Source organism: Actinomadura sp. NTSP31 (assembly GCF_041951385.1).
Taxonomy (GTDB): domain Bacteria; phylum Actinomycetota; class Actinomycetes; order Streptosporangiales; family Streptosporangiaceae; genus Spirillospora; species Spirillospora napierensis.
This window is the reverse complement of the sequence record NZ_JBGNUT010000004.1, coordinates 114,194-170,924: the sequence shown is the minus strand read 5'-3', so window position 1 is coordinate 170,924 and position 56,731 is coordinate 114,194. Positions and strand designations below refer to the sequence as shown.

Here is a 56,731-nt window from a genome sequence, read left to right as displayed (position 1 = left end):
GCCGGTCACCCCGTCGGGGAAGCCGAGGTAGTTCTCGATCCGCGAGCTCTGCCCCGCCTGGCCGCCGAGGGCGCGGCGCTCCACGACGACGGTCCTCAGGCCCTCCGACGCCCCGTACACCGCGGCGCCGAGCCCGGACGGGCCGCCGCCCACCACGATCAGGTCGTAGAAGCCGGTGGACGGGCTGCTCGGCAGCCCGATCGCCGACGCCAGCTCCGCGTCCGTCGGCGCGCACAGCGTCTTCCCGTCGGCCGTCACGACCAGCGGCAGCTCCGGCGCGCCCGCCGCCGCGACCAGCTCGGCGCCCTCGGGGTCGGTGTCCATCAGCCAGGTGTAGGGGGCCTGGTGGCGGGCCAGGAAGTCGCGGACCTCGTAGCAGCGGGCCGACCAGCGGTGCCCGACGACCCGCAGCTCGGCGGGCCGGGACCGGTCGGTGCGCCGCCACGCGTCCAGCTGCGCGTCGATCACCGGGTAGAACTTCTCCTCCGGCGGGTTCCACGGCTTCAGCAGGTAGTGGTCCAGGTCGACGACGTTGATCGCGCGGATCGCGGCGTCGGTGTCGGCGTAGGCGGTCAGCAGGACCCGGCGCGCGTACGGGAACAGGTCCATGGCGCGTTCCAGGAACTCCACGCCGTTCATCTCGGGCATCCGGTAGTCGGCCAGCAGGACGGCCGTGTCGTCGCCGCGCAGCCGCAGCTCGCTCAGCGCGTCCAGGGCCTGCCGCCCGGACTCGGCCCGGACGATCCGGTACGACTCGGCGTACCGGCGGCGCAGGTCGCGTGCCACCGCCCGGGACACGCCCGGGTCGTCGTCGACCGTCAGCAGCACTGGTTTGGACACACGTCCCCCTCATCCCATGACATCCCCGGGCAAAAGCCTACGTGGCCCGCGGCCGCCGCGTGCCGCCCGCGCCGTCCGGCCGCGACCCCGGCGCCCCGCGGCCGGGACCGCATCGGTAATGATCGTCGCATGGACCTGCGTGTTGCGCTGATCGGATACGGCACCGGGGGCTCGGTGTTCCACGCGCCCCTGATCTCCTCGGTGCCGGGCCTGCGGCTCGCCGCCGTGGTCACCGGGAATCCGGAGCGGGCGCGCGCCGTCGCGGAGCGCTACCCGGAGACGAGCGTCCTCGGCAGCCCGGACCGGCTCTGGGAGGCCTCCGGGGGCTACGACCTGGTGGTGGTCGCCGCGCCGAACCGGCAGCACGTCCCGCTGGCCCGCACGGCGCTGACCTCGGGCCTGCCGGTCGTCGTGGACAAGCCGGTCGCGGCGACGGCGGCGGACGCCCGGTCGCTGGCGGCGCTGAGCGCCGTCCGGGGGCTGCCGGTGATCCCGTTCCACAACCGGCGCTGGGACGGGGACTACCGGACCGTCTGGCGGCTGGCCGGATCCGGGACGCTCGGCGACGTGCTGCGGTTCGAGTCCCGGTTCGAGCGGTGGCGGCCCGGGGTGAAGGCGGGCTGGAAGGAGAGCGCGGACCCGCGCGACGCCGGCGGGATCCTCTACGACCTCGGCTCCCACCTGATCGACCAGGCGATCGCGCTGTTCGGCCGCCCCGAGCGGGTCTACGCCGAGATCGACACGCGCCGGCGGGGCGCGGCGGCGCCCGACGACGTGTTCGTCGCGCTCGCGCACCGCGGCGGGGTCCGCTCCCACCTGTGGGCGAGCGCCACCGCCGCGCAGCTCGGGCCGCGCTTCCGCGTCCTCGGCAGCCGCGCCTCCTACACGGTGAACGGCATGGACGGGCAGGAGGACTCGCTGCGCGCGGGCCTCACCCCGAAGGACCCCGGCTACGGGATCGCGCCGCCCGAGTCGTACGGGAGGGCCGGCACGCCGGGCGACGACCATGCCGAGGCCACCGCCCCCGGCGCCTACCACGAGTTCTACGCCGGGGTGGCGCGCACGCTGCGCGGCGAGGCGCCGCCGCCGGTCACGCTCACCGACGCGATCGCGGGCCTGGAGGTCATCGAGGCCGCCCTCCGCTCCGCCCGCGAAGGCACTGTCGTCGACACCCGGACGCGCTGACAGGCCACCGCGCCCTGCCGGCGGAGGCGCGGCGGTCAGTAGCGCAGGTCGGCGAGCACGCCGTAGTGGTCGGACGCGACGACGCCGTCCACCGGATCGACGCCCAGGAGTTCGCAGTGGACGGGATGGCCCGCGCCGCCCGCGCGGGGCCACGCGGAGAAGATGTGGTCGATGCGGCGGTCCGGCCACAGGACCGGCCTCGCCCACGGGTTCGCGTTGCTCCAGGTATGGCCCGGCGTCCCGTCGCCCGCCATCTCCCACGCGTCGTAGAAGACGACGCCGGGCGCGCCCACGGCGGCGCGTCCGGTGAGCATGCGGATCTCGTCGGACTCGGGCCCGGCGTTGAAGTCGCCAGCCACCACCACCGGCGCGTCCCGTCCCGCGGTCTCGCGCACGTACGCGGCGAGGTCGCGCACCTGATCCTGCCGCCGCCCGCTATGCCCCAGCTTGTAGGCCAGCCCCACGCCGAACACGTGGAGGGCGCCGCGCGGGCCCCGGACCGTGGCGGACACGGCGAGGCCGCCGTCGGTGCCGTCCGGGTCGCCGAGACGCCGCTCACCGGTCCGTTCCTGCGGCCAGCGCGACAGGACCGCGATCCCCGATCGGCCGCCCGCCGCGGCCCCGTAGGCGGACCCGCCGAAGACGCCGTGCGGAAGCCCGAGCGCCTCGCCGAGCCGGGCCGCCAGCGAGTCGTCCTCGTCCTCCCACGCCTCCACCAGGACGAGGACGTCGGGCGCCGCGCCGCGGAGGATCCCGATGATCGCCGCCTCGCGCTCCTTGTAGGGGCCGTAGCGGTCCCAGACGTTCCAGGCCGCCACCCTGCACGTCGTCTCGATCAGCGGTCCGTACGGCGCCTCGATGTCATAGCCCATGCGGTGAGCGTGTCATCGGGGCCGCCGCGCGACCACCCCGCCCGTCACAGAGCGGACACGCGTCACAGCACGGAGACGTGGACGTGGTCGTAGTGGTTCTGGGTGACGCTGCCGCGGTCCTCCATCTGGCGCCAGCCGCCGCTGCCGCGCATGTCGTAGATGCGCTGCCGCCAGATCACGTACTTGATCCCGAGCCGGGACGCGTTGTCGATCACGTACTGGGCGACGCGGTCGCCGTGCGCCGTGGCCGACGCGCTCGGCATCTTCCCGCCGGTGCTCTCCATGAAGTCGCAGGCGGTCCCGGAGCCGTGGTCCTGCGGGTCGCCGGGACGCGAGCAGCCGATGGTGGGGAACGGCCCGAACTTCCCGTCGATGTCCTGCAGGGCCGTCCGCATCCGCGCGGTCATCGAGTTGCCGACGATCGGCGACTTGGTGCCGGAGACGCCGTCGGGCTTGCCGCCGCCCGCCGGGGCCTTCGGCACCTCGGGCTTGTACTTGGCGAGCAGCTTCTTGACGCGGGCGCGCTGCCCTTCCAGGTCGTCGATCTCCTTGCGCACGCCGTCCAGCTCGGCCTGCGCCGCCCGGTGCGACTGCGCCGCCTTGGTGTTCAGCGCCTGCAGGCCCTCGACGCGGCGCCCGTTGTCGCGGCTGATGTGCTCGATCACCGAGGCGTCGCGGAGCGCCGAGACCGGATCGCCGGAGGTGACCATGGGGATCAGGTCGAGCCGTCCGGTCATGTAGCTGGTGGAGGCGATCCGGGCGACCGACAGCCGCGCCGCGCCGTACTCGCGGTCGGCGCGGTCGGCGTCGGCGCCCGCACGCTCGGCGGACTTCTTCGCCTCCTCCAGCGAGATCAGCTCGCCGCGGTACTGCTTGGACAGCGTGTCCGCGCGCTTCTTGAGCTTCGCGTACTCCTTCTTGAGGTCCTTCTTCGGCTCGGCCGGGGCGCGGGCGGCGCCCCCCGCCGCCGGGGGCAGTGCCGCCGACATCCCCACCACGAGGACCAGCACCGCCAGCCGCCGCGCCGTCCGGCGCCCGCCGGCGGGGCGCGCCGTCCTGCCGTAGGGACCGAGGGCCGCCACAGATCACTCCCAGATAACGAGGCGAAGATTGGCGGGCACGCTACCACAATCACCACAGACCATCAGACATTCGGAAGATCACGCACGGTCACGTCACTGTCACAGAAAGGGTGGGGAAAGGCGCGAAAGAGGGCCGGACCGCCGACGGGCGGTCCGGCCCCTCCCCCGTGCCGCCGGAAGGGGGTCCGGCGGCTTCCTCCTCAGATCCCGACGAGGTCCTCCCAGCGCGGGACCCGCGGCTCCCAGCGCAGCCGCAGACCGGCCTCGCGGGGCGTCCGGTCCCCTTTGCGGTTGTTGCAGCGGCCGCACGCAAGGACGGTGTTCTCCCAGGTGTTCCCGCCGCCGCGCGACTGCGGGTGCACGTGGTCGATCGTGTTGCCGCGCTGCCCGCAGTAGCCGCAGCGGCCCCGGTCGCGCAGGTAGACGCCGCGCTTGCTCCAGGGCGGACGGCGCCCGTGCCGCCAGCGCATCGCGACGTACCGGACGAGCCTGAGGACCCGCGGCACCGGGAAGCGGCCGATGGTCCGGCCCTCCTCGGCCTCCTCCACGACGGCCACCTCGCGGACCAGCATGCGGATGGCGTGCCGCAGGTCCACCTTTTGTAATGGCTCGTACGACGCGTTCAGGACGAGCACGTTCACCGGGTCACCTCCCACCCCGGGCCGCTGTCCCGCCAGGATTCGAACCTGGATAACCGCATTAACGGTGCGGCGTTCTGCCGTTGAACCACGGGACAATGGATCGGAAATTCTCCGGCTTCCGGGCATTTCCCGGAAGCCTCCATCAGAATGCCGACGCACGGCCCACCAGGGCAACGGTTTTTCCCGCCCACTTCAGGCGGCCCCGCCCCGTCCGGGCGCGGCGGGTCAGGCGGGGTCGGGGCGGGCCATCTGCGGCATCGCCGCCGCCACCTCGCGCCACCATTGGTCCTCAGCGGGGCCGGCGGGTGGGGGCGACGCGCGCGAGGCCGGGCCGGGCGGGCTCGGGGCCGGCAGGCGGACGGGCGGGACGAGTTCGATGGCGGCGGGGCAGTCGGGGCAGTCGGTACCGGTCCAGCCGAGGCGGACGGCGGCGGATCCGCAGGCGCCGGGAGGGCGGTCCGGCGGGCCGACGCCCCAGAAGCGCAGGACGTCGGCGCCGGACACGGCGCGTTCGTGCCGTGTGGAGCGGGTGCGGTCGCGGTGGCCGCGGCCGAGCCAGGCCGCCTGCTCGGCCACCAGCTGCCAGGTCAGCCCGCGGACGAGGTTGGCGGCGGCGAGCATGCTCGCGTAGGGCACGTGCCGCGCGGCGACCTCCGGCAGGCCGAAGCGGTGCAGGCCGGAGGTGTCGACGCGGGCGCGGGCGCCGTCGCCCGCATCGACGGTGACGAACACCGACACCCACTCGCGGCCGAGGGCGAACCGCTCCGGCTCGGCGGGCGGCGGCGATCCGGGCAGGATCCGCCGGGAGTCCAGGTCGGCGACGGTGCCGTCCACGGCGGCGGCCAGGGTGCGGGCGGCCAGCCGGGCGGCCTGCGCGGACCGCGGCTGCCCGGCGGGCGGGCCCGCGGCGGTGACCGCGATGTGCCGGCGGGCGCCGACGACCGTTGCGAGCCGGCCGGGCGGCGCGGCGAGCCGGTGGAACCGGGTCTTCAGCTCGCCGGACGGGCGGGTGACCGGTTCGACGACGAGGCCGGCGGATTCGAGCATCGCGGCGGCCTCGCGCGCGAGGCCGCCGTCGCCGATGGCGTCCGGCAGGAAGCCGGGGCCCGGCAGCGTCCTCGACTGCGTCGCCACCAGGAACCGCGTGGTCACCGACTCCGGGACCTCCAGCTCGAACCGCCCGCCCATGGGCCGCCTCCCCCGCTCGCCGCACCTGAGGGCTTCAGCGTGGCCCCGGGCGCGGACGGACGGAACTGGAACGGGGTTCTGTGGAAAAGTCCGGCCGGGCGCGGGGTCCGGGGGCCGGGGGCCGGGAGGGGTCAGGGGAGGGCGGAGACGGGGGCCTGGTACTCCAGGGACTCGCGCTCGACCCGGAAGCCGAGCTCCTCGTTGACCGCCAGCATGTGCTCGTTGTCGCCCAGATTGTCGGTCTCGATCTCGCGCACCTCGGGGCGCTCGCCGGCGAGCCACTGGAGCATGGCGGCCTTGACCCAGATGCCGAGGCGGCGCCCGCGGTGCTCGGGGGCGACGGCCGTGTCGTACTGGGCGGCGCGGCCGGCGGCGTCGTGCGGGACGACGACCTCGGTGAAGCCGGCGACGACGGTGCCGGAGGCGTCGAGGGCGGCGACGGTGTAGAGGTCGTCGCCGCGCTTGGCGACCACCTCGGCCGTCTCGCGGACGCGGTGCGCGTCCCAGGGGGCGCCCTCGTACTCGGCGAGGTCGGCCATGGCGTGCTTGGCGTGCGCGAGGGCGGTGGCGTGCTCGTCGGGCACGACGCCCTGCCAGCGGATCAGCCGGTAGCCGTCGGGGCCCGCCGCGACCAGCCGGGCGATCCGGTCCGGGGGGACCTCGGCGAGCCGCAGCAGCATGCCGCGCAGGGTGAGCACGCACTCGAAGCCGTGCGACTCCAGGAACGGGACGGCGGGGGTGCCCGCGTTGACCTGGGCTATCACGCTGGTGCGGCCGTCGGCGCGCAGGCCGTCGGCGGCGGCGGCGAGCAGCCGCCGGCCGAGCCCGCGGCGGCGGTGCCCCGGCCGGACCCGGATGTCGATCTCGGCGGGACGGTCCGTCCCCGGTGCGCCGGGCAGCCGCAGCGCGGCCACGGCGGCCAGCCGGCCGCCGTCGGGGACCCCCCACAACCGCTGCCGCGACCCGGGGTCGGCGCCGAGGAGCCGCTCGGCCGTCTGCTCCGGCTCGGGCGCGGGCTCGCCCGCCGGGTCGGCGGCGTGCACGGCCGACAGCACGCCGTGCCACTCCCGGATCTGCGCGTCCGTCGGATCATCGAGCGCGATGACGTCCATCCGACTGTTGTACCTGATCCCCGTCCGCCGCGACCGGGCACCCGGGCAACCCGTGGTTTCGGACGTCTGGAAGGCCGTTCAGCAACCGCGCGAGAACGCCTCCAGGATGCGCTCGGCGGCGAGCGCCGGGGTGAGGGTCCCGTCCGCGACGCTCTTCTCCAGGCCGGGCGCGAGGTCGCGGACGGCGGGGTGGGCGTGCAGCTCGCCGAGGAGCCGGTCGCGGACCATCGCCCACGTCCAGCCGACCTGCTGGCGGCGCCGCCGCGCCTCCAGCGCGCCGGACTCGCGCAGCCGCTCCTGGTGCCCGACGATCTCGTCCCACACCCGGTCCAGGCCGGTGCCCTCCCTGGCGCTGCAGGTCAGGACGGGGGTGTCGCGGACGCGCTCGTCGCTGCGCAGCAACCGCAGCGCGCCCGACAGCTCGCGGGCGGCGCGCTTGGCCTCCATCGCGTGGTCGCCGTCGGCCTTGTTGACCGCGATGACGTCGGCCAGCTCGAGGACGCCCTTCTTGATGCCCTGGAGCTGGTCGCCGGTGCGGGCGAGGGTGAGGAACAGGAACGAGTCGACCATCTCGGCGACGGTCGTCTCCGACTGCCCGACCCCGACCGTCTCGACGAGGACGACGTCGTACCCGGCGGCCTCCATGACGACCATCGCCTCGCGGGTGGCCTTGGCGACGCCGCCGAGCGTCCCGGCCGTCGGCGAGGGGCGGATGAACGCGTCCGGGTCGACGGCGAGGCGCTGCATCCGGGTCTTGTCGCCGAGGATGCTGCCGCCGGTGCGGGTGGAGGACGGGTCGACGGCCAGCACCGCGACCTTGTGCCCCTCCCCCGTCAGCCTGGTGCCGAGCGCGTCGATGAACGTGGACTTGCCGACGCCCGGCACGCCGGTGATCCCGACGCGGCGGGCGTTCCCGGCGTGCGGGGTCAGCTCGACCAGCAGCCGCTGCGCCAGCTCCCGGTGGTCGGGACGGGCCGACTCGACCAGCGTGATCGCGCGCGCGATCCACGCCCGCGACCCGTCCCGGACCCCGGACGCGTAGTCCTGGAGTTCCGGCTTCACCGCCCGGAGTGCCCCAGCTCGGCGGTCAGCTCGTCCAGCAGGCCGATCGCCGCGTCGGCGAGGACGGTGCCGGGCGGGAAGATCGCGGCGGCGCCGGCGGCGCGCAGCTCGTCGAAGTCCTGCGGCGGAATGACGCCGCCGACGACGATCATGATGTCGTCGCGGCCGAGCGCGGCCAGCTCCTCGCGCAGCGCCGGCACCAGGGTGAGGTGGCCGGCGGCGAGGGAGTTGACGCCGACGATGTGCACGTCGGCCTCGACCGCCTGCCGGGCGACCTCGCCCGGCGTCTGGAACAGCGGGCCCACGTCGACGTCGAAGCCGAGGTCGGCGAAGCCGGTCGCGATCACCTTCTGGCCGCGGTCGTGGCCGTCCTGGCCCATCTTGGCGACGAGGATGCGGGGCCGGCGGCCCTCCTCCTGCTCGAACGCGGCGGTCGCGGCGCGCGCCTTCTCGATGCCGGACACGTTGCCCGCCTCTTCCCGGTACACCCCGGAGATCGTACGGATCTGCGCGGCGTGCCGCCCGTACGCCTTCTCCAGCGCGTCGGAGATCTCGCCGACGGTCGCCTTCGCGCGGGCGGCGTCGATGGCGAGGGCGAGCAGGTTGTGGTCCAGGTCGGACGGGCGGGTGCCGTTCTCGGCGGCCTCGGCCGCGGCGGTGATCGCGCCGAGCGCGGACCGCGTCGCGGTCTCGTCGCGCTCCTCGCGCAGCCGCCGCAGCTTCTCGATCTGCTGGGCGCGCACGGAGGCGTTGTCGACCTTGAGGACCTCGATCCGCTCCTCGACGTCGGGCCGGTACTTGTTGACGCCGATGACGGGCTGGCGGCCGGAGTCGATGCGGGCCTGGGTGCGCGCCGCGGCCTCCTCGATGCGCAGCTTCGGCAGCCCCTCGTCGATCGCCCTGGCCATGCCGCCGGCCTTCTCGACCTCGGTGATGTGGCCCCAGGCGCGGCGCGCCAGGTCGTAGGTGAGCCGCTCGACGTAGTTGCTGCCGCCCCACGGGTCGATCGTCCGGGTCGTCCCGGACTCCTGCTGGAGCAGCAGCTGCGTGTTGCGGGCGATGCGGGCGGAGAAGTCGGTCGGCAGCGCGAGCGCCTCGTCCAGCGCGTTGGTGTGCAGCGACTGGGTGTGGCCCTGCGTGGCGGCCATCGCCTCGACGCAGGTGCGGGCGACGTTGTTGAACACGTCCTGCGCGGTCAGCGACCAGCCGGACGTCTGGGAGTGCGTGCGCAGCGACAGCGACTTGGGGTTCTTCGGGTCGAACTGCTTCACCAGCCTCGCCCACAGCAGGCGCGCGGCGCGCAGCTTGGCGACCTCCATGAAGAAGTTCATGCCGATCGCCCAGAAGAAGGACAGGCGCGGCGCGAACGCGTCGATGTCCAGGCCCGCCTCGCGGCCCGCGCGGATGTACTCGACGCCGTCGGCGAGGGTGTAGGCCAGCTCCAGGTCGGCGGTGGCCCCGGCCTCCTGGATGTGGTAGCCGGAGATCGAGATGGAGTTGTACTTCGGCATCCGCTGCGAGGTGTACGCGAAGATGTCGGAGATGATCCGCATCGACGGCACCGGCGGGTAGATGTAGGTGTTGCGGACCATGAACTCCTTGAGGATGTCGTTCTGGATGGTCCCCGCGAGGCCCTCCGGCTTCACCCCCTGCTCCTCGGCCGCGGCGATGTACAGCGCCAGGACGGGCAGCACCGCGCCGTTCATGGTCATCGACACGCTCATCTTGTCCAGCGGGATGCCGTCGAAGAGCTGCCGCATGTCGTAGATCGAGTCGATCGCCACCCCGGCCATGCCGACGTCGCCGGCCACCCGCGGGTGGTCGGAGTCGTAGCCGCGGTGGGTGGCGAGGTCGAACGCGACCGACAGGCCCTTCTGCCCGGCGGCGAGGTTGCGCCGGTAGAAGGCGTTGGACTCCTCGGCGGTGGAGAACCCGGCGTACTGGCGGATCGTCCACGGCTGGGTGGCGTACATCGCCGGGTACGGGCCGCGCAGGTACGGCGCGATGCCCGGCAGGGTGCCGAGGAAGTCGAGCCCGGCGAGGTCGTCGCCGGTGTAGAGCGGCGGTACGCCGATGCCCTCCGGGGTGTCCCAGGTGTGGGCCTCCGGGTCCTTGCCGGTGGCGTCGGCCACGGCGGCGCGCCACCGCTTGGCGGCCTCGTCGGCGGGGGGCGCCGTCCCGAGCTCGATCTCGCTGAAGTCGGGGATCATTCGTTCACTCCCAGATCGTCGAGGGTGGTCTCCAGCGCCTCGATCGCGTCGCATCCGGCGTGCACGCGGGCGTCGACCCCCTCGTAGGTTCCCTTACCCGCGAGCCAGACCTTCACAGCACCGGCGTCCTTCAGGACGCGGGCCGCCTCGGCGGCCTTCTCCTCGTACAGCTTGTCGCTGGAGCAGATGCAGGCGACGGCCGTACCGGACGCCGCGAACTCCTCGGGCGCGCCGGTCACCGTCTCGATGCCGCCGGCCTGGAACAGGTTGGCGGCGAACGACGCCCGCGCGGTGTGCACGGCGATGGGGCCCAGCGTGGCGAGGAAGACCTTCGGGCGGGCGCCGGTGGCCTCGGCGTGGGCGTCGGACCGGTCGCGGAGCGCCTCGAAGTCCTGCGCGTAGGTCACGACGGGAAGCCCACCGCCGGGTCGCGCGGGGGCGGCGTCCCGCTCGGGCAGGTTCTCGGCGAGGTTCGGGAACTCGCTGACGCCGGTGAGCGGGGCCTTGCGGCGGGCGATGTCCTTGCGGCGGCGCGCCCAGGTCGCGGCGATGCGGTCGGCGACCAGCCCCGAGCCGAGGGCGGCGGCGAGACCGCCGGCCTTCTCGATCTCGGTGAACCAGGCCCAGGCGGCCTGGGCGAGTTCCTCGGTGAGGCTCTCGGCGTACCAGGAGCCGCCGGCGGGGTCGACGACGCGGGCGAGGCTCGACTCCTCCAGCAGCAGCGTCTGGGTGTTGCGGGCGATGCGGCGGGCGAAGTCGTCGGGCAGGCCGAGCCGGGCGTCGAACGGCTGCACCGTGACGGCGTCGGCGCCGCCGACCCCGGCGGCGAACGCGGCGACGGTGGTGCGCAGCATGTTCACCCACGGGTCGCGGCGCGTCATCATCGCCGACGAGGTCACCGCGTGGATCCGCGCGGCCGTCCCGTCGGCGGCGCCGCTGACCTCGGCGACCCGGGTCCACAGCCGGCGCAGCGCGCGCAGCTTGGCGATCGAGGAGAACTGGTCGGCGTTGACGGCGACCCGGAACTCGATCTGCCCGAACGCCCCGTCCACGTCCAGCCCGGCGCCGGTGAGGGCGCGCAGGTAGGCGACGCCCGCGGCGACCACCGCGCCCAGTTCCTCGGCGTCGGAGCCGCCCGCGTCGTGGTAGGCGGTGCCGTCGGCGACGATCGCCCGCAGCTTCGGGAACTCCCGGACGCACCGGACGGCCAGCGCCGCGGCCTCGTCCAGGGATCCGGCGGTCCCGGTGCGGGCCTGGAGCCCGAGCGGGTCGGCGCCGAGGTTGCCCGACGCGGCCGGCCCGTTCCCCCGCTCGGTGACCAGTGCCAGGAACGCCTCGGCCGCCTCGGCCGTGCGGTCGCCCGCGTCCAGCACGACGGGCGCGAGGTCGAGGAGCACGCCGCGCAGCGTCTCGGGGAGCGCGGCCACGGGCGTCCCGCCGTCGCCGAGCCGCAGCCACACCGAGGTGACGCCGTTCTCGAGGTCGGCGAGGACCGCCTCGCGGGTGACCGCCGGGTCCGGGTGGGCGTGCGGCTGCCGGACGTCCCAGCCGGCGAGGCCCTCGCCGTCGGGCCGGACCTCGCGGACGCGCGGGGCCAGCCCGGGGCGTCCCGGAGGAGCGTCGTCGCGCGTGTAGAGCGCCGCGATCGGCACTCCGTCATAGGACTCGCGGGTCAGCAGGGCCTCGATCTCGCCGAGGGGGGTCTCCTCGGTCGCCGCGCCGGACTTGCGCAGCACCCCCTTCACCATCTCCCGCCACCGGTCCCGCTCGGCCGGGGGGAAGGCGGCGGCCAGTTCGAGTTCTTCAGGCGGCACCGTCATGCCCTGGATGGTAAGCGCACGCCTACACCGCGTCCGAGACCGGGTCCCGTTCACCAGAACCGGATTCGCCGCGCCGCCCGCCACCGGTTAGCGATCCGGCCTCGGGGAAAGGGGCACCGCATGACGTTGGATCCGCTGCCCGGTGACCTCTACCACATGCAGGAGCTGCTCGACGAGCGCGAGAAGGAGATCCTCGGGCGGGTGCGCGGCTTCCTGGAGGCGAAGGTCGCGCCGATCGCGAACGACTGCTGGGCGCGGGCGGAGTTCCCGTTCGACCTCGTCCCGCAGTACGGCGAGCTGGGCGTCGCCGGGCTGGCCTACGACGAGTGCCCCGGCGAGAAGCCCAGCAGCCTGCTCACCGGGTTCCTGGCGATGGACATGGCGCGCGTCGACCCGTCCATGGCGACGTTCTTCGGCGTCCACGCCGGCCTCGCGATGGGCAGCATCGGCCGGTGCGGGTCGCCGGAGCAGCGCGAGCGGTGGCTGCCCGCGATGGGGCGGATGGAGAAGATCGGCGCGTTCGCGCTGACCGAGCCCGAGGGCGGGTCCGACGTCGCGCTCGGGCTGCGCACCACCGCGCGCCGCGACGGCGACCACTGGGTGCTGAACGGCGCCAAGCGGTGGATCGGCAACGGCACGTTCGCCGACCTGGTCGTGGTGTGGGCCAGGGACGAGGCCGACGACCAGGTGAAGGGCTTCGTGGTCCACACGGACGCGCCCGGCTTCACCGCGACCCGGATCGAGAACAAGATCGCACTGCGGACCGTGCAGAACGCCGACCTGCGGTTCGAGGACTGCCGCGTGCCCGAGTCCGACCGGCTCCCCGGCGCGGGCGGCTTCAAGGACACCGCCGCGATCCTGCGCCGCACCCGCAGCGGCGTCGCGTGGCAGGCGGTCGGGGTGATGCTCGCCGCGTACGAGATCGCCCGCGACTACGCGGTGCGGCGCGAGCAGTTCGGCCGCCCGATCGCCAAGTTCCAGCTCGTCCAGGACCTGCTGGTCAGGATGCTGGGGAACGCGACGGCCTCGCTCGGCATGGTGGTGCGGCTGGCGCAGCTGCAGGACGAGGGGCTCTACCGCGACGAGCACTCGGCGCTCGCCAAGGCGTACTGCACCAGCCGGATGCGGGAGGCGGTCGGCTGGGGACGCGAGCTGATGGCCGGCAACGGGATCGTCCTGGACTACGGCATCGGGCGGTTCGTCGCCGACGCCGAGGCGCTCTACTCCTACGAGGGCACCCGGGAGATCAACACGCTGATCGTCGGCCGTGCGGCGACGGGGCAGGGCGCCTTCGTCTGACTCAGACAATTCGTCTGATCCCGCCCGCGCCCCCGCGCGGGCCCGCCGCGCCGCCGCGGCACCCGGCGCGGCCGTACGGGGCGGGCGTTGCTAGAGTTCGGCGTCGGAGGCCCGATCACGCGGGCCGCCGTCCCCCACCGAACGCGGAAAGAGAAGACTGCGCATGTCGACTGGCAGCCACGCCGGGCGTCCCAAGTCCTGGGTCGCCGTGGCCATCATCTTCGTCGGTTTCGTCATCGGCGGCGTGGGCCTCGTCATGGGCCCCGACTGGGTCGTGTTCGGGGCGGGCGCCGCGGTGGCCGTGATCGGCGGGATCATCGCCCTCGCGGTCGACATCATGACCGACGTCGTCGTCGACGACCCGCGCCAGTAGCCGCTCAGTGGCGGTCCCTGTTCAGGCCGTTGGGCGGCCCCTGCCGCCGGCCGCCGAAGTAGATGAGGCCGACGAGCACCAGTACCGCGATCGCCAGCACGAGTGCGAGCACACCGATCGGAGCCGAACCCGGCATCCGGATCACCTTCCTTGTTGTCGCGTGGTGTTCCTTTCGCGGCGTCCCCCTTGTCAACGCTGCCCACTGAGCGGCGGGTCAAAAGAGGGTCAAGGAGATCCCTTTCCGGGACCGGGGCCGCGTCCGGCGGATGCGAAGCGGGCCGCGAGAACGTACCTTCGAAGTGACGCGGCCGCCTGCGAGCCCCCGACCCCGAGGTGGTGGGATGGCCCTGCGAATGGGAATCGAGGAGGAGTACTTCGTCGTCGATCCCGGTTCCCGGGAGGTCGTCCCCCGTGCCGCCGCCGTGGTGCGGCGCGCGGAGCGGGCGCTCGGCGAGCGCGCCTCCACCGAACTCGTCGACTTCCTGGCCGAGGCGAAGACCCCGCCCTGCGACGACCTCGACAAGCTCGAGGAGCAGGTCGGGTCGATGCGCGCCGCGATGGCGGACGCCGCGGCGGCCGAGGGCGTCCGGCTCGCCGCGACCGGGACCCCCGTGCTCGGCGACCTCGTGCCCGCGCCGATCGGCGCCGGCGCCCGCTACGCCAAGAGCCTCGCGACGTACCGGGCGCTGGACGACGAGCAGAGCATCTGCTCCTGCCACGTCCACGTCGAGATGCCCGACCGGGAACGGGCCGTCGCGGTCAGCAACCACCTGCGGCCCTGGCTGCCGACGCTGCTGGCGCTGGCGGCCAACTCGCCGTACTGGGCGGGCCGCGACACCGGGCACGCCTGCTGGCGCGTCATGGCGTGGGCGCGCTGGCCGGTGGCGGGGCCGCCGCCGTACTTCGAGTCGTACGGGCACTACGAGGAGCTGGTCGGCACGCTGCTGGGCTGCGGCGCGCTGATGGACGCCGGGACGATCTTCTGGGACGTCCGGCCGTCCGCGCGGCTGCCCACGGTCGAGGTGCGGCTCGGCGACGTGGCGCCGACCACGGCGGACGCTTCGGTGTTCGCGGCGCTGATCCGCGCGCTGGTGGAGATGTCCGTGCGCGCGGTGGAGGCGGGGGAGCCGGCCCCGGATCCGTCCCAGGAGATGCTGCGCGCGGCGTACTGGCTGGCGGCGCGGGACGGCCTGGCGGGCGACGGCGTGGACGTGTGCACGGGCCGTCCGGCGGCGTTCCGCGGGCTCGCCGGGGACCTGCTCGCCCACGTGCTGCCCGCGCTGCGCGACAGCGGCGACCTGGACCGGGTCGCGGCGGGCGTGCGGCGGTTGATCACGGGCGGGACGGGCGCGGAGCGGCAGCGCGCCGCCTACCGCAGGAGGGGCCGGCTCACGGACGTCGTGGACGCCGCGCTCCTGCGTGCATGAGCGCGGTGACCCCCGGGTGAGCGGCACGGCCCCCATGTGGGCACAATGGCATAGTTCACCCCGTTTTTACCTGCTGGTTCGGGGGTAACCGATGAGGTGAACGGCGTTCACCGACGGCTTGGGGGCCACAAGGACATGGATCCGGACGACGCGTCGACGGGGGATCCGTTCGTCCATCCGGCCCTCTTCTATAAGGGCGACGAGGAGTATCTCGACGGCACGGTGCCGTTCGTCCGCGCCGGCCTGGACGCGGCCGGGCCCGTCGCCGTCGCGGTCCCGGGCCCCCGGCTCGGCGTGCTGCGCGAGGCGCTCGGCGACGCCGCCGGGGACGTCCGCTGGCTGGACATGACCGAGGTGGGCCGCAACCCGGGCCGGATCATCCCCGGCGTGCTGCGCGCGTTCGCCGACCGGCACCCGGCCGGACGGGTGTGGATCATCGGCGAGCCGATCTGGCCCGGCCGGACCGGCACCGAGTACCCCGCCTGCGCCCAGCACGAGGCCCTGATCAACCTGGCGTTCGCCGGCCGCGAGGTGTCGATCCTGTGCCCCTACGACGTGGCGGGCCTGGATCCGGTCGTCATCGCCGACGCCCACGCCACCCACCCCGTCGTCATCGACCGGGACGGCGAGCGCGCCAGCGATGACTACGCGCCGTTGCGCGTCATCAGCTCCTACAACCGGCCGCTGCCCGAACCGCCCGACGCCGCCCGGATGAGCTTCGATTTGGACGCGCTCCCCCGCGTCCGCGAGTTCACCTGCCGGTGGGCACGGCACCTCGGCCTCGGCCAGGGGCCGGCGGACGACCTCGAGATCGCCGTGCACGAGCTGGCCGCCAACTCCTGCCTGCACGGCGGCGGGAAGGGGACGGCGCGGATCTGGGCCGAGGACGGCCGGGTCGTCTGCGAGATCAGCGACGCCGGCACCATCACCGACCCGCTCGCCGGGCGGCGCCCGGTGGCGATGAGCCCGTCCGGCGGGCGCGGGATCCTGCTGGTCAACCACCTCGCGGACCTCGTCCGCATGCACACCGGCCCGGGCGGCACCGCCATCCGGGTCTACATGCGGGTCTGACGCGCCGCTCTGCCGCAGGTCTGACGCGCCGCTCAGCCGGCGAGGGCGCGGCCGATGCCGGCGAGCGCCTCGGCCAGCAGCGTCGCACGTCCGGTGGAGGCGGCCCATTCGGCGAGCGTCGCGCTGAGGTTCAGGGCCAGCACGCGCGCGGCGGCCTCCCGGTCCGGCGGGACGGGCCCGTACCCGTCCAGCAGCGCCGCCCGGGCGGCGCCGGCGAATCCGGCGTAGGCGATGGCCAGGTCGACGGCCGGGTCCGCCAGGCATACGTCGCCCCAGTCGATCACACCGGCGGCCCGTCCGGCGGGGTCGAGCAGCACGTGCCGGACGTGCAGGTCGCCGTGGACGATCACCGGGTCCCCGGCGGGCGGGTGCCGGTCACCGGCCTCGGCGAGGAAGCCCATCACGGCGGGGTCGCGTTCCCAGACGCCGAGGCGGACCAGCGAGTCCAGCCGGGGCAGCGTCCGCGCGGCGCGGACGGCCGGGTCCGACCGCTCCATCGGGTCGTGCGGCAGCCCGCTCCCCGCCTCGGCCGCGAGCGCCGGGTCGTGCAGTGCCCGCAGGAAGGCGCCGACCTGCGCGGCGAGGACCGTCCGGTCCTCATCGCCGGGCCCGGCCTCGGCGAGCTCGCGGCCGGGGATCATCCGCGCGCCCCAGAACGGCCAGGGGAACTCCTCCGACGGCCCGGCGGCGAACCGCGGCACGGGGATGGGCAGCGGCAGGCGGGGAGCGATGGCGGACAGCACCGCGATCTCGCGTTCGACGCCGGGGACGGCGATCCGCCGGCGCGGGAAGCGGAACACCCATTCGCCGCCGACCAGGAAGACCGTGTTGTCCCATCCGATGGCGAGGGGTTCCACCGGCGCGCCCGCGAGCCCGGGGAACCTCCCGGCGATCAGCCCTGCCGCCGCCTCCGCGGTGACCTCACGTTCGGGCGCCCATTCGGGGGCGGGCGGCGGTCCCTGCGGCGGAGTCGTCACGCACCGGAACGGTACCCGGCCGCGACGCCCGCCGCCCGCCGGGAGCGCGCCCGGCCAGGCGGACCGCCGCGAGGACCAGCGCGCAGCCCGCGATCTGGAGCGCCCCGGGACGCTCGCCGAGCACCGCGGCGCCGAACGCGACGGCCAGGACCGGCTGGAGGAGCAGCAGCGTCCCGCCCTCCTCGGCGCGCAGCCTCGGCAGCGCGGCGCCGATCAGCATCCAGCCGCAGATCTGGCCCGTCAGCGCCAGCGCGGCCAGCCAGCCGAGCGCCGCCCAGCCGGGCGCGAGGTCGACGCCCTGCCAGGGCGCCCCGAGCGCGGCGGCCATGGCGCCGGCCCCGCAGGTCGCCAGCAGGACCGGCTGCGCCCGGTGGCTCTGCCCGCGCCCGGCGACGCGCGTCAGGAACAGGTAGCCCGCGTAGGCGGCGCCGGCGCCCACGCCGAACACGATTCCGGTGACCGGGTCCGCGCCCGTCCCGTGCCCGGCGAGGCCGCCGGCGAGCGCCACGCCGCCCAGCATCACCGGGACGGCGAGCGCGAACCGGCGGGACGGGCGCTCCCCGAAGACGGCCAGCGCCAGCAGCGGGACGACGACGACCTGGACGTTCACCAGCACGGTCGCGATCCCGGCGCCGACCCGGTCGATCGACGCGCCCCACAGCACGAGGTCGGCGCCGAGCAGGAGCCCGGCCGCCACGTCCACCGCGGCGTGCCGGCGCGGGCCCGCGCGGCGCCGCTCCCAGAGCGCGAGCGGCGCGAGCACCGGCAGCGCGAGCGCGCAGCGGAAGACCGCGGCCGTCCCGGACGAGACGCCGGACAGGCGGAACAGGATCGCCGAGACCGAGATGAACGCGGCCCCGGCGATCGCGAGCAGACGCGGGTCGATCCTTCGCACGCCTCCCACGCTGCCGCGCCCGTTCCGGTAGCACAAGCGAATGTTCTTCAGCGGAATTCGGTAGCATCACTACCGTGACGATGAGCATCGAGCGCCTCCGGGCACTGCACGCGCTGTCCGTGCACGGGACGATCGCCGCGGCGGCCGAGGCGATGCACGTGACCCCGTCCGGGGTGTCGCAGCAGCTCGCCAAGCTCGAACGGGAGACCGGCCACCGGCTGCTCGAACAGCAGGGGCGCGGCGTGCGGCTCACCCGCGCCGGGCACGTCCTGGCCGGGCACGCCGCCCGGGTGCTGGCCCAGCTGTCGGCCGCCGCCGCCGAACTGGACGGGCTGCGCGACGGCGCCACCGGGCCGGTCCGCCTCGGCGCGTTCGTCACCGCCGCCCGGTCGGTGCTGCCGCCCGCGCTCGCGGCGCTGCGCGAGCGGCACCCCGGCCTGTCCCCCACCCTGGAGGAGGGCGAGGCGGAGAACGTGCTGCCCGCCCTCGCGCGCGGCGACATCGACGTGGCGATGGTGGAGAGCTGGGACACGCTGCCGACCCCGTTCCCCGCCTCGGTGTCGAACGTCCTGCTGTCCTCGGACGTCATCGACCTGGCGCTGCCCGCCGCGCACCCGCTCGCCCGGCGCCGCACCGTCGACCTGGACGAGCTGCGCGGCATGCGCTGGGCGTGCTGGACGGCGGGCGGCACCTGCGAGAGGCAGCTCGTCCAGACGCTGCGCGAGCACAACGTCGAGCCCGAGATCGCCTGCAACGTGGCCGACTACCCCACCCAGCTGGCGTTCGTCGCGGCCGGGCTGGCCGCCGCGCTGATCCCCCGGCTCGGCCGCGACCCCGTCCCGTCCGGCGTCCGGATCCTGGCCACCCGCCCGGCCGTGCGCCGCAAGATCTACGTGGCGTGGCGCACCGCGGCCGCCGGCCCGGCCGTCGACGCCTGCGTGGAGGCGCTGCGGGCCGCCGCCGAGCACTTCATGGAGGACCGCCCGGCCGCTTGATCGGCGCGGGCGGCGGCCGATGCCGAGACTTGACCCGGCGGTCGCGTGGAGCGGGCGGCGCGGGGGAATGATCCCTGCGCCCGGAATCTCCCGATCGCTATGGGGAACGATGCGTTTTCTTGCTCGCGCGCACCAGATGCCCGTCCGCTTGATCGTGGGCGCGTTCGTCCTTAACTCGGGCCTGTCCAAGCTCAAGGGCGACGAGGGGACGGCCGAGTACATCCACGGCACCGCCACGGCCGCCTACCCGTTCCTGGAGGCCCAGGACAAGAACGACTTCACCCGCAAGCTCGGCACCGCCGAAGTCGCGCTCGGCGCCGCGCTGATCACCCCGCTGGTGCCGACGATGCTCGCGGGCGCCGGGCTCACCGCCTTCGCGGGCGGGCTGCTGGGTCTCTACCTGCGGCTGCCCGGGATGCGCGAGGGGCTGCGCCCCACCCAGCAGGGCATCCCGCTCGCCAAGGACTCCTGGCTCGCCGGGATCGGCGCCACGCTGGTGCTGGAGGAGCTGAGCCGGGCCCGCGAGGAGCGCCGCGGCCGCCGCTGACCGGACCGCGCGCCTCCGCGGAGCCGCGCGTCCCCGGCGGGATCGCGCGCCTTGACGGGGACGCGGTCGCACGGCGAGGATCGGCGCGTCCCGAGGAGGCCGCGCCATGACGTCCCAGCCCCAGCCCTCCCCGCTCGTCCGCGCAGCGGGCGGCGCCGACGCCGCCGCGATCGCGGCGATGCTCGGCCGCGCGTTCGACGACGACCCGGTCTGGCGCTGGATCCTGCCCGACGACGCGTCCCGGGTCCGCAGGCTGGCGGGCGTGTTCGGCATCCTGCTGCGCCACGTGCACCTGCGGCACGAGGGCACCGAGACGGCCGGCCGCGGAGCGGACGTGGAGGCCGCCGCGCTCTGGGACCCGCCCGGCCTGTGGCACGTCCCGCTTATGGCCCAGGCGGCCCAGGCGGTCCCGCTGCTGCGCGCGCTCGGCCGGCGGGTGCCGGCGGCGCTGCGCGCCCTCGGCGAGATCGAGAAGCACCACCCCCGGGAACCGCACTGGTACCTGGCGGTACTCGGCACCGACCCGCCCGCGCAGGGCAACGGACTCGGCGGCGCGCTGCTGCGCTCGCGGCTGGACCGCTGCGACGCCGAGGGCGTCCCCGCCTACCTCGAGTCCTCCAAGGACCGGAACGTCCCTTATTACGAGCGGTTCGGGTTCCGGGTGACGCGGGAGCTCGCCATGCCCGGCAAGGGATGCCCGCCGGTCTGGCTGATGTGGCGGGACCCGGAAGGAGGCTGACCTGCCTCCGACACCCTGGTGCACTTCCGGTTAAGCCGCTGTCATGACCAGAAGCGGCCATCTCCCGGAGGGCGGTGCTCGCGAGCGTACGCGTCCGGCGACGGTCCGTCGCCCCGCCGCGCCCCTGATGCCCGTCACCTGCGCCTCCGGAGGACGGGGATCACCGCCAAACACCGGTGACCCGATGCGGCCATGCCGGCGGCGGTTCCTGGCCGGACGGGCGGGCCCGGGACGACGCGGCGCGGCCCGATCGGCCTACCGTCGAGGAGTAGCCACCCCAGGATTGGTGAAGCGCCCATGACGACGTCCCGCCCGCCGTCCACCGCCCGCCTCCCCCGCGCACGGCGCCGGTCCGCTCCCGCCCCGCGGGCGCCCGAGGCCCGGACGGCCCGGCCATGACCGTCCCCGTCGTGTCCCCGCTCACGGCCGAGCCGTCCGGAGACGTGTCCGGGGACGCGCCGCTCGCCCTGCACCGGCCGGCCACGGCCCGCGTGCACGACCACCTTCTCGGCGGCAAGGACAACTACGCCGCCGACCGCGAGCTCGCGCGGCGGGTGCTGGAGGTCCTGCCGCAGGCGGCCGCCGCGGCGCGCGACGGCCGGGCGTTCCTCGCCCGCGCGGTCCGCGCGTGCGCCGAGCGGGGCGTCCGGCAGTTCCTCGACCTCGGATGCGGGCTGCCCACCGCGGACAACCTGCACCAGATGGCCGCGCGGCACGCGACGGGGACGCGCGTCGTCTACGTCGACGCCGACCCGCTGGTCATCGCGCACGCCCGCGCGCTGCTGGTCGAGGGCGGCAACATCGCCGCGCTCCGCGCCGACCTGCGCGACCCGCAGTCGATCCTGCGCGCCCCGCAGGTGCGGCGGCTGATCGACCCGGCCGAGCCGGTGGCGCTGGTGTTCTCCTGTGTCCTGCACTTCCTGCCCGACCCGTACGTCCCGGTGGCCGCGCTCGGCGCGGCGGCGGCGCCGGGCAGCGTCCTGATCGTCTCGCACGCCACCGCAGACCACGCGCCCGCCGCGGTCGCCGAGGCGGCGCGGCGGTACGCGGCGGCGGGCGCCGGACCGCTGGTGCCGCGCGGCGCCGCCGAGATCGCCCGCCTGTTCGGCCCGTTCGCCCCGCTGCCCCCCGGCCTCGTACCGGCCGGGCACTGGCACGCGGGCACCGCGCCGCCGCCCGGCGACGCCGTCCTGTACGCGGGCGTGGGGGTCCGGCCGTAGCGCGGACGGCGGGGGCCCGCGCGGTGCGTCGCCGAACGCGGCATGCCGGTCACACGGCGTTCAGGTGATGTTCAGGGGGTCTGTGGAGAACGTGGAGCAAGGGCCCCTAGGGTGGCCCGGATGCCGACGAACACTCTCACCACGGAAACGAAGGCGAACGGCGCGCCCCCGGCCACGGCGCCCCGGATGGGCTGGCTCGACGCCCTGCGGGGCCTGGCCGCGCTGGTGGTGGTGTTCGAGCACTCCCTTGACGTGCTGCTCCCCGAGGTCCGCCGGACGGCCGGCCCGTGGTTCGACTTCGGACGGTACGGGGTCTTCCTGTTCTTCCTGATCAGCGGCTATGTGGTGCCGTTCTCGCTCATCCGGCGCGGCAGCGTCCGCGCGTTCTGGGTCGGCCGGCTCTTCCGGCTCTACCCGGCCTGGCTGGCGGCCGTCGGGCTCATGCTGGCGCTCGGCGCGACCGGCGTGTCGTGGGGGCTGCCGCCGGGCCTCGGCGAGCGTCCGTGGATCTCCGCGATCGCGCACCTGACCATGCTCCAGGACCTCCTCGGCGTCCCGAACGTGGTCAACGTCTTCTGGACGCTGTCCTACGAGATGGTGTTCTACCTGCTCATCACCGCGATGTTCATCGCGGGCGTGAAGGGCGCGAGCGCGCGGGTCTCGCTCGGCTTCGGCGTGGCCGCCGCCATGCTCGGCGTGTCGCTGCCGCAGCAGCTGCTGGCCGCCAGGTGGCCGGGCGCGACGCCGACGGTCGCGGCGCTCGCCCTCGCGGGCGGCATCGCGGCCATGGTCAACGGCCGGCGGGCCGTCCGCCGCGCGGGCGTCGCGATCGTGGCGGGACTGGCCCTGACGCTGCTCGTCCTGGACAGCCGCATCGGCGGCGTCGAGAGCCTGTGCATCATCGCCACGATGTTCGCCGGGACGGCGGTGCGCGGCATCCAGGACGGCCGGCTGCCGGTGCGGCGCGCCGTGCCGATGATCGCGGTCGTCCCGGTGCTGACACTGCTGGCAGGGCTGCGGCCGCTGGCCGCCTTGGGCGGGCACGGCCACGCCCTGCCGCTCGGCGTCGACTGGTCGATCGCCGTGGCCGCCGCCTGGCTGACCTTCCTCGGCGGCCTGGCCCTGCGCCACCTGCGCATGCCCCGCGCGCTGACGTGGCTGGGGCTGGTCAGCTACTCGGTCTACCTGCTGCACCCGGTGGTCGTCCAGGCGGTCTGGCGGGCCGCCGGCGACCGCGACTCCATGCCGCTCTGGGTGCGGCTGGCCTGGGAGGGCGTGCTGATGGCCGGCGTCCTCGTCGCCGCCGGGCTCTCGCACCGCTACATCGAGCGGCCCGCGCAGCGCCTCGGCCGCCGGTTGTCCCGCCGCGCGAGCGCCGCCCCCGAACCGCCCGCCGGACCGCCCCCGGTCCCGCCCGCGGCCCGGCCGGAGCCCGTCGCGCCCTAGCCGCCGGGGGCACGGCCGGGGCACGTGATACGCATGACGGGGGCATCCCCCGGATGCCCCCGTCCGGACACCCGCCTTCACGGCGAGTGGGCCGGACGGTGACAGCGATCACTTTCTTGCCTAGGGTGAGGCCCGGTTCACCCTCCCGGAGGGAGGCCCCATGGTCAGTCCCCTGCCGAACGGACGCCGGATGCCGCAAGGGCCCATGCCCGCCGAGCTCCCCGACTTGCTGCGCCAGCACCTGCAGGCCGCCGTCGAGGAGATGGAGCGGGAGATCCGCGACCAGGTCCCCGAGTACGCGGGCGACGACGACGGCGAGTACGCCCTGCGGGTGGAGCGGACGGTGAGCGAGACGGTCGCGTTCTTCGTCGACTCGGTCGACCACCCGGACGCCGACGCGCGGCATCTCACCGAGCTGTACAAGCGCCTCGGCGAGCAGGAGGCCCGCCAGGGGCGCGGGCTGGAGCCGCTGCAGAACGCGATGCGGGTGAGCAGCCAGATCGCCTGCCGCCGCTTCATCAAGGACGCCTACCGCCTCGGCTGGTCGCGCGAGACGCTCGGCCGGCTGACCGACTCGCTGTTCATGCTGGTGGCGCGGGTCGCCGACGCCGCGGCGCAGGGGTACGCGCGCGAGCAGGGGCAGCTGGCGAGCGAGCGGGAGCGGCGCCGCGAGCGGCTGCGGGACGCGCTGGTGGCCGAGCCGTCGCCGGGGCACGACGCGATCGCCGAGCTGGCCATCGCGGCCCGCTGGGAGCCGCCGCGCAGCATCGGGCTGGTCGCGCTGCCCGCCGGCGCCCCGGCCGGCGCCCGGATCCTGCCGCCGGCCGTCCTGGCCGCGTGGGACGCGCCCGTGCCGTTCCTCGTCGTCCCCGACCCCGAGGGGCCGGGGCAGGACCGGATCTGGCCGGCGCTGCGCCGGCTCGGCACCGCCGCGATCGGGCCGACCGTGCCGCTCGCGCAGGGCGCGGTGTCGCTGCGGTGGGCGCGGCACGCGCTGACGCTGGTCGAGCGGGGGCTGCTGCCCGCCGGCGAGCCCGTCCGGTGCGCCGACCACATCGCCCCGCTGGCGACGCTCGCGGCGGAGGAGCTGGTCGGCGCGACCGCCGCGGCCGTGCTCGGCCCGCTGCTCGACCTGGCGCCGGCGCGCCGGCAGCCGCTCGCCGAGACGCTGCTGACCTACCTGCAGTCCGGCGACAACGCGGTGGTCGCGGCGGAGCGGCTGCACATCCACGAGCAGACCGTCCGGTACCGGCTGCGGCGCATCGCCGAGCTGACCGGCGGCCGGTTCTCGGGCCTGGACGACCGGCTCGACGTGCTGCTGATGCTGAGCTGGCTGGTGCGGTCGGGGCGCGCGGAGGAGCCGGCCTGACGGGCGGGCCGCGCTAACCGGCGAGGTGGTGGCCGAGGAAGGCCAGCTGGGCGGGGAGGCGGGGGCGCCAGAAGCCGCCGTCGTGGCATCCGCCGCCCATGGAGCCCTCCGGGCGGATCCGGTCGCGCAGCCTGCGGGCCATGGGCGCGAAGGGGTCGCTCGTGCCGCAGTCGACGCGGACCGGGATGCCCTTCAGCGCGTCCAGGGCGGTGAAGACGTCGTTGCGGGCGAAGTCCGCGGCCCCGTCGAAGGACCGCGCGTTGGTGCGGTGCGCGTCCTCGTACGAGGCGAAGAGGGCGGGCGACGAGGCCACCACGGCGGCCGTCCGGCCCGCGCCGAGCCTGCGGGCGAGCACGAGCGCCCCGTAGCCGCCCATCGACCAGCCGATGGCGCCGATCCGCCCGGTCTCGGCGCCTTCCTTGCGGAGGAGGGGAAGCAGTTCGTCCACGATCATGCCGAGGGGGTCGTCGCCGCCGGCCCGGGGATGCCAGTAGGAGTCGGGGCCGCCGTCGACGGCGGCGATCGCGAACGGGGGGACGCCGCCCTGCGCGACGGCGTCCGGGAGGTAGTGGTCCAGCGCGAGCGACCGGACGGCGGACGCGCCGGTCCCGCCGCTGCCGTGCAGGGCGACGGCGACCGGCAGGCCGCGCAGCGACCGGTCCGCCGCGGGCAGCACGACGGTCGCGGTGACGTCGCTGCGGCGGTGCGCGGAGTGCCAGGTCAGCCGCCGGACGGCGGTCGAGGCGGCGGGCGCCGCCGGCACGTCCCCGCACCTGCCCAGCGCGCGGTCGAGGCCGACCCTGCCGGGCAGGACGTCGTTCTCGACCAGGGCGTAGCCGGTCCCGCCCGCCGCCGCGAAGGCGCCGAGCCCGCCGAGGCCGCCGATCAGCAGCGCGCGTCTGGAGATCACGGGACGTCCTTCCGGGAGGGGTCCGACGCCCGGTTGGATCTCCGGAACGCCGGGAAGGTTCGCCGGCGGCCCCTTTCGTCCGGCGCAGGGCCGCCGGCGCGGGCGAGCCGGAGCCGCGGGGCGCCGGGTCAGGGGGCGGCGGGCTCGCCGGCGCGGCCGGGCGCGGACTGCGAGTGCGACAGCACGGTCACTCCGGCGGTGAGCAGGACGGCGCTCAGGCCGACCGCGGCGAACGCCGAGAACGAGTGCGGCGGCTCGGTGTGGAAGGCGAAGACGGCCAGCACGTAGGACGCGACGGGATTGGTCATCGTCATCGCGGTCATCGCGGCGGGCAGCGACCCGGCCGCGAACGCCTTCTGCTCCAGCACGAGCCCGAGCAGCGTGGACCCGGCGAGCGCGTACCCGGGCCAGTCGAGGGCCGTCGCGGCGACGCCGCGCTCGACCAGGTCGGCGGTGGTGAGCTTGATGAGCACGGCGGTCGCCGCGAACATCAGGCCGGAACAGATCCCGAGCAGCACGGCCCGGATCGTCCCGCGGCGGATGTTCGCGGCGCGCGACAGCGCCAGCACGAACGGCACCGCGACGAGCCCGGCGAGGATCAGCCGGGGCCGGGACGGCTCGCCCTGCGACGGGATCGCGCCCGGCACCGTGAACAGCACCGCCAGGCCCGCCGTGACGGCGATCCCGCCGACCAGGTCGCCGCGGGCCGGGCGGCGGCCGACCACGGCGGCGCCGAGCAGGATCGTGAACACCAGCTGGGTGACCAGCAGCGGCTGGACGAGCGCGGTGGAGCCGAAGTGCAGCGCGACGGCCTGGCTCAGGAAACCGGCCAGGTTCGACGCCCAGCCGGCCAGCCACACCGGGTCGCGCAGCAGCGCCGCGATCAGCCGGACGGCGGGCACCCGGCCCTTGCCCTCGCCCACCGCGCGCCGCGCCGCGCGGTACTGCAGCGCGGCGGCGCCCGCGAACAGCAGCGCCGCCAGCACGCTGAACGCGGCGGACCAGGCCATCAGGGCGTTCCGGTCCGCTCGCCGCTGCGGCCGGGCCCGGCGCCCGCGCCGAACTCCGCCGCCAGCTTCTCGAAGGCCCGCAGCAGGCCGTCGGCGAACCGGTCCGGCTCGGGCAGCACCCGGGCCTCGGCCATCACCGAGACGTGCAGGGACCCGTCCCGGCTCAGCGCGGCCACCGCGACCGGCAGGCCTCCGGTGGGCGGCAGGACGAGGTGCACGTCGCCGACCGGCGCCCCGGCCGGCAGGAGGCGCCCGGACGGTCCGCGCACGTTCGCGACGACGGCGCCCGGGAACGGGCTCCCGGGTACGCCGGGGCGGGTTCCGGGACATTTCCCAGCCTGCCTGCGGACCGCATCGAGCCGTTCGCGAAGCGGCCTGGCGTCGATGGGGACTTCCAGCCAGCGCGCGCCGTCGAGCCCGTCCAGGGCCGCAGCGCGTCCCTCGGCGGGCCCCGGCCGAGGTGGGACGGCCACGCGCAGCGTCCAGCCGCCAGGCGGTCCGGTCCCCCGCCCGGCGGCCGCCTCGGCGGCGGCGTCGCCGGCGATCGCCGCCAGCAGGTCGGCGACCCGCACGCCGGCGGCGCGGGCGACCTCCCTGACCCGCTGGAGCGGCAGCGTGACGGTCCCGAAGCCGTGCCCGGGGGCCGGCGCGTTCTCGGCCGCCGGCGCAGGGACGGCCACGTCGGGCGGGGCGGGCGGCGCGGGCGCGGGCAGGACGGCCGTGCGGGACGGCTCAGCGGATCCGGCGGGCTCCCGCACCTCCCCCGGCCGGTCGAGGACGCCGCGCAGCAGTTCGAGCAGGCGGGCGCCGTCCGCGCGGGCGCGGTGGACGAGGACGACCACGGCGTCCGGGCGCTCGCCGCCGCCCCGGACCAGGTGGAGCCGCCACGGCGGACGGCCGGGGTCGAAGGGCTCCGCGGCCAGCCGCGCGACCAGGCCGTCCAGCGCGCGGCGGTCGCCGGGCGGCGGCATCCCGGACTCCCGGACGTGCCAGGCCAGGTCGAGCTCGCCCGCGTGCTCCCCGCGCGTGCGGCGCGCACCGGGCCGGCCGGACCGGCGGGTGAGGCGGGGGACGTCCGGCAGCCGCTCGGCCAGCAGCGCCCGCACGCGCCCGGCCGCGGGCCCCGGCCCGGCGAACTCCGCGACGGCTCCCACGACCTGCGGCACCCCCGGGCTCCCGGCGGCCGGGGAGGACGCGGCGGCGGCCGCCCGCGAGCGGAGGGCCTCGGCGCCGGCCGCGGCGGGCACGAGCAGCAGCCCGCCCGGGATGTCCACGACGTAGTGCGCGGCGGTCGCGACGATCACCAGGCCGGTGACCACCAGGTGCAGGCCGCACAGCCAGGCGACGGCGGCGCCGCACCGGGCGCGGACGGCCGTGACGCCGATCCAGGCCACCCAGCCGATGTGCAGGCTGGGCATCGCCGCGTACGGGTTGGCGCCCGCCGAGACCGCGCCGGTCCCCCAGGTGGCGGGCGGATGGTGCAGCGCGATGATGTCGGTGTACCCCTCGCCGGGCAGCAGCCGCGGCGGCGTCGAGGGCCACGCCGCGAAGCAGCAGATCGCGATCAGGGTGATCCAGACCAGCATGTTGCGGGCCCACGGGTAGGCCGGGTTCCGCCGCCACCACAGGTAGCCGAGGAACCCGAACGTGGCGAGCACGTACGTCGTCGCGTACTCCCACGCCGCCAGGGCGCCGAGCCATCCGTGCCGGATCAGCACGCCGTTGAGCTGGTGCCCCACGTCCAGATGCGCCCAGCGTTCCAGGGCCAGCAGCGACCGGCCGTGCGCGTCGCTGACGGCCCGCGACCCGGCGAACGCGTGCGTGAACGCCAGGTACACCGCGAGCACGACCAGCCCCGCGGCGATCTCCCGCGCCGCCGCGGCCACGCGCCCGCGCTCCTGCCCGCGCGCACCGGACGGGGCCGCCTCGCAACGGGTCACGCCGCTCCTCCCGCCTCGGCCATCGCACCACCCCCTCCGATCATCCTCCCCACGATCGTTCGCGACGACCATGCGGGGGGCGGCCGATCACCGCCGTTTCCGCGGCGCGGCATCGCAGAACCGCTTCGAGCAGGACTTTTCCGGCGAAGCCGATGGTTCCCGGACGGCGGTGATCTACGTTGGGGATCCCGGGCGCGTGCCCGCGGAGGAGACCCGACGAGAAGGGCCGCAGCCGTGACCGATGTCCCGCCGCCGGAGGAGACCGCACCGGAGGGGATCGACCCGGCCGTGCCGGCCGCCCCGCGGATCTGGAACCACTGGCTCGGCGGCAAGGACAACTACGCCGCCGACCGCCGCGTCGGCGACCAGATGGCCGCGATGTACCCGAGCATCGTCCGGCTGGCGCGGGCCGACCGTGAGTTCCTCGGCCGGGCCGTCCGGCACCTGGTGCTGGAGGAGGGCGTCCGGCAGTTCCTCGACATCGGCACCGGGCTGCCCACCGCCGACAACACCCACCAGGTCGCGCAGGCGCTCGCCCCCGAGTCGCGGATCGTGTACGTCGACAACGACCCGCTCGTCCTCGCGCACGCCCGCGCGCTGCTGACCAGCACCCCCGAGGGCGCCACCGCCTACATCGACGCGGACCTGCGCGACACGGCGCGGATCCTGGCGGAGGCGGCGCGGACGTTGGACTTCACCCGTCCGGTCGCGGTGATGCTGCTCGGCGTGCTGATCTACATCGACGACACGCCCACCGCGTACTCGATCGTCCGGACGCTGAAGGACGCGCTGCCCTCCGGCGGCCATCTGGTGATCGCGCACAGCACCAGCGAGGTGCACGGCTCGGCGACCGAGGAGGTCGTGCGGCTGCGGAACGAGCGCGTGAAGCCGCCGATGACGCTGCGCAGCGGCGCGGAGATCACCCGCTTCTTCGACGGCCTCGACCTGCTGGAGCCGGGCGTGGTCCCGTGCAACCGCTGGCGGCCGCACCCGTCGGCGGAGGCCGCCGAGGACGTGGACGAGTTCAGCGGCGTCGCCCGCAAGCCGTAGCCCCGGCGCCGCCGCACGTCCGCGCGCTAGGTGAGGGGCATGCGGAGGCCGACGGTGCCGCGCAGGTCGAGCCAGGCGGTCCCGCCGCCGATGACCAGGCGCAGCACCACGTTCTCGCAGCCCGGGCACCTGGCGACGGCGCCCGGCGCGCGGGAGTAGACGCGCAGGGCGGGCAGCGGGCCCGCCAGCCCGCACGCCGTGCACCGCACCGCCGCCCGGGTGACGTCCACGCCGAACACCTCGCTCAGCGGCCCCGCGAGCGCGTTGCCGTCCTGGTACCCGCCCGTGTCCTCGTAGACGACGGCCTGCCGGCCCGGTTCGTCCGCCTGCATGTCTCAGCCTCCGCTCGGCCCGAAGCGCTCGGTCCTGATCCTGCGCGGGTCATGCCCCAGGGCGACCAGCAGATCGGCCGCGGCCTCCACGAACCCGGTCGGCCCGCACACGAAGCAGGCCGGGTCGAACTCCGGCGGCCACACCGACGCGGCCAGGTCGGCCTTCGCCAGCCGTCCCGGCGGCCGGGGCCAGCCGTCCGGCGCCGCGCGCGTGTACAGCGGGAAGACCTCGGCTCCCGGGTCGGGGCGCCGCAGCTCGCCGGCGTACCACCGCTCCCCGGGCGCCCGGACGGAGTACACCAGCCGGAACGGGACCTTCGACCCCGCCGCGCGCCGGGCCCTGACCATCGCCATCAGCGGCGCGACGCCGGCCCCGCCGGCGACCAGCGTGACGGGCGACGGGTCGTCCGGGCGCCACACGAACCACCCGCCGACCGGGCCGCGGACCTCGACCGGGTCGCCGGTGGAGAACACCCCGGTCAGGTACGGGGACACCTCGCCGTCCGGGACGTTCTGCACGGTCAGCTCGACGCGGTCGCCGTCGGCCGGGGCGGAGAGCGAGTAGCTGCGCTGAGCGCTGTAGCCGTCGTCCGCGGTGAGCCGGACGTCCACGTGCTGGCCCGCCAGATGGCCCGGCCATCCGGGGACGTCGAGCACGAGGGTCCGCGCGGTGGGCGTCTCGTCGCGGGTCTCCGCCAGCCGCGCCACCCGCCACCGCAGCCGGTTCAGTCCCCCTGGTACCGCTGTTCCAGCCATGGGTCCCCGTAGTCGTGGTAGCCGGCCGTCTCCCAGAAGCCGGGCTCGTCCTCGGTGAGCAGGTCGAGGCCCTGTATCCACTTGGCCGACTTCCAGAAGTACAGATGCGGCACCAGCAGCCGTACCGGCCCGCCGTGCTCGGCGGGCAGGTCCTCGTCGTCGAAGCGGTAGGCCAGCCATGCCTGCCCGTCCAGCAGGTCCTGCAGGGGGAGGTTGGTGGTGTAGCCGCCGTAGGAGCGGGCGAGGGCGTAGTCGGCCGTGGTCTCGACGTCGGCGAGGAGGGTGTCCAGGGACACGCCCGTCCAGGTCGTCGCGAGCTTGGACCACTTGGTGACGCAGTGGATGTCGACGGTGGGGGTCTCGGCGGGCAGCGCGCGGAACTCCGCCCACGACCACCGGTGCCGCGTCCCCGTCTCGGTGGTGACGACGAACTCCCACTCGCCGGTGCCGACCCGGGGCGTCGGGCCCGCCGACAGGACCGGGAAGTCCTCGGTGAGGTACTGGCCGGGCGGCAGTTCCACGTCGGACCGCCGCCGCCTGCCGTGGAAGCCCGGCGAGACGATGCCCATTCCCGCTCCTGTTCGTCCGGATGATCGTATCCCGGCATCCTTCCCGGTCAGCGGCGTCCGACTCCTCCGGGGGGCCGGATTGCGGGCGGGCCGCCGCCGTCCCGCGGCGGGGGGCGGTCCGCGCGGGACGGCGGCGGGGCCGTCACCCCGCCGGCGGGACGCCGTTGGCGGGCGCCTGCGGCTGCGGGGCGGTGTACGGCTGGATGGGGCCGTCGCCGTCGTCGGTGGTCGCCGGCTGCCCCTGCGGGACGATCACGTCGCCCTTGATCACGCCCATCTGCGCGCCGGTGTACCCGGCGTGCGACTGCGCGCTGTAGGCGAACGGGACGAGGCCGGGACCGGCCGGCTTCGTCTTCTCCAGGCCGTCCACCAGGCTCTTGCGGGTCGGCTTCTGCCCGGCGTTCTGCAGCGCCTGGACGAAGGTGTAGGCGGCCGACATCCCGTACACGATGTTGCCGTTGAACGGCAGCTTCGGGATGTACTGGTCGTGGATCTTGCGGAACAGCCGGATCCAGCTGTTGGACGCGTCGCCCGGCGACGACAGGTACCCGTCGGTGACCATGCCCTGGATCAGCGGGCTGCCCTGCAGCTTCGTCCCGCCCGACTTGGCGAAGCTCTCCAGCAGCCCGTCGAGGGTGACCGGGTCCGAGCCGACGTTGCTGACCGCGAACGTGGGCTTGAAGTTCAGCTTCAGCGACGCCAGCCGGAACAGCGCGGTGTAGGTCGGGATGCTGAACAGCACGACCACGTCCGCCTTGGCCTGCGCGATCGCCTGGGCCTGCGCGCTGACGTCGGTGGCGCCCGGCTGGTAGGTCTGCCGCGACACGACCTGCCCGGACGGGATGTACTTGTCGAGGCCCTTGACGCCGTCCTGGCCGAAGTCGTCGTTCTGGTAGAAGTAGGCGACCTTCTTGCCGGGGTAGGTCCTCTTGATGTGGTCGCCGAGGATCTTGCCCTCGCGGATGTAGTCGACCTGCCAGCCGAACGTCTCGGGATGCTTCTTCGGGTCGTCCCAGCAGCCGCATCCGGACGCGACGAACAGGTCCGGCACGCGCTGGGCGTTGAGGTAGTCGACGACCTTGGAGTGCGTGGGCGTGCCCAGCCCGTTGAAGATCGCGAAGACCTTGTCCTGGAGCACGAGCTTCTGCACCACGCCGACGGTCTGCGTCGGGTTGTAGGCGTCGTCCACGTACTTGTAGACGATCTTGCGGCCGTGCACGCCGCCGTTGGCGTTGACGTAGTCGAAGAACGCCTTGGACGCCGCGGAGTTCGCGCTGTAGCCGGGCGCGGCGGGGCCGGTGAGCGGCTGGTGGCTGCCGATCGTCACGGTGGTGTCGGTGACGCCGGGCGCGGACGACGTGCCGCCCCCGCCGCCGCTACCGCCGCAGCCGCTCGCCGTGGCCGCCAGCGCCGTCGCCGCCGTCGTCAGCGCGACCGCGCGCCGCGTCCGGCCCCGCGGGCTCCGCTGCGTCCGTCCGTTCGGTGGTCGGCTCATCTGCTCCTCCTCGGTGCGTTGCCGGTACCCCCGGTGCGCCGCCGCCCGGCGCGAACCGCCGGACGGGAGGCGGGAGGCGGCGCCGGACGGCGCCGCCGATGTCGCGCAGCCCGCCCTGCAGGCCGCGCGGGAAGGCCAGCGTCACCGCGATGAGGACGAGGCCGTAGATGGCGAGGGGCAGGTTCGAGGCGACGTCGTGCGACAACCCCGACGAGGAGGCCGCGTCGGACGCCCACGACGGCACGAAGACCAGGATCAGCGCGCCCCACACGGCGCCCGGCAGGGTGCCGAGCCCGCCGATGATGACCGCCGCGATGAGCTGCAGCGACAGGGTGAGCGGGAAGGCGCCGGGCGCGGCGAGGGTCGCCACGACGGCCAGCAGCCCGCCGGCCAGGCCCGCGCACGCGGCCGACACCACGGTGGCGGCGATCCGCAGCCGCGCGACGCGCAGGCCGCACAGCGCGGCGGCGATCTCGTCGTCGCGGCCGGCCCGCAGCGTCCGCCCGAACCGGCCGCCGGTGAGGTTGGCGAGCAGGAACAGCGCGACGACCGCGCCGACGCAGGCGATCCACGCCTGCCAGCGCTCCAGCGGGAACGTCTCGCCGAGCGCGGCCGGCGGGACGGGCGGGGTGACGGTCAGCCCGTTCTGCCCGCCGAGCAGGCCGGTGAGGTGGGAGTAGTTCGCCAGGCCGGGCAGGCCGACGGCGAACGCGAGGGTGGCTCCGGCCAGGTAGGGGCCCTGCAGCCGGGCCGCGACCGAGCCGACGAGCACCCCGGCGAGGGCGGTCACCAGGGCCGCCGCGACGAGCATGGCGGCGAGCGGCCAGCCCCAGTGGGCGGACACCAGCGCGGCCGTGTACGCGCCGACCGCCATGAACGCGCCGTGCCCGAGGGAGATCTGGCCGCCGAGCCCGGTCAGCACGGTGAGCCCGGCGACCGCGCAGGTGAGGTAGCCGGCCTGGGCGATCTGCAGGTCCCGGTACGGGCCGACGGAGGTCGTCAGGACGTACAGCGCGAGCAGGCCCGCCGCCGCGCCCGCGAGGTGGCGCGCCAGCGTGGAGCGGACGGCGCCCATGGCGTCACACCCTCCGTCCGGCGCGCGCGGCGAACAGCCCGCTCGGCCGGACCATCAGAACGGTGATCAGCGCGGCGAGCGCGCCGAACGTGACCAGGTCGGAACTGACGTAGCCGGACACGTAGCTGAGCGCGCAGCCGAGCAGCAGCCCGCCGGCGACGGCGCCGGCGGGGCTGTCCAGCCCGCCGATCACGGCGGCGGTGAACCCGAACACCAGCATCGCGTCGAACTGCGACGGCCCGACGAACACCGACGGGGCGACCAGCACCCCGGCGAGCGACCCGACGAGCGCGGCGAGGGCCCAGCCGAGGGTGAGCATCCGGCCGACCCGCACCCCCTGCAGCCGGGCGATCTCCGGCGCGAACGCGGCGGCGCGCAGCTTCAGCCCGAGCCCGGTGCGGACGAACAGCAGGGTCAGCGCGGCCGTCACCACGGCGACCGCGCCGATGACGAACAGGTCGAACGGCGACAAAAGCAGCCGCGTCCCGCCCGCCGACAGCCCCTTGATGGTGAACGCGGGCGGGTAGGAGTGCGGGGTGTCGCCCCAGATCATGCCGGCGGCGGCCTGCAGCAGCACGTACAGCCCGAGCGTGACGATCACGGCGTTCAGCGGCGGTTTCCCCTCCACCGGCCGCACCAGCACCCGCTCGGCGACCGCGCCGATGACCAGCCCGGACACCAGCGCGACACCGAGCGCGAGCCAGTACGACCCGCCGTCGTGGACGACCGTCCAGGCCAGGAACGTGGTGAACATCAGCATGCCGCCCTGCGCGAAGTTCACCACGCGGGTGGCGCGCCAGATCAGCACCAGCGCCAGCGCGACCGCCGCGAACACCGCGCCCTGGGTGATCCCGGCGAGCGTGAGATTGACGAAGCGGACCATCAGAACCCCAGGTAGGCGTGGCGGAGCCGGGCGTCGGCGGCGAGCACGGCGGCGGGTTCGGCCGCCACCACCGCGCCGAGGTCGAGCACGATCGCGCGGTCGGCGACCGACAGGGCACTGCGCGCGTTCTGCTCGACGAGCAGGACGGTCCGGCCGTCCTCGTCGCACAGCCGGCGCAGCACCGCCATGAGGCGGGCGACGACGCGCGGCGCCAGGCCGAGCGACGGCTCGTCGACCAGCAGCAGCCGGGGCGCGCCGGCGAGGGCGCGGGCCAGCGCGAGCATCTGCCGCTCGCCGCCGGACAGGGTCGCGGCGGCGCGGGACCGGCGCGCCGCGAGCGGCGGGAACAGCTCGTACATCTCCGCGATCCGGCGGGCGAGCGCCCTGCGGTCGCGCCGCCAGAGCCCGCCGAGCCGCAGGTTCTCCGCGACGGTCAGCTCGGTGATGACGCCGCCGCTCTGCGGGACGTGCGCCACCCCGAGCCGGACGATCTCCTCGACGGCCATCCGGGTGAGGTCCCGGCCGTCCAGCTCGATCCGGCCGGAGCGCGGCCGGACCAGGCCGGACACGGTCCGCAGCAGCGTCGTCTTGCCGGCGCCGTTCGCGCCGAGCACGGCGGTGAGCGACCCCTTCCCGACCGTCAGGTCCACGCCGTCGAGCGCCCGGACGGCGCCGTACCCCGCGGTGAGGCCCGCGACTTCAAGCATCGCGGACCTCCTCGCCGAGGTAGGCGTCCAGGACGGCCGGGTCGTCGCGGACCTCGGCGGGCGATCCGGCCGCGATGACCTTCCCGAAGTCCAGCACCACGACCTGGTCGCACACGCCCATCACCAGGTCCATGTGGTGCTCGACCAGGACCACCACCGGTCCGCCGCGCAGGCCCCTGATCAGCGCGGCCAGCTCCTCGATCTCGGCCGCCGACAGGCCCGCGGCGGGCTCGTCGAGCAGCAGCAGGTCCGGGTCGGCGACCAGCGCCCGGGCCAGCGCGACCCGCTTCTGCGCGCCGTAGGGCAGCTCGCCGGGCCGCCGCGCCGCCTCCCCGGCGACACCCAGCTCGTCCAGCCGGGCAAGGGCCCGCTCGCGCAGTGCGGCCTCGTCGCGGTCGGCGCGCGGCAGCGCCAGCAGCCCGGAGCCAAACCCCGCCCGCGCGTGCCGGTCGGCGCCGACCATGACGTTCTCCAGCACCGTCAGGCCGGGGAACAGCCCGAGCCCCTGCAGGGTGCGGGCGATGCCGAGCCGGGTCAGCCGGTGCGGCCGGTGCCGGACGAGCGCCCGGCCACGCCAGCGCACCTCGCCCGACCGCGGCCGGACGAACCCGCACACGACGTTGAACAGCGTCGTCTTGCCGGCCCCGTTCGGCCCGATCACGCCCGTGACCCGGCCCGGCGGCGCCGACAGCGACACCTTCTCCAGCGCGACCAGCCCGCCGAAGCGGACGGTCACCTCTCGTAGTTCCAGGATTTGCGACGGGCCGCCGGACATGTCGTTTCACCTCGCCGGACGAAACTCGCGCGACTTCCCCCGAGGCCATTTGTACATACCGACTGGTCGGATTCCCCTGAAGATAGAATCGGGGGGCGGCGCCGTCAACAGCCGGTTCCACCCGCCTCGACGGCACCGTTCTTGGACCGCGTGCCCGCCCGGTAGGCTGACGGCTGATCACGGGCGGCGGCGTGGCGGCGCGGGGCCCCGGCCCCGGACGGAGGTGGAGTCTTGACGCAGACGTCAGCGGGGCGCTTGTCCGACGACGTGCCCCTGCCCGACCGGCTGCTCGCCGTGGCCACCCGGATGTTCGCCGAGAAGGGCTTCGAGAGCACCTCGGTCCAGGAGATCGTCAACGCCGCCGGCGTCACCAAGGGCGCCATGTACCACTACTTCGGCTCCAAGGACGACCTCCTCTACGAGATCTACCACCGGCTGCTCGGCCTGCAGATGCGCCGGCTGGAGCAGATCGCCGGCGGGACCGGCAGCGCCGAGGAGCGGCTGCGCGCGGCCGCCCTCGACGTCCTGGAGACCTCGTTCCTCTACCTGGACGACTTCACCGTCTTCTTCCGCTCCACCCACCTGCTCCCCCGCGACCGCCGCGAAGCCGTCCGCGCGGAACGGCGCCGCTACCACGAGCGCTTCCGCGACCTGGTCGAGGAGGGCCAGCGCGAAGGCTCCCTCCGCGCCCACACGCCCGCCGACATCGCCGTCCACTTCTTCTTCGGCACCGTCCACCAGATCGGCGCCTGGTACCGCCCCGGCGGCCGCCTCAAGACCCGCACCATCGCCGAGCACTACGTCGACCTGCTCCTCAACGGCCTGAAGCAGGCTTAGCCCTGTTGACCCAGGGGGGCGACCCCCTGGAACCCCCGTCAACGGCCGAGAGGCCGTTTCCCGCTCCGCTGGCGCTCCGCGCGAAACGGCCTCTCGGCCGTCGGGCAGGCCCGCTCCGCTCGCTGCACTCGCTCCGCGTGCCTGCCCGTGACCGTGGCTGAGGTTCAAACCGCCGTGGCTGGGGTTCAACCGCCGTGGCTGGGGTTCAACCGCCGTGGCCGGGGTTCAACCGCCGTGGCCGGGGTTCGGCCGGGTCCCCGGTGGGTCAGCGTTCGATGTGCTCGATCTTCAGGTCCTTGCTCCGGTGGCGGGCGCGGAGGGGCTTCTTGTCGAACTTGCCGACGGTGGTCTTGGGGATCTCGTCCATGAAGGTCCAGTACTCGGGGACCTGCCAGCGGGCGACCTTCGCGGCGAGGTGGTCGGCGAGCTCGGCGGCGGGCGCGGTGGCGTCCGGGCGGAGCATGACGCAGGCGAGCGGCCGCTCGTCCCAGCGCGGGTCGGGGACGCCGATGACGGCGGCCTCCGCGACGGCCGGGTGGCCCATCAGGTGGTTCTCCAGCTCGACCGAGGAGATCCATTCGCCGCCGGACTTGATGACGTCCTTGGCGCGGTCGGTGATCTGGTAGAAGCCGCGGTCGTCGATGGTGCCGATGTCGCCGGTGCGCAGCCAGCCGTCGTGGAACTTCTCCGGCGCGGGGTCGCGGTGGTAGGCGCCGGTGATCCAGGGGCCGCGGACCTCGATCTCGCCCACGGACTCGCCGTCCCAGGGCAGCTCGCGGCCCGCGTCGTCGACGATCCGCATCTCGACGCCGGCGGCGACGCGGCCGGACTTCATCCGCCAGTCCATCTCCTCGGGCGTGCCGGGCTCCACCTCGGGCGGCGGGAACGCCATGCCGCCGAGCGGGCTGGTCTCGGTCATGCCCCAGCCCTGGATGATGCGCAGCCCGTACCGGTCCTGGAACGCCTCCAGCAGCGAGCGGGGCGCGGCGGCGCCGCCGGACGTCCCTGCGCGCAGGGACGACAGGTCCAGCTCGTGCTGCTCGCCGTGGGCGAGGATGCCGTTCCAGATGGTCGGGACAGCGGAGGCGAGCGTGCTGCGCTCGCGGGCGATGAACTCGGTGAGGTGCTGCGGCTGCATGAACGGGCCGGGCATGTGCAGCGTCGCGCCGGACAGGAACGCCCCGTACGGCAGGCCCCAGGCGTTGACGTGGAACATCGGGACGATCGTCAGCACCCGGTCGGACTCGGTGATGCCGACGAGCGACGCCGACTGCACGGCCATGGCGTGCAGGAACGTCGAGCGGTGCGAGTACACGACGCCCTTGGGGTCGCCGGTGGTGCCGCTGGTGTAGCACATGCACGCGGCGGACCGCTCATCCACCTCCGGCCATTCGTAGCCGGGCTCCTCGGCGGCGAGCAGCTCGCGGTACCGCAGGACGGGGGCGCCGTTGCGGTTGGCCTCCAGCGGCGCGCCGTCGCCGTCGCCGACGATGACGAACGCCTCGACGGCGGGCAGTTCGTCCACAACCCGCGCCAGCAGGGGGACGAGGCTGTCGTCGACGATGATCACCTGGTCGTCGGCGTGGTTGATGATGTGGGCGAGCTGCTCGGGGAACAGCCGGATGTTGAGGGTGTGCAGGACGGCGCCCATCGCGGGCACCGCGAAGTACGCCTCCAGGTGCTCCTGGTTGTTCCAGCAGAAGGTCGCCACGCGGCCGCCCTGCCGGACGCCGAGCCGCTGCAGGGCGGCGGCGAGGCGTTCGGCGTTCTCGGCGACCTGCGCGACGGTGGCGCGGCGCGGCTCGCCGCCGCCGGTCCATGTCACGCATTCGCTGCGCCCGTAGACGCGGCGGCCGTGCCGCAGGATCGCGGCGACCGACAGCGGGAAGTCCTGCATGGTGCTGGGGATCATGGCGGTCTCTCCGGGTGGGTGGGAGGCGGTCAGCCGACCAGGACGGACAGGACCTCGGCGACGCAGACGGGCTTGTCGCCGCCCTCGCGCTCGACGGTCACGCGGACCTTCGCCCGCGCGCCCTGCGCGGTGCGCTCCAGCGAGACGAGCTCGGCGCCGGCGCGCACCCGCGACCCGACCGGGACGGGGGCGGGGAAGCGGACCTTGTCCGAGCCGTAGTTGACGCCCATGCGCAGGCCCTCGACCCGGGAGATCTCCGACATCAGCATGGGGAGGAGCGAGAGGGTGAGGTAGCCGTGCGCGATGGTGCCGCCGAACGGGCCGTTCGCCGCGCGCTCGGGGTCCACGTGGATCCACTGGTGGTCGCCCGTCGCGTCGGCGAACCCGTTCACCTGCTCCTGCGTGATCGTGTGCCATTCGCTGTGGCCGAGATGGGTGCCGACGGCCTTCTCGTACTCGTCGATGCCCTGGAAAGTCCTCACCGCGTTACCTCCTCCGCCGGGCCCGCGCCCGCTCCGTGGACGCCATGATGACAACATACCGACCGGTTGGTATGCAACGTCGGGAGCGGGCGGGCGAACCGGTCCGGCGGGCGGTCAGGCGCCCTTGAGCGCGGCGATGCCCGAGCGCAGCAGCGGCTCGACGGCGGCCCCGATGGCGTCGAACCCCTCCCCCACGGTCTGGCCGTGCAGGTAGCGGTAGTGGATGCCCTCGGAGATCACCGCGAGCTTGAAGCAGGCCAGCGCGACGTAGAACCCGATCGCCGACAGGTCGCGGCCGCTGCGCTCGGCGTAGCGGGCCACCACCTCCTCGGGCGAGGGGAACCCGGGCGCCCGCGTCGCGTCGGCCTCGGCGGCGGACGGCGTCGTCCGCCGCATGTAGACCAGCAGGAGCGCCAGGTCGGTGAGCGGGTCGCCGAGCGTCGCCATCTCCCAGTCCAGGACGGCCGCGATCCGGTCGTCCGCGCCGACGAGGAGGTTGTCGAGCCGGTAGTCGCCGTGCACGATCGCGGGCGCGGACTCCGGCGGGAGGTTGGCCTCCAACAGCGCGTGCAGTTCGGCGGCGCCGTCGAGCTCGCGGCTGCGGGACGCGTCGAGCTGCTTCTTCCAGCGGCGCACCTGGCGTTCGAGGAAGCCGGCGGGCCGTCCGAAATCGGCCAGCCCCACCTCGGCCGGGTCGACGCGGTGCAGGTCGACCAGGGTGTCGATCATCCGCCCGGCGATCGCCGCCACCCGCTCCGCGCCCAGCGGGACCAGCTCGGACGCGCTGCGGTAGGGGGTCCCCTCGACCATCTCCATCACGTAGAACGGGGCGCCGAGCACGTCCGGGTCCTCGCAGAGCACGTAGGTCTCGGGGACCGGGACGGCCGTGCCGGCCAGGGCCGTCATCACCCGGTACTCGCGGGACATGTCGTGCGCCGTCGCCAGGACGTGGCCGAGCGGCGGGCGCCGGACGATCCACGAGCGGGACCCGTCCGTCACCTCGTAGGTCAGGTTCGAGCGCCCGCCGGCGACGACCCGGGCGCGCAGCGGGCCCGCGTCCGCCGGCCACGGGGCGCCCGCCGCGGACCGCTCCAGGCGGCGGCGGAACCGGTCGAGCGGCAGGCCCGGGACGTCCCCGTCTTCGAATACCCGCAATGCGCCCTCCTTGGCCGATCGAAGCACTTGTACCGTCCGGTCGGTATGGCGCAAGATAACGAGTTGGGAACGCTCACCGCGATGAGCCGGAGGCTCCCGGTCTACGCCCCCACCAGGCAGGCATCGGTGCGCCGATGACACCATACCGACCAGTTGGTATGCAATAGCCGAATCCCATTGCCATTCTCGGTCGGCGGCATTACTTTTGCGGCACACGCGAAGCGGTGTGAGCTTCGCCACCGTGGCCGAGGGATCGACCGATGACGACGACCGAACCCGAGCACACCCGCGGCCGGCCGTGCGCCGGCCGTGCACGATCGTCGGGCACCGGCGCCCTCCAGGCCGTCGAGCAGGAGCAGGAGGAGGTCTTCGGCCCCGTCCGCGCAGCCGTCCCCCGCGACGGCGGCGGCGACGCGGCACCCGCCATCGCCCACGGCACCCCGTACGGGAGCGGCCATGGACGCGGACCCGGCCCGGTAGGGGCCGGGGAGTCCGCGGCCGGCGGCCCGCTCCCTTTGTAGGACCGGTTCTCGGGGGAGACCAGCGCTCGGAGGAGTCCCTTACATGTCCGTTTCATCGTCCACCAACGACGGCGTCGCGCCCGGCGGCGCGGCGGCCCCGCCCGGCCTCGCGGCACGGCTGTGGCGGCGCGACCTGCCGCACTACCCGGAGACGGGGCGCCGCTACCTCTACCTGGGCATCGTGGTGCTCACCACGATCGTCCTGTACTACCTGCTCTACATCCAGTACGCGGTGGCGACCTCCATCATGGAGCACTACCGCATGACCTTCGGCTACTTCATCATGCTGTCGGTGATCGGCAACGCGATCGGCGCGTTCGCGTCGCTGTTCGCCGGTCTCGCCGACCGGTGGGGCCGCGCGAACCTGGTCGTGTACGGCCTGCTGATCGCGGGCGTCATCGTGCTGGTGCTGCCGCACTCCCCCAACAAGGGCGTCTACCTGGTGCTGTTCGCGGTGCTCAGCCTGATCGAGGGCATCGTGCTCGTCGCGACCCCGGCGCTGATCCGCGACTTCTCCCCGCAGCTCGGCCGCGCGACCGCCATGGGCTACTGGACGATGGGCCCGGTCATCGGCAGCCTCGTGGTCACCACCGTGACCAGCCACACCCTCGACAGCTCCAGCTGGCAGGACGAGCTGACCTACTCCGGCATCGCGGCGCTCGCGGTGTTCGTCATCGCGCTGCTGGGGCTGCGGGAGCTGTCCCCGGCGCTGCGCGACCAGGTCATGGTGACCATGCGCGACCGCGTGCTGATCGAGGCGCGGGCCCGGGGCATCGACCCGGAGGCGCAGCTGAAGGGCAGCTGGCGGCAGATGATGCGGCTGGACGTCGTCGGCTCCGCCCTCGCGATCAGCCTCTACCTGCTGCTGTACTACGCGGCGGTCGGCAACTTCGTCGTCTACTTCTCCGCGACGTTCGGCTACAGCGAGCAGCGCACCAACGCGCTCGGCAACTGGTACTGGGCGGCGAACGCGATCGCGCTGGTCGTCGCCGGCCTGATCTCCGACCGGCTGAAGGTCCGCAAGCCGCTGATGCTGGTCGGCGGCATCGGCTCGGTGGTCTGCACGGCGGTCTTCGCCTCCTGGGCGACCGAGCCGAAGACCGGCTACTACGACTTCGCCTGGCTGTTCGTCGGGATCGGGATCTTCGGCGGGCTGGCGTACGCGCCGTGGATGGCGGGCTTCACCGAGACGGTGGAGAAGCACAACCCGGCGGCGACCGCGACCGGCCTGGCCGTGTGGGGCTGGATCCTGCGCATCGTCGTGGCGTGCTCGGCGCTGTTCGTGCCGATCGTGGTGAACTCGGTGACGCCGATCGTGGAGCACGGCGCCGAGGTGAAGGCCGCGTCGGCGCAGGCGCAGCAGGCCCTGGCGATCACGACCGCGCACCCGCAGATCTTCGCCGAGCTCGGCAAGTACCCGCCCGGGCAGGCGCCGCTGGAGCTGCAGGCGCGGGCGGCCAAGGAGGTCGGCGTGCCCGGCCTGCAGGCGGTGGCCAAGGCCCAGCCGCAGCTGAAGATCCTCAAGGAGCACGGCACCGAGGTGCAGAAGGCGGCCAAGGACGGCCCCGGGCAGTGGCAGACCTGGTGGTACGTGGCGCTGGGCGGCCAGGTCGTGTTCATCCCGTTCATCTTCATCATGAGCGGGCGCTGGAGCCCGCGGAAGGCGCGTGAGGACGCCGAGGCGCACCAGAAGGCCATCGAGCAGGAGATGGCCGCGCTCTCCTGACGCGCGACGCACTGATCCGACACGCACGCCCGCCGCCGGGACGCCCGGCGGCGGCGCGCGAGACGAGCCGATCCACCGGCCGGGACGTCCCGGCCGGTGGATCGCCGCTTTCCGGCGCCCGCCAGGAAGCCAGCCCTAAGCAGCCAGTTAACGATTACGCAATGCAGTACGTCATCACCATTGGTAGTTTCAAGTCTGTGCAGCTCCGGTACAACTTCCGTCTCTACCCGACTGCCGGGCAGCAGCAGGCGCTGGCCAAGGCGTTCGGCTGCGCGCGGGTGGTGTACAACGACGCGTTGCGGGCACGCAAGGCCGCCTTGGATCTCGGGTTGCCGTTCCCTACGGCCGCCGCGTTGTCCAGGATGCTGACGGAGGCGAAGAAACGTCCGGAGCGCTCCTGGCTGGGCGACGTGTCTGCAGTGGTGCTGCAGCAATCGTTGCGGGACCTCGAGACCGCCTACCGCGCCTTTTTCAAGGGCCTGAAAGGCGACGGTCCCCGAGTAGGATCGCCCCGGCTCAAGTCTCGCAAGGACACCCGGCAGGCGGTCCGGTTCACCGCCAACGCGCGCTGGCAGATCACCCCGGCCGGGAAACTGTCCCTGCCCAAGATCGGTGAGCTCAAGGTCAGCTGGTCGCGGGCTCTGCCGTCGGCTCCCTCCAGCGTGACCGTCGTCAAGGATGCCGCCGGACGGTACCTCGCCTCGTTTGTCGTCGAGACCTCCCCCGTGCAGCACCCGCCCGCCACCGAGGACGCGATAGGGATCGATCTGGGTCTGACCCGCTTCGCCATGACCTCGGACGGCCGGGAAGTCTCCTCACCGAAGTTCCTCCGCCGCGCGGAGGACAAGGTCCGCAGGCCCAGCGGGCAGTGTCACGTGAACAGAAGGGCAGCAACAACCGCGACAAGGCCCGCACCAGGCTGGCTCGTGCACATGCCAGAGTCGCCGATGCACGCCGGGAGTTCCATCATCGCCTGTCCACCGAGTTGATACGCGACAACCAAGCGGTCTATGTCGAGGACTTGTGCGTGAAGGGCCTGGCGCGCACCCGGCTGGCCAGGTCGGTGCACGATGCCGGATGGTCGGCCTTCGTCGGGATGCTGGAGTACAAGGCCGCCAGGTACGGCCGCACCTTCGCCCGTGTCGACCGGGCCTTCCCCTCCTCGCAACTGTGCTCGCACTGTGGGCGGCGTGACGGACCCAAACCTCTGCACGTCCGGGTGTGGGTGTGCGAGGGGTGCGCAACGGTGCACGACCGGGACGTCAATGCCGCCCGCAACATTCTGGCCGAAGGGCGGCGCATAACGACGTGACCCTGTTGGTCGCCGCCGGGCGGAAACCCCGCATGCGGGGAGGCGGAGACCCTAAACGCCTGATGGAGGGCAGGTAGGACCCTAACCCGTTGGGGCTCGGCCCGTTGAAGCAGGAAGCCACGGAAGTGCCCTCCCTGGCGGGCGGGCGCAGACCGAATCCCGGCCTTCAGACCAGGGAGCGCGCCAAAACTGGGGGTTCTTCACCCCCCACCTACCTTGTCCCTCCTCTGGTGGGGCGGCCGGTAGCGTCGGCGGCCTACGGGTTCATCCGGTTCATCGGCGGCGTCCTCGCCGTCGGGCACCGTGACCTCGCGCGCGCGGAGCGCGACCAGGCCGAGGTCGACGCGCAGGCGGCCGGCGGCGGACCGGACGCCGAGGTCACCGAGGCGGCCGAGGCGGGCTCGGGGTCCGGTTCGTAGCGGCGGCGGCTTCTGTGCGCCGGGCGCGCATTCACCGCGATCTTTTGTGCGGCCGGATGCGTAGCCGGAAGGCGCGGCGACGGGGTTGGATCACCTCCATGAAGATCGCCGTGCGGGCGGCGATGATCGTGGCCGCGGTGCTCGCCGCGTTCATCGCCCACCCCCTGCCCGCCGGAGCGGCACAGAACGCTCCTGGAACCACCGAGCACACCATCGCCATGGGCGACTGGGATCGCCCCTACCTGCTGCACACGCCGCCGAACCCGAACCCCGGGAAGCGGCTTCCGCTCATCGTCGCGCTGCACGGCGGGCTGAACGACGCCGCGTACGTGGAGAACCAGAGCGGGCTCGACAAGGTCGCCGACGAGGAGGGCTACGCGGTCGCCTACCCCGACGGGCTGCTCGGCACCTGGAACGCCGGCGCCTGCTGCTGGTTCGCCCGCTGGGCGGGCGTCGACGACGTCGGGTTCCTCGACAAGCTCATCGACACGCTGGTGAAACAGGGCGTGGCCGATCCCGGCCGGGTCTTCGTGACCGGGTTCTCCAACGGCGGCGGGATGGCCTACCGGTACGCGTGCGAGCGGGCCGACAAGGTCGCGGGAATCGCCGTGGTGTCGGGCGCGCTCGCCATCGGCTGCACGCCGAAACGGCCGGTGTCGGTCCTGGCCTTCCACGGAACATGGGACCCGTCCGTGCCCTATACGGGCGGCGGGAATATGGACGCCGACGTGCATTTCCCGTTCGTCGGCGTGCAGGTGCTCATGGAGTTCTGGCGGTGGGTGGACAAGCTCCCGGCGCTTTCGTGGCCCGTGCCGGACGGCCCGGAAGGCTGCGTCGGCACCGGGCCGGGGTCCGTCGAGGTCGCGCTGTGCACCAAGCAGCAGGGCGGCCACGAATGGCCCGACTATGCCAGCAAACTGATCGGCGAGTTCTTCGCCTCCCGCCCCTCGCTGCCGGAACCGGCGGCCTGACGAGTCGCGCCGGCCGCCGGCGCGTCGAGGGCGGGCCCACCCCCGGGCCCGCCCTCAGCTCATGGTCACGCCGTGAGGCTCCGCGGGCGCAGGTCCGTCCAGTTCTCGGTGATGTAGGCCAGGCAGTCGGTCCTGGCGCCCGGGCCGAACGCCGTCGTCCAGCCGGACGGGACGTCGGCGAACCCCGACCACAGCGAGTGCTGCCCCTCGGCGTTGACCAGGACGAGGAACGTGCCGTCGGGGTCGTCGAACGGGTTGGTCATCACGCCTCCTGCGGGACGCTCGCGAGGCGCGCCGAGCGCGCCGCGATGGACTGGACGATCTCTCCGGTGCGCACCGCCGTCATCGACAGCAGCGACGAGGCGATGCCGTGGCTGTGCTCGGTGGCCCCCTGCAGGTAGACGCCCCACTCGCGGCCGGGCTCGGTGGCGATGCGGTAGTCGCGCTCCATGACGGGGCGGCCGTCCGGGCGCGTCCGGCACCGCGCGCCGGCCTCGCCGAGCAGGCCGAACGGGTCGCGCTCGCGGTATCCGGTGGCGTAGACGACGGCGTCGGCGTCCAGGTCGGCCGTCTCGCCGGTGGGCAGGAAGGCGACCCGCATCCGCACCCCGCCGGTCTCCTCCCGGACGCCGAGGACGCGGGAGGCGTTGAGGATCCGCAGCCGTTCGGCGCCGGCGACCTTCTCGGCGTAGGCGCGCCGGTACAGCTCGTCGATGAGGTCGAGGTCGACCACGGAGTAGTTGGTGTTGCGGGAGTAGCCGAAGAGCATCTCCTTCACCTCGTCCGGCGCCGCGTAGTAGTGGTCGACGGCGGCGGGGTCGAAGATGCGGTTGGCGAACGCGCTGTCGTCGGCGGGCGAGTAGCCGTAGCGGGCGAAGACCGCGCAGACCTCCGCCGCCGGGTAGGTGCGGTGCAGGTACTCGACGGCCTCGGCGGCGCTCTGCCCGGCGCCGACGACGACGAGCCGGCGCGGCTCCCAGCCGGGCCGCGCGTCCAGCCGGGTCAGCAGTTCCTCGGTGTGCCAGATCCGCTCCCCCTGCCGGACCCCTTCGGGCAGGACGGGGTCGAGGCCGGCGCCGATCACCACGTTGCGGGCGAGGTGGGTCTCCAGCTCGTCGTCGCGGCGGACGACGACCTCCAGTGTCCCGGCGTCGTGCTCGCGCAGCGCGACGACCTCCGCCCCGTAGCGGACGCGGCCGGCGAACGCGGCGGCCGTCCATTCGAGGTAGTCGTGGAACTCCATCCGCGTCGGGAACATCGTCTTGTGGTTGACGAAGTCGACGAGGCGGCCCTTGGCGTGCAGGTAGGACAGGAACGAGTAGCGGCTGGACGGGTTCCGCAGGGACACCAGGTCCTTGAGGAAGTGGACCTGCATGGTCGCGCCGTCGATGAGCATGCCGCGGTGCCAGCCGAACGCGGGCTGCTTCTCGAAGAACACCGCGTCCGCCGACGGGTGCGCCTCTTCGAGCGCGACGGCGAGCGCCAGGTTGGACGGGCCGAAGCCGATGCCGACGACGTCGCGGACGGGCGGGTGCGTCTCCCCCGGCATCAGGCCGCCTTGCCCGCGGCCGCGGCCTTGGCGATCTGCGGGACGACCTGGTCGACCACGTACGGGACCGACAGCGCCGTCGGGGTGCGCAGCGGCCAGAACGACTTCAGGTCGAGGCGCACGTACGAGCCGCGCTTGACGACGGGCAGGCCGGAGAACAGCTTGTTGCCCTCGAACTTCTTCTGCGTCGCGGGGTCGTCGTTGTAGTAGCTCAGCAGGACGTCGGTGTCGAGGACGGACAGCTTCTCCATGCTCAGCTCGGCGGCGAAGCCGTCGCCGGGCAGTTTGCTCAGCTTGTCCGGGAGCACCATGCCGAACTGCTCGAGCATCTTGACGCTGGTGTCGTCCTTCGACTTCATGACGGCGATGTTGCCGTTGGGGAAGACGCTCGTGAACGCGAAGCCCTTGCCCTGGAGTTCCGGGTGCGCGGTCTTCACCGACGCGATCCTCGCCTCGACGCCGGAGACGATCTTCTCCCCGTCGGCGGGCCGGCCGACGGCCTTGGCGACCTGCCGGGTGATCTGCTGCCAGGAGTCCTCGGCGGGCCCGGTCCGGTAGGCCACGGTCGGCGCGAGCTTGGAGAGCTTGCCGTACTCCTTGTCGATGGTGAAGTCGCCGCCGGCCAGGATCAGGTCGGGCCGCAGCGCGGCGATCTGCTCCAGGTCGAAGCCGGAGTCGCCGGTCTTCAGCAGCTTCGGCTTCCCGGCGCCGGCCTTCGGGGCGCTCCAGGGGGCCAGGCCGTCCGGCTGGACCCCGGTCAGCTCCACCATCCCGACGGGCTCGACGCCGAGGGCGAGCAGCGCGTCCTGGTCGACCTCGCCGAGCGCGACGATCCGCTTCGGTGCGCCCTTCACGGTGGCGGTTCCCAGCTTGTCGGTGATCGTGACCGGGAACGCGCCGGCCGCGCCGCCGGAGGATGCCTTGGCGGGCTCGTCGTCGCCGCCGCACGCCGCGGTCAGCGCGAGACCGAGGACGAGCGCGCCGGTGGCGGCCAGACGCCGCGTCAGTGTGCGCATGAGGACCGGTGTCCTTCCAGATGTTCCAGGGGCTGTCGGGGAGTGATCTTAGGTTAGCCTTACCTTACTGTTCAATGCCCTGTGGGGTATGACCCGTCTCACCCCTTTCCTTGGGGTTCGTCCAGCCGGGCCAGCAGGCCCGCGACGGTCGGCGCCGCCATCAGCGCCGCGATCCGCAGCCCCGCGCAGCCGGGCTCGCGGCGGATCCGCCGCACCAGCCGCATCGCCAGCAGCGAGTGCCCGCCGAGGTCGAAGAAGTCGTCGTCCGGCCCGACCTCGGGGACGCCGAGTTCCTCGGCGAAGATCCGGCACAGCGCCGCGTCCCGGTCGTCCCCGCGCCGCACCGCCGCGGGCCCGGGCGCGGCGCCCGCCTCCGTGACGGCGCGGGCGGTGAGGACGGCGGGCAGCGCGCCCACGGGCGTGGCGGGATCGTCCGCGACGGTCTCCAGCAGCGCCACCAGGCCGCCGGCCATCGTCCGGACCGTCTCCCGGTCGAACAGGTCGGCGGAGTAGTCGACGACCAGCCGGAGGTCGTCGCCCCGCTCGCGGAAGATGAAGTCCAGGTCGAACTTCGCGGCGGACGGCCCGAACGACGCCTCCCCCTGCTCCAGGCCGGGGAAGCGCACCTCGCCGGGGTCCTGGTTCTCGTGGCCGACCATCACCTGGAACAGCGGGTTGCGCCCCGGCACGCGCCTCGGCCGCATCGCCTCCACGACGGCCTCGAACGGCAGGTCCTGGTTGGCGAGGCCGGCGAGGCCCGCCTCGCGGACCCGTCCGAGCAGCTCGGCGAACGTCGGCTCCCCCGACAGGTCGGCTCGCAGGACGAGCGTGTTGACGAAGAAGCCGACCAGGTCCGCGGCGGCCTCCTCGGTGCGCCCCGCGACCGGGCTGCCGAGCGGGATGTCGTCGCCGGCGCCCGTGCGGTGCAGCAGCGCCGCGACGGCGGCCTGGCAGACCATGAACACGGTGGCGCCCGCGTCCCGCGCGACGCGGCGCAGCCGCCGCGTCAGCGCCGGCGGCAGGTCCGCCGTGAGGGTCCCGCCGCGCTGGCCCGCCGTGCCGGGCCTCGGCCTGTCGGCCGGCAGCGGGATCTCCTCGGGCGCCCCCGCCAGGGCCCGCACCCAGTGGGCGAGCTGCCGCGCGTGGACGCTGCCCGGATCGAGCGGGTCGCCGAGCAGCTCGGCCTGCCACAGCGTGTGGTCGGCGTACTGGACGGGCGGCGGCTCCCATGCGGGCGGCGCCCCGTCCAGCCGCGCGGCGTACGCCTCGGCGACGTCTCGCGCGAACGGGCCGAACGACCACTCGTCGAACGCGATGTGGTGGAAGACGGCCAGGAGGAGATGCTCCCGCTCCCCTTCCGGGAAGACCGCGACGCGCAGCGGGATGTCGCGGGCGAGGTCGAACGGCCGGGCGATGACCTCCTCCGGCGCGGCCGACACGACCTCCAGGGCGGGACGGGCGTCGTCCGGGTCGAGGATCCGCTGGTAGGGCGTGCCGTCGTGTTCGGGGAAGACCGTCCGCAGCGCCTCGTGCCGGGCGGTGACGTCGCCGATCGCCGCCTCCAGGGCTGCTAGATCGAGGTCGCCGCGCAGCCGGACGGCGAGCGGCAGGTGGTAGCCGTCGCGCGGCCCGTCGTCCTCGCGGAGGAGCTGGTCGAGCAGCCACAGCCGCCGCTGCGCCGGCGACAGCGGGACGCGCTCGGGACGCTCCCGCGCCACGAGCGCCGGACGCGGCGCCTCGTCCGCGCTGCCGCGCAGCCGTTCGGCCAGCTCCGCCACGGTCGGCGCCTCGAACAGGTCGCGGATCGCCAGCGGCGCGCCGAGCGCCGCGCGCGCCCTGCCGACCAGCCGCGTCGCGAGCAGCGAGTGCCCGCCGAGGTCGAAGAAGTCGTCGTCGACGCCGATGCCCTGCGCGTCGAGCACCTCGGCGAACAGCGTGCACAGGACCCGCTCGACCGGCGTGCGCGGCGGGCGCCCGCCCGCGCGCCGGGGCCCGTCGCGGCCGGGCTCGGGCAGGGCGCGGCGGTCGAGTTTGCCGTTGACGGTGAGCGGCAGCGCGTCCAGCGTCACGATGGCGCTCGGCACCATGTAGCCGGGCAGCCGCCGCTTCAGGCCCTCGCGGAGCCGCGCGCCGAGGACGCCGTGATCGCGTGCCGCCACCGGGTCGTTCGCGTACGACGCGGGCGGGCGGCCGGGCTCGGCCGGAAGGTTCGCCGCTCCCCCGCCGAAGACGGCGTCGTAGCATCCGGCCTGCGCCGACGGCGTCAGCACGACGTCGGGGTACAGCGCGTAGACCGCCTCCGGCTCGACGCCTTCGGGCGCGGCGGCGAGCGCTTCGCGCGCCTCGTCCGGCGATCCCCCGTCGCGGAGCACGCGCAGCGCCGCCGCTTCCCCGGACAGTCGCGGATCGGGAATCCCCCGTACCCGCAGCGGCCCGTCCGGCGCCGCGTCGGCGAGCGCGCGGAGAGCGGCGAGGCGACGGGCGCCTTCAGGAGCGGCGTCGAGACCGTCCAGCGCGGCCCAGTCCACGACGGGCGCCTCGGAACTGGTTGGGACGTCCGGGCCAGGTTTCCAGAGGACGGCGTCGTAGCGGTGGCGGGTCAGTTCGTTGTGGTGGACGCCCCGCTTGGTGAGGACGTCGACGCGGGCGGGGCCGTCGAGTGCGGTGAAGAAGGCGGGGTCGAGGAGGAGCTCCTTCTCCATCCGCACGGCGCGTTCGACCGCGCGCAGGTCGGTGTCGCCTCGTCCGAGCTGGATCGCGGCGTGCAGGTGGTGGATCGTCCGCAGGTCGCGGACGTCGCCGAGGAAGAGCTTCCCGCCGGGCGCGAGCAGGCGCATCGCCTTGGCTACGACGTCCTGGAGGTAGGCGGCGCCCGGGAAGTACTGCGCGACCGAATTGATGACGATCGTGTCGAAGTGGCCCTCCGGGAGGCCCTCGGTGTCGTGGGCGGGGCGGTGGCTCAGCCGGACGGGCGAGTCCGGCCCGAGGTCGGCGCGGAGCTTGGAAATGACCGGTTCAGAGAAGTCCGTGCCCCAGTACTCCTCGCTGTCCGGCGCGAGGCGAGTGAGCAGCAGGCCGGCGCCGACCCCGATCTCCAGGACACGGCGGGGCCGCAGGGCGCGGATCCGCTCGACGGTGGTGTCCCGCCATTCGCGCATGTCGTCGAGCGGGATCGGCACGCCGTCGTAGCTGCTGTTCCAGCCGGCGAACTCCTCGTGGTGGACGACGGTGCCGACCTCGGTGTACTCGGCGTCGTAGATCTGCCGCCATTCGGCGAGCTGCTCGTCGGCGGCGCCGTCGCGGGACCCGTCCGGGACGACGTAGCCGATGATCCGCTTGACGCCGGGGACGTCGGTGGCCGAGGCGACGACGGCGGCCTGCCCGACGCCCGGTTCGGCGGCGAGCGCGGTCTCGATCTCGCCCAGCTCCACCCGGTAGCCGCGGATCTTGACCTGGTCGTCGGTGCGGCCGAGGAAGTCGATGTTGCCGTCCTCGCGGACCCGGACGAGGTCGCCCGTCCGGTACATGCGCCCGCCGGTGAACGGGTCGGCGACGAACCGTTCCGCGGTCAGGTCGGGGCGGCCGAGGTAGCCGCGGGCCAGGCCGGCGCCCGCGATGTACAGCTCGCCGGGGGCGCCGGGCGGGACGGGCCGCAGCCACGCGTCGAGGACGTGGGCGCGGGTGTTCCAGATCGGCTTCCCGACGGTCGGGGTGGCGCTGTCCCCGGTGCCGCCGCCGAGCGTGTTGATCGTGTACTCGGTGGGCCCGTACAGGTTGTAGCCGAGGACGCCGTCGGCCTCGGCGAGCCGGTCCCAGACGGAGGCGGGGACGGCCTCGCCGCCGAGCAGGACGAGCGGCGGCCGGTGCCCGCCGTCGAGGAGGCCTTCGTCCAGGAGCTGCTGGGCGTAGGTGGGGGTCACGTTGATGACGTCGACGCGGTGTTCGCGCAGGTAGGCGGTCAGCGCTTCGGCGTCGCGGCGCAGGTCCTCGTCGCAGACGTGCACCTCGTGGCCCTCGATGAGCCAGAGCAGTTCCTCCCACGACATGTCGAAGGAGAACGACACGGTGTGCGCGATGCGCAGCCGCCGCCCCGCTGCCCGCACCACGGGGTCGAAGATGTTGGCGCGGTGGTTGAACTGCATGTTCGTCAGGCCCCGGTACGGGGTGACGACGCCCTTGGGGCGGCCCGTGGATCCCGACGTGTAGATCACGTAGGCGGGGTGGTCGAGGCGTCCGGGGGTGCCGGGCGCGAAGCCGCGCAGCTCGCCGGGTTCAAGGTCGGTGCCCGGCATGCCGGCGAGCGCCCGGGCGGTGCCGGGTTCGTCCAGGGCGAGGGTGGCCCCGGAGAAGGTGAGGCCGGCGGCGATGTCGCGGTGCGAGACGAGGACCGCCGGCGACGCGTCGGCGATCATGTAGTCGAGCCGGTCGGCCGGGAGGTCGAGTTCGAGCGGCAGGTAGGCGGCGCCGGTGCGCAGGACGGCGAACAGCGCGACGACCATCTCGGCGGAGCGCGGCAGGGCGAGCGCGACCACCCGTTCCGGGCCGGCGCCGTTCGCCAGCAGCAGCCGGGCGAGGCGGTTGATCCCGGCGTTCAGCTCGCCGTAGCTGAGGCGGACGTCCGGGAGCGACACCAGCGCCGTGTCGCCGGGCCGCTCGGCGGCGCGCTCGGCGAGCAGTTCCGCCACGGTCAGCTCGGGGACGGGATGCCAGGCGTCGTCCCGGTCGCGGCGGAGCCGGTCGTGCTCCTCCGGGACGAGCAGGTCGAGGCGGTGGCACGGCGTGCCGGGGGCGTCGGCGATCTGCCGCAGCACCCGGACGTACCGGTCGGTGACCCGTTCGGCCTCCGCCTCGGTGAACGCGTCGCCCCGGTACATGACGCGCAGCGCGGCGCCCGGGTCGACGACCATGGTGACCGGGTAGTGGGTGGCGTCGCGGACCTCGCGCCCGGTGACGCGGAGCGCCCCGTCCGGGCCGAAGCCGCGGTCGGTGGGCATGCCGGGGAAGTTCTGGAAGACGAACAGCGTGTCGAACAAGGCGCCGAGGCCGGTGGCGCGCTGCACGTCGGCGAGCGCGACGTAGGAGTGGTCGAACAGCTCCGACTGCGCGGCCTGGACGCGTTCGAGCACGGCGGTCAGCGGGTCGGCGGGGCCGGCCTGCACGCGGATCGGGACGGTGTTGAACAGCAGCCCGACCATGGATTCGACGCCGTCCACGTCCGGGTGGCGGCCGGAGACGGAGGCGCCGAACACCACGTCGTCGCGGCCCGTCATGCCCATGAGCGTGAGGCCCCACGCCGTCTCGAACAGCGTGCCGGGGGTGACGCCGTGGTCGCGGGCGACCGCGTGCAGGCGGTCCGCGAGCCCGGCGGGCAGCGCGCGGTGCACCTCGCCTGCGGTGGCGAGGTCGGCGGGACGGTCGGCGAGGCCGGGGCGCACGAGGGCCGGTTCGTCGAAGCCGTCGAGGGCGCGGCGCCAGGCGTCGACGGCGGCGTCCCGGTCCTGCCGGGCGATCCAGTCCAGGTAGCCGCGGAACGGCGGGACGGGCCGGGCGGCCTCGGCGGCGGCGTCGGTGTAGGCGTTCAGCAGCGAGGTGACGAGCAGCCCGCCGGACCAGCCGTCCAGCAGGATCAGCTCGGACGTCAGCACCAGGCGGTGGTCGTGCTCGCCGAGGGTCGCGAGCCCGAACCGGATCAGCGGCGGCGCGGCCGGGTCGAACGGCTCGGCGCGCTGCGCGTCCACGAACGCGTCGAGGCCGTCCTGGCCGGACACCTCGGCGTGCGTCCAGGGCGTCTCCCACTCGTCCGGGACGAACTGGACGGCGCGGTCGCCGTCGGTGCGGAACCCGGCGCGCAGGTTGGGGAACTTCTCCAGGACGGCGCGGGCGGCGTCCGCCATCCGCGCCGGGTCGACGGGGCCGGACAGCGACACGACGGCCTGCTGCACGTAGATGTCGCGGCCCTCGCCGGCCATCATCAGGTGGAAGAGCAGGCCTTCCTGGAGCGGCGACAGCGGCAGCTCGTCGGCGCCCGCGTCCGGGGCGGCCTCGACGGCCGCGGGGGTCTCGGCGGCCCGCGCGAGGGCCTCGGCCGTCCGCAGCCGGAACACGTCGCGGACGGTGAACGACAGGCCGGCGCGGCGGGCGCGGGCGACGAGCAGCGCCGCGCCGATGCTGTCGCCGCCGGAGCGGAAGAAGTCGTCGTCGGCGCCGATGCCGTCGCGGCCGAGGACGGCGGCGGCGAGGCGGGTGAGGACCCGTTCGGCCTCCGTCGCGGGCGCGCGGCCTGCGGCAGGGCGCCCGGGTTCGGGCAGCGCCCGCCGGTCGAGCTTGCCGTTCGGGTTCACCGGCAGCTCGCCGAGCACGACCAGCTCGGCGGGGACGAGGTGGCCCGGCAGCGTCGCGCGCAGCCGGTCCAGCACGGCGCCGGCGTCCACCTCGCCGGTGACGTAGCCGACCAGGCGCGTCCCGTGGACGGCGACGGCGGCGCGGCGGACGCCGTCCTGCGCGGACAGCGCCGCCTCGACCTCGCCCGGCTCGATGCGGAACCCGCGCAGGGAGATCTGGTCGTCGGCGCGGCCGAGGAAGGCCAGGCCGCCGTCGCGGCGGCGCCGCACCCGGTCGCCGGTGCGGTAGAGGCGGGAGCCGGGCGGGCCGAACGGGTTCGCCACGAACCGCTCGGCGGTGCGGGCCGGGTCGCCGAGGTAGCCGCGCGCCAGGCCGTCGCCCGCCAGGTACAGCTCGCCGACGGGTACCTCGCGGAGCGCGGCGTCCAGGACGTACGCGCGGGTGTTGGCGATCGGCGCCAGTCCCCCCGTGCCCGCCGGCGGCGCCTCCGCGATCAAGCTGTCCCCGGCGGCCTCCGAGCAGCCGTAGAGGTCGACGATCCGGGCGGGCACCCTGGCCGCGAGCGCGGCGGGCAGGGCCTCGCCGCTGCTGATCCAGGTGGTGACGGACGGCGGCAGGCCGCGTTCCACAAGGGCGGCGAGCAGGCTCGGGACGAGCGTCACGGTCCGCACGCGGTGCCGTTCGACGAGGTCGCCGAGCGCGACGGCATCGGCCGCGGTCGCGTCGTCGGCGATCACGACGGTGTCGCCGGCGACGAGCCCGCCGAGCAGTTCGGTGGTCCCGTCGATGAACGCGGGCGAGCTCTTGGCGGCGCGGACGCCGGGCGCGGTGAGCCCCGCGCCCCACGCGAGCCGGTTGGCCAGGGCGCCCTGCGTGCCGACGACGGCCTTCGGGGTCCCGGTCGAACCCGAGGTGAAGATGACGTAGGCGAGGTGACCGGGCCGGACGTCCGGCCGTTCGCGGGGCGGCGCGTCGAGGGGCGGCTCCTCGCGTCCGAGGACGAGCAGCGGCCGGACGGCGCCGAGCATCGCCTCGATCCGGGCGTGCGGGTACGACAGGTCGACCGGCAGGTAGGCGGCGCCCGTCTTCAGCACGGCCAGCAGCGCGACCGCGAACGCGTCGGAGCGCGGCAGGGCGATGCCGACGACGCGCTCGGGTCCCGCGCCGGCCGCCGCGAGCCGGTCCGCGAGGGCCTCGGCGCGGCGGTCCAGTTCGGCGTAGGTCATCGACGTGCCGCCGAAGACCAGTGCCGTGGCGCCGGGCGTCCGCGCGGCCTGGGCCTCGAAGAGCGCGGCGGCCGTCGCGGCCGGGAGGCGGCGGGCCGTGTCCGGGTGCTCGACGGGGGCGCCGAGCACGGAGAGGCGGCGGTCCGGGTCCTCGGCGACCTGGTCGAGGATGCGGGCCAGCTCGTCCAGCAGCCCTTCGACGGTGGCGGCGTCGAAGAGGTCCTCGGCGTAGGCGGCGAACCCCTCGACGTCCTCGTCCCCTTCGGCGAAGTACAGGTCGAGGTCGAACTTGACGCCGCCGGTCACCGGCAGGAACGGCTCGGCGCGCACGCCGGGCAGCGCGAGCCGCACGTCGTCCAGCCGCTGGTGGACGATCATCACCTGGAACAGCGGGTTGCGCGCGAGCGACCGTTCCGGCGCGAGGCGCTCCACCACGCGCTCGTACGGGACGGCGGCGTGCGAGAACGCGGCGAGGTCGGCGGCGCGGACCCGTTCCAGCAGCGCGGCGAACGACGGGTCGCCCGACAGGTCGGTGCGCAGCACGAGCGGGTTGACGAACACGCCGACCAGCCCGGCCAGGTCCTCGTCGGCGCGGGCGGCGATGGGCGAGCCGAGCGCGACGTCGTCGCCCGCGCCGCCGCGCTGGAGCAGCGCCGCGACGGCCGCGTGCAGCACCATGAACACGCTGGTGCCGGTGGCGCGGGCGAGCCGCCGCGCGCCGGCGGCCGGGAGCCGGAACGGGACGAGGCCGCCGCGGTGGCTCGGCTCCGCCGGGCGCGGCCGGTCGAACGGCAGCACGGTCTCCTGCGGGAGCCCGGCGAGGGCCCGCTCCCAGTGGCCGAGCCCTTCGGAGAGGTCGGCGGACGCCGCCCGCTCCCAGGCGGCGTAGTCGGCGTACTGGACGGGCAGCGGCTCCCAGCCGGGCGCCTCGCCGGCGCGCCGCGCCTCGTAGGCGCGGGCGAGATCGGCGAGCAGCGGGGTGAACGACCATTCGTCGGCCGCCGCGTGGTGCAGCAGCAGGATCAGCGACCACTCCTCGTCGCCCGTCCGGACGAGCGTGCCCCGGACGGGCAGGTCGGCGGCGATGTCGAAGACGTGCGACGCCGCGTCCCGCTCGATGGCCGCGCGGCGCTCCGGCGTCTCGGTGCGGGCGTCGACGACGGAGAAGGTGACCGGGGTGCCGGCGTCCAGGATCCGCTGGACGGGCAGTCCGTCGTCGCCTTCGACCAGCAGGGTGCGCAGCGCCTCGTGCCTGGCCACGACGTCGGCGAACGCGGTGCGCAGCGCCCCGGCGTCGAGCGCTCCGGTGAGCCGGAGGCCGAACGGCAGTGTGTAGGACGCCGACGGGCCGCGCAGCCGCTCCTCCAGCCACATCCCGCGCTGCGCCGCCG

General features: G+C 74.5%; 47 protein-coding genes, 1 tRNA gene and 1 pseudogene (2 of these 49 cut by a window edge). 18 read left to right on the top strand and 31 right to left on the bottom strand.

The annotated features are described in order from the left end of the window. Nucleotides 1-840 carry the 5' portion of an FAD-dependent oxidoreductase gene (locus tag ACA514_RS08230; protein WP_375040417.1) on the bottom strand. 807 nt of this gene lie to the left of the window's left edge, so the window shows 840 of its 1,647 coding nt (coding positions 1-840); its start codon is at nucleotides 838-840; the stop codon falls past the left edge of the window. 129 nt (nucleotides 841-969) lie between these two features. Here ACA514_RS08230 and ACA514_RS08225 point away from each other — a divergent pair, with 129 nt between their 5' ends. Further along, nucleotides 970-2,025 (top strand): Gfo/Idh/MocA family oxidoreductase, encoded by a 1,056-nt coding sequence (locus ACA514_RS08225; RefSeq protein WP_375040416.1) that lies wholly within the window; start codon nucleotides 970-972, stop codon nucleotides 2,023-2,025. A gap of 35 nt (nucleotides 2,026-2,060) precedes the next feature. On the opposite strand, the gene ACA514_RS08220 is transcribed toward ACA514_RS08225, so the two are convergent. The 9 genes from ACA514_RS08220 to ACA514_RS08180 all read right to left on the bottom strand — a co-directional run bounded on the left by ACA514_RS08220 (nucleotide 2,061) and on the right by ACA514_RS08180 (nucleotide 12,012). Next, nucleotides 2,061-2,897, bottom strand: coding sequence for an endonuclease/exonuclease/phosphatase family protein (locus tag ACA514_RS08220; protein WP_375040415.1), 837 nt, complete (start codon nucleotides 2,895-2,897; stop codon nucleotides 2,061-2,063). Nucleotides 2,898-2,959: 62 nt separating this feature from the next. Beyond that, complete coding sequence (locus tag ACA514_RS08215; RefSeq protein ID WP_375040414.1) at nucleotides 2,960-3,979, bottom strand: coiled-coil domain-containing protein; 1,020 nt, start codon at nucleotides 3,977-3,979, stop codon at nucleotides 2,960-2,962. Nucleotides 3,980-4,179: 200 nt separating this feature from the next. Further along, complete coding sequence (locus ACA514_RS08210) at nucleotides 4,180-4,620, bottom strand: HNH endonuclease (RefSeq protein WP_344269721.1); 441 nt, start codon at nucleotides 4,618-4,620, stop codon at nucleotides 4,180-4,182. A 24-nt stretch (nucleotides 4,621-4,644) separates the two neighbouring features. Further along, nucleotides 4,645-4,715 (bottom strand) — tRNA-Asn (locus ACA514_RS08205). A 130-nt stretch (nucleotides 4,716-4,845) separates the two neighbouring features. Then, entirely contained in the window at nucleotides 4,846-5,808 is a 963-nt protein-coding gene (locus tag ACA514_RS08200) for a hypothetical protein (RefSeq protein WP_375040413.1), read from the bottom strand. A gap of 131 nt (nucleotides 5,809-5,939) precedes the next feature. Next, nucleotides 5,940-6,920: a GNAT family N-acetyltransferase gene (locus ACA514_RS08195; protein ID WP_375040412.1), complete on the bottom strand. Its 981-nt coding sequence runs from the start codon at nucleotides 6,918-6,920 to the stop codon at nucleotides 5,940-5,942. 78 nt (nucleotides 6,921-6,998) lie between these two features. Then, nucleotides 6,999-7,982, bottom strand: coding sequence for a methylmalonyl Co-A mutase-associated GTPase MeaB (gene meaB / locus ACA514_RS08190; RefSeq protein ID WP_375040411.1), 984 nt, complete (start codon nucleotides 7,980-7,982; stop codon nucleotides 6,999-7,001). Continuing rightward, entirely contained in the window at nucleotides 7,979-10,192 is a 2,214-nt protein-coding gene (gene scpA / locus ACA514_RS08185) for a methylmalonyl-CoA mutase (RefSeq protein ID WP_375040410.1), read from the bottom strand. Before scpA ends, meaB begins: the two co-directional genes overlap by 4 nt. Continuing rightward, nucleotides 10,189-12,012: a methylmalonyl-CoA mutase family protein gene (locus ACA514_RS08180; protein ID WP_375040409.1), complete on the bottom strand. Its 1,824-nt coding sequence runs from the start codon at nucleotides 12,010-12,012 to the stop codon at nucleotides 10,189-10,191. Before ACA514_RS08180 ends, scpA begins: the two co-directional genes overlap by 4 nt. Nucleotides 12,013-12,132: 120 nt before the next feature. Here ACA514_RS08180 and ACA514_RS08175 point away from each other — a divergent pair, with 120 nt between their 5' ends. After that, complete coding sequence (locus ACA514_RS08175; protein ID WP_375040408.1) at nucleotides 12,133-13,311, top strand: acyl-CoA dehydrogenase family protein; 1,179 nt, start codon at nucleotides 12,133-12,135, stop codon at nucleotides 13,309-13,311. Nucleotides 13,312-13,474: 163 nt separating this feature from the next. Beyond that, the gene (locus ACA514_RS08170; protein ID WP_375040407.1) at nucleotides 13,475-13,684 is read left to right on the top strand and encodes an HGxxPAAW family protein; all 210 of its coding nucleotides are present in this window, start codon (nucleotides 13,475-13,477) and stop codon (nucleotides 13,682-13,684) included. Nucleotides 13,685-13,688: 4 nt separating this feature from the next. On the opposite strand, the gene ACA514_RS08165 is transcribed toward ACA514_RS08170, so the two are convergent. Further along, on the bottom strand, nucleotides 13,689-13,820 hold the full coding sequence (locus ACA514_RS08165; RefSeq protein WP_375040406.1) for a hypothetical protein: 132 nt from the start codon (nucleotides 13,818-13,820) through the stop codon (nucleotides 13,689-13,691). A 205-nt stretch (nucleotides 13,821-14,025) separates the two neighbouring features. Here ACA514_RS08165 and ACA514_RS08160 point away from each other — a divergent pair, with 205 nt between their 5' ends. Beyond that, entirely contained in the window at nucleotides 14,026-15,111 is a 1,086-nt protein-coding gene (locus ACA514_RS08160; protein WP_375040405.1) for a glutamate--cysteine ligase, read from the top strand. Nucleotides 15,112-15,246: 135 nt separating this feature from the next. After that, on the top strand, nucleotides 15,247-16,182 hold the full coding sequence (locus tag ACA514_RS08155; RefSeq protein WP_375040404.1) for an anti-sigma factor RsbA family regulatory protein: 936 nt from the start codon (nucleotides 15,247-15,249) through the stop codon (nucleotides 16,180-16,182). 32 nt (nucleotides 16,183-16,214) lie between these two features. Here ACA514_RS08155 and ACA514_RS08150 read toward each other — a convergent pair whose 3' ends face one another. Further along, a complete protein-coding gene (locus ACA514_RS08150; protein ID WP_375040403.1) occupies nucleotides 16,215-17,159 on the bottom strand; it encodes a phosphotransferase in 945 nt (314 codons plus the stop codon). Beyond that, entirely contained in the window at nucleotides 17,104-18,054 is a 951-nt protein-coding gene (locus tag ACA514_RS08145) for a DMT family transporter (RefSeq protein WP_375040402.1), read from the bottom strand. Before ACA514_RS08145 ends, ACA514_RS08150 begins: the two co-directional genes overlap by 56 nt. 80 nt (nucleotides 18,055-18,134) lie before the next feature. Here ACA514_RS08145 and ACA514_RS08140 point away from each other — a divergent pair, with 80 nt between their 5' ends. The 6 genes from ACA514_RS08140 to ACA514_RS08115 all read left to right on the top strand — a co-directional run bounded on the left by ACA514_RS08140 (nucleotide 18,135) and on the right by ACA514_RS08115 (nucleotide 24,370). Further along, a complete protein-coding gene (locus ACA514_RS08140) occupies nucleotides 18,135-19,049 on the top strand; it encodes a LysR family transcriptional regulator (protein ID WP_375040693.1) in 915 nt (304 codons plus the stop codon). A gap of 109 nt (nucleotides 19,050-19,158) precedes the next feature. After that, nucleotides 19,159-19,596 (top strand): hypothetical protein, encoded by a 438-nt coding sequence (locus tag ACA514_RS08135; RefSeq protein WP_375040401.1) that lies wholly within the window; start codon nucleotides 19,159-19,161, stop codon nucleotides 19,594-19,596. Nucleotides 19,597-19,702: 106 nt separating this feature from the next. After that, nucleotides 19,703-20,335: a GNAT family N-acetyltransferase gene (locus ACA514_RS08130; protein WP_375040400.1), complete on the top strand. Its 633-nt coding sequence runs from the start codon at nucleotides 19,703-19,705 to the stop codon at nucleotides 20,333-20,335. A 410-nt stretch (nucleotides 20,336-20,745) separates the two neighbouring features. Next, on the top strand, nucleotides 20,746-21,555 hold the full coding sequence (locus ACA514_RS08125; protein WP_375040399.1) for an SAM-dependent methyltransferase: 810 nt from the start codon (nucleotides 20,746-20,748) through the stop codon (nucleotides 21,553-21,555). A 120-nt stretch (nucleotides 21,556-21,675) separates the two neighbouring features. Beyond that, complete coding sequence (locus ACA514_RS08120; RefSeq protein ID WP_375040398.1) at nucleotides 21,676-23,001, top strand: acyltransferase family protein; 1,326 nt, start codon at nucleotides 21,676-21,678, stop codon at nucleotides 22,999-23,001. A gap of 160 nt (nucleotides 23,002-23,161) precedes the next feature. Continuing rightward, entirely contained in the window at nucleotides 23,162-24,370 is a 1,209-nt protein-coding gene (locus ACA514_RS08115; RefSeq protein ID WP_375040397.1) for a PucR family transcriptional regulator, read from the top strand. Between the two features lie 13 nt (nucleotides 24,371-24,383). Here the strand turns inward: ACA514_RS08115 and ACA514_RS08110 are convergent, their stop codons facing one another. From ACA514_RS08110 to ACA514_RS08100, 3 genes are all read right to left on the bottom strand, one after another. Beyond that, nucleotides 24,384-25,280, bottom strand: coding sequence for an alpha/beta hydrolase (locus ACA514_RS08110; RefSeq protein WP_375040396.1), 897 nt, complete (start codon nucleotides 25,278-25,280; stop codon nucleotides 24,384-24,386). Between the two features lie 128 nt (nucleotides 25,281-25,408). Next, the gene (locus tag ACA514_RS08105; protein ID WP_375040395.1) at nucleotides 25,409-26,290 is read right to left on the bottom strand and encodes a DMT family transporter; all 882 of its coding nucleotides are present in this window, start codon (nucleotides 26,288-26,290) and stop codon (nucleotides 25,409-25,411) included. Continuing rightward, on the bottom strand, nucleotides 26,290-28,230 hold the full coding sequence (locus ACA514_RS08100) for a phosphatase PAP2 family protein (protein WP_375040394.1): 1,941 nt from the start codon (nucleotides 28,228-28,230) through the stop codon (nucleotides 26,290-26,292). Before ACA514_RS08100 ends, ACA514_RS08105 begins: the two co-directional genes overlap by 1 nt. Before the next feature lie 234 nt (nucleotides 28,231-28,464). On the opposite strand from ACA514_RS08100, the gene ACA514_RS08095 reads away from it, so the two are divergent. Continuing rightward, nucleotides 28,465-29,280 (top strand): SAM-dependent methyltransferase, encoded by an 816-nt coding sequence (locus ACA514_RS08095; protein WP_375040393.1) that lies wholly within the window; start codon nucleotides 28,465-28,467, stop codon nucleotides 29,278-29,280. 26 nt (nucleotides 29,281-29,306) lie between these two features. Here ACA514_RS08095 and ACA514_RS08090 read toward each other — a convergent pair whose 3' ends face one another. The 8 genes from ACA514_RS08090 to ACA514_RS08055 all read right to left on the bottom strand — a co-directional run bounded on the left by ACA514_RS08090 (nucleotide 29,307) and on the right by ACA514_RS08055 (nucleotide 35,872). Then, on the bottom strand, nucleotides 29,307-29,612 hold the full coding sequence (locus ACA514_RS08090) for a DUF6510 family protein (RefSeq protein ID WP_375040392.1): 306 nt from the start codon (nucleotides 29,610-29,612) through the stop codon (nucleotides 29,307-29,309). 3 nt (nucleotides 29,613-29,615) lie between these two features. Further along, entirely contained in the window at nucleotides 29,616-30,368 is a 753-nt protein-coding gene (locus ACA514_RS08085) for a ferredoxin reductase (protein ID WP_375040391.1), read from the bottom strand. Next, nucleotides 30,338-30,937 (bottom strand): sulfite oxidase-like oxidoreductase, encoded by a 600-nt coding sequence (locus ACA514_RS08080; RefSeq protein ID WP_375040390.1) that lies wholly within the window; start codon nucleotides 30,935-30,937, stop codon nucleotides 30,338-30,340. The genes ACA514_RS08085 and ACA514_RS08080 overlap by 31 nt, the downstream gene beginning before the upstream one ends. A gap of 142 nt (nucleotides 30,938-31,079) precedes the next feature. Further along, complete coding sequence (locus ACA514_RS08075) at nucleotides 31,080-32,432, bottom strand: ABC transporter substrate-binding protein (RefSeq protein WP_375040389.1); 1,353 nt, start codon at nucleotides 32,430-32,432, stop codon at nucleotides 31,080-31,082. Then, the gene (locus ACA514_RS08070) at nucleotides 32,314-33,507 is read right to left on the bottom strand and encodes a branched-chain amino acid ABC transporter permease (protein WP_375040388.1); all 1,194 of its coding nucleotides are present in this window, start codon (nucleotides 33,505-33,507) and stop codon (nucleotides 32,314-32,316) included. Before ACA514_RS08070 ends, ACA514_RS08075 begins: the two co-directional genes overlap by 119 nt. A 4-nt stretch (nucleotides 33,508-33,511) precedes the next feature. Then, entirely contained in the window at nucleotides 33,512-34,390 is an 879-nt protein-coding gene (locus tag ACA514_RS08065) for a branched-chain amino acid ABC transporter permease (protein WP_375040387.1), read from the bottom strand. Then, nucleotides 34,390-35,097, bottom strand: coding sequence for an ABC transporter ATP-binding protein (locus ACA514_RS08060; RefSeq protein ID WP_375040386.1), 708 nt, complete (start codon nucleotides 35,095-35,097; stop codon nucleotides 34,390-34,392). The genes ACA514_RS08065 and ACA514_RS08060 overlap by 1 nt, the downstream gene beginning before the upstream one ends. Continuing rightward, complete coding sequence (locus tag ACA514_RS08055) at nucleotides 35,090-35,872, bottom strand: ABC transporter ATP-binding protein (RefSeq protein WP_375040385.1); 783 nt, start codon at nucleotides 35,870-35,872, stop codon at nucleotides 35,090-35,092. The genes ACA514_RS08060 and ACA514_RS08055 overlap by 8 nt, the downstream gene beginning before the upstream one ends. A 231-nt stretch (nucleotides 35,873-36,103) precedes the next feature. On the opposite strand from ACA514_RS08055, the gene ACA514_RS08050 reads away from it, so the two are divergent. Further along, a complete protein-coding gene (locus ACA514_RS08050) occupies nucleotides 36,104-36,709 on the top strand; it encodes a TetR/AcrR family transcriptional regulator (RefSeq protein ID WP_375040384.1) in 606 nt (201 codons plus the stop codon). A 265-nt stretch (nucleotides 36,710-36,974) separates the two neighbouring features. Here the strand turns inward: ACA514_RS08050 and ACA514_RS08045 are convergent, their stop codons facing one another. The 3 genes from ACA514_RS08045 to ACA514_RS08035 all read right to left on the bottom strand — a co-directional run bounded on the left by ACA514_RS08045 (nucleotide 36,975) and on the right by ACA514_RS08035 (nucleotide 40,258). Further along, entirely contained in the window at nucleotides 36,975-38,621 is a 1,647-nt protein-coding gene (locus tag ACA514_RS08045; RefSeq protein ID WP_375040383.1) for a long-chain fatty acid--CoA ligase, read from the bottom strand. Between the two features lie 29 nt (nucleotides 38,622-38,650). Beyond that, nucleotides 38,651-39,103, bottom strand: a complete 453-nt coding sequence (locus ACA514_RS08040; protein WP_344269636.1) for a MaoC family dehydratase — start codon at nucleotides 39,101-39,103, stop codon at nucleotides 38,651-38,653. A 114-nt stretch (nucleotides 39,104-39,217) separates the two neighbouring features. Next, nucleotides 39,218-40,258, bottom strand: coding sequence for a phosphotransferase family protein (locus ACA514_RS08035; RefSeq protein ID WP_375040382.1), 1,041 nt, complete (start codon nucleotides 40,256-40,258; stop codon nucleotides 39,218-39,220). Between the two features lie 260 nt (nucleotides 40,259-40,518). On the opposite strand from ACA514_RS08035, the gene ACA514_RS08030 reads away from it, so the two are divergent. The 5 genes and pseudogenes from ACA514_RS08030 (at nucleotide 40,519) to ACA514_RS08010 (ending at nucleotide 45,207) form a co-directional block, all read left to right on the top strand. Beyond that, a complete protein-coding gene (locus tag ACA514_RS08030; RefSeq protein WP_375040381.1) occupies nucleotides 40,519-40,779 on the top strand; it encodes a hypothetical protein in 261 nt (86 codons plus the stop codon). Nucleotides 40,780-40,822: 43 nt separating this feature from the next. After that, on the top strand, nucleotides 40,823-42,505 hold the full coding sequence (locus tag ACA514_RS08025) for an MFS transporter (RefSeq protein ID WP_375040380.1): 1,683 nt from the start codon (nucleotides 40,823-40,825) through the stop codon (nucleotides 42,503-42,505). A 161-nt stretch (nucleotides 42,506-42,666) separates the two neighbouring features. Then, a pseudogene (locus tag ACA514_RS08020) lies at nucleotides 42,667-43,817 on the top strand (RNA-guided endonuclease InsQ/TnpB family protein). A gap of 230 nt (nucleotides 43,818-44,047) precedes the next feature. Then, a complete protein-coding gene (locus ACA514_RS08015; protein WP_375040379.1) occupies nucleotides 44,048-44,236 on the top strand; it encodes a hypothetical protein in 189 nt (62 codons plus the stop codon). 98 nt (nucleotides 44,237-44,334) lie between these two features. Then, complete coding sequence (locus ACA514_RS08010) at nucleotides 44,335-45,207, top strand: alpha/beta hydrolase family esterase (RefSeq protein WP_375040378.1); 873 nt, start codon at nucleotides 44,335-44,337, stop codon at nucleotides 45,205-45,207. A gap of 65 nt (nucleotides 45,208-45,272) precedes the next feature. On the opposite strand, the gene ACA514_RS08005 is transcribed toward ACA514_RS08010, so the two are convergent. From ACA514_RS08005 to ACA514_RS07990, 4 genes are all read right to left on the bottom strand, one after another. Then, nucleotides 45,273-45,470, bottom strand: a complete 198-nt coding sequence (locus ACA514_RS08005) for an MbtH family protein (RefSeq protein ID WP_375040377.1) — start codon at nucleotides 45,468-45,470, stop codon at nucleotides 45,273-45,275. Beyond that, on the bottom strand, nucleotides 45,470-46,756 hold the full coding sequence (locus ACA514_RS08000; RefSeq protein ID WP_375040376.1) for a lysine N(6)-hydroxylase/L-ornithine N(5)-oxygenase family protein: 1,287 nt from the start codon (nucleotides 46,754-46,756) through the stop codon (nucleotides 45,470-45,472). Before ACA514_RS08000 ends, ACA514_RS08005 begins: the two co-directional genes overlap by 1 nt. After that, a complete protein-coding gene (locus ACA514_RS07995; protein WP_375040375.1) occupies nucleotides 46,756-47,772 on the bottom strand; it encodes an iron-siderophore ABC transporter substrate-binding protein in 1,017 nt (338 codons plus the stop codon). The genes ACA514_RS08000 and ACA514_RS07995 overlap by 1 nt, the downstream gene beginning before the upstream one ends. A 98-nt stretch (nucleotides 47,773-47,870) precedes the next feature. Beyond that, nucleotides 47,871-56,731, bottom strand: the 3' portion of a protein-coding gene (locus ACA514_RS07990) for an amino acid adenylation domain-containing protein (protein ID WP_375040374.1). 3,211 nt of this gene lie beyond the right edge of the window; 8,861 of the gene's 12,072 nt are visible here — the last part of the coding sequence; the start codon falls outside the window, past its right edge; it ends in the stop codon at nucleotides 47,871-47,873.

What these genes read in the sequence shown, in the direction of transcription:
- ACA514_RS08225 (WP_375040416.1), top strand. Translation starts at nt 970, where the DNA reads ATGGACCTGCGTGTTGCGCTGATCGGATACGGCACCGGGGGCTCGGTG.
- ACA514_RS08220 (WP_375040415.1), bottom strand. Translation starts at nt 2,897, where the DNA reads ATGGGCTATGACATCGAGGCGCCGTACGGACCGCTGATCGAGACGACG.
- ACA514_RS08200 (WP_375040413.1), bottom strand. Translation starts at nt 5,808, where the DNA reads ATGGGCGGGCGGTTCGAGCTGGAGGTCCCGGAGTCGGTGACCACGCGG.
- ACA514_RS08195 (WP_375040412.1), bottom strand. Translation starts at nt 6,920, where the DNA reads ATGGACGTCATCGCGCTCGATGATCCGACGGACGCGCAGATCCGGGAG.
- scpA (WP_375040410.1), bottom strand. Translation starts at nt 10,192, where the DNA reads ATGATCCCCGACTTCAGCGAGATCGAGCTCGGGACGGCGCCCCCCGCC.
- ACA514_RS08180 (WP_375040409.1), bottom strand. Translation starts at nt 12,012, where the DNA reads ATGACGGTGCCGCCTGAAGAACTCGAACTGGCCGCCGCCTTCCCCCCG.
- ACA514_RS08175 (WP_375040408.1), top strand. Translation starts at nt 12,133, where the DNA reads ATGACGTTGGATCCGCTGCCCGGTGACCTCTACCACATGCAGGAGCTG.
- ACA514_RS08170 (WP_375040407.1), top strand. Translation starts at nt 13,475, where the DNA reads ATGTCGACTGGCAGCCACGCCGGGCGTCCCAAGTCCTGGGTCGCCGTG.
- ACA514_RS08165 (WP_375040406.1), bottom strand. Translation starts at nt 13,820, where the DNA reads ATGCCGGGTTCGGCTCCGATCGGTGTGCTCGCACTCGTGCTGGCGATC.
- ACA514_RS08160 (WP_375040405.1), top strand. Translation starts at nt 14,026, where the DNA reads ATGGCCCTGCGAATGGGAATCGAGGAGGAGTACTTCGTCGTCGATCCC.
- ACA514_RS08155 (WP_375040404.1), top strand. Translation starts at nt 15,247, where the DNA reads ATGGATCCGGACGACGCGTCGACGGGGGATCCGTTCGTCCATCCGGCC.
- ACA514_RS08140 (WP_375040693.1), top strand. Translation starts at nt 18,135, where the DNA reads ATGAGCATCGAGCGCCTCCGGGCACTGCACGCGCTGTCCGTGCACGGG.
- ACA514_RS08135 (WP_375040401.1), top strand. Translation starts at nt 19,159, where the DNA reads ATGCGTTTTCTTGCTCGCGCGCACCAGATGCCCGTCCGCTTGATCGTG.
- ACA514_RS08130 (WP_375040400.1), top strand. Translation starts at nt 19,703, where the DNA reads ATGACGTCCCAGCCCCAGCCCTCCCCGCTCGTCCGCGCAGCGGGCGGC.
- ACA514_RS08120 (WP_375040398.1), top strand. Translation starts at nt 21,676, where the DNA reads ATGCCGACGAACACTCTCACCACGGAAACGAAGGCGAACGGCGCGCCC.
- ACA514_RS08115 (WP_375040397.1), top strand. Translation starts at nt 23,162, where the DNA reads ATGGTCAGTCCCCTGCCGAACGGACGCCGGATGCCGCAAGGGCCCATG.
- ACA514_RS08105 (WP_375040395.1), bottom strand. Translation starts at nt 26,290, where the DNA reads ATGGCCTGGTCCGCCGCGTTCAGCGTGCTGGCGGCGCTGCTGTTCGCG.
- ACA514_RS08090 (WP_375040392.1), bottom strand. Translation starts at nt 29,612, where the DNA reads ATGCAGGCGGACGAACCGGGCCGGCAGGCCGTCGTCTACGAGGACACG.
- ACA514_RS08085 (WP_375040391.1), bottom strand. Translation starts at nt 30,368, where the DNA reads ATGGCTGGAACAGCGGTACCAGGGGGACTGAACCGGCTGCGGTGGCGG.
- ACA514_RS08080 (WP_375040390.1), bottom strand. Translation starts at nt 30,937, where the DNA reads ATGGGCATCGTCTCGCCGGGCTTCCACGGCAGGCGGCGGCGGTCCGAC.
- ACA514_RS08075 (WP_375040389.1), bottom strand. Translation starts at nt 32,432, where the DNA reads ATGAGCCGACCACCGAACGGACGGACGCAGCGGAGCCCGCGGGGCCGG.
- ACA514_RS08070 (WP_375040388.1), bottom strand. Translation starts at nt 33,507, where the DNA reads ATGGGCGCCGTCCGCTCCACGCTGGCGCGCCACCTCGCGGGCGCGGCG.
- ACA514_RS08065 (WP_375040387.1), bottom strand. Translation starts at nt 34,390, where the DNA reads ATGGTCCGCTTCGTCAATCTCACGCTCGCCGGGATCACCCAGGGCGCG.
- ACA514_RS08060 (WP_375040386.1), bottom strand. Translation starts at nt 35,097, where the DNA reads ATGCTTGAAGTCGCGGGCCTCACCGCGGGGTACGGCGCCGTCCGGGCG.
- ACA514_RS08055 (WP_375040385.1), bottom strand. Translation starts at nt 35,872, where the DNA reads ATGTCCGGCGGCCCGTCGCAAATCCTGGAACTACGAGAGGTGACCGTC.
- ACA514_RS08045 (WP_375040383.1), bottom strand. Translation starts at nt 38,621, where the DNA reads ATGATCCCCAGCACCATGCAGGACTTCCCGCTGTCGGTCGCCGCGATC.
- ACA514_RS08030 (WP_375040381.1), top strand. Translation starts at nt 40,519, where the DNA reads ATGACGACGACCGAACCCGAGCACACCCGCGGCCGGCCGTGCGCCGGC.
- ACA514_RS08025 (WP_375040380.1), top strand. Translation starts at nt 40,823, where the DNA reads ATGTCCGTTTCATCGTCCACCAACGACGGCGTCGCGCCCGGCGGCGCG.
- ACA514_RS08010 (WP_375040378.1), top strand. Translation starts at nt 44,335, where the DNA reads ATGAAGATCGCCGTGCGGGCGGCGATGATCGTGGCCGCGGTGCTCGCC.
- ACA514_RS08005 (WP_375040377.1), bottom strand. Translation starts at nt 45,470, where the DNA reads ATGACCAACCCGTTCGACGACCCCGACGGCACGTTCCTCGTCCTGGTC.
- ACA514_RS08000 (WP_375040376.1), bottom strand. Translation starts at nt 46,756, where the DNA reads ATGCCGGGGGAGACGCACCCGCCCGTCCGCGACGTCGTCGGCATCGGC.
- ACA514_RS07995 (WP_375040375.1), bottom strand. Translation starts at nt 47,772, where the DNA reads ATGCGCACACTGACGCGGCGTCTGGCCGCCACCGGCGCGCTCGTCCTC.